General features: G+C 70.2%; 55 protein-coding genes (2 of these 55 running past the window's edge). 30 read left to right on the forward strand and 25 right to left on the reverse strand.

What is annotated here, in order from left to right; all coding sequences use genetic code 11:
- The 6 genes from fliK to fliP all read left to right on the forward strand — a co-directional run.
- Positions 1–197 carry the 3' portion of a flagellar hook-length control protein FliK gene (gene fliK / locus F0L46_RS10280; RefSeq protein WP_149817128.1) on the forward strand. It extends 961 nt beyond the left edge of the window, so the window shows 197 of its 1,158 coding nt (coding positions 962–1,158); its start codon lies beyond the left edge, outside the window; its stop codon occupies positions 195–197.
- Positions 145–726 (forward strand): transglycosylase SLT domain-containing protein, encoded by a 582-nt coding sequence (locus F0L46_RS10285; RefSeq protein ID WP_149817130.1) that lies wholly within the window; start codon positions 145–147, stop codon positions 724–726. Before fliK ends, F0L46_RS10285 begins: the two co-directional genes overlap by 53 nt.
- A 273-nt stretch (positions 727–999) precedes the next feature.
- Positions 1,000–1,509, forward strand: coding sequence for a MotE family protein (locus F0L46_RS10290; RefSeq protein ID WP_149817132.1), 510 nt, complete (start codon positions 1,000–1,002; stop codon positions 1,507–1,509).
- An 8-nt stretch (positions 1,510–1,517) separates the two neighbouring features.
- The gene (flgH, locus tag F0L46_RS10295) at positions 1,518–2,225 is read left to right on the forward strand and encodes a flagellar basal body L-ring protein FlgH (RefSeq protein ID WP_149817134.1); all 708 of its coding nucleotides are present in this window, start codon (positions 1,518–1,520) and stop codon (positions 2,223–2,225) included.
- Positions 2,226–2,232: 7 nt separating this feature from the next.
- On the forward strand, positions 2,233–2,712 hold the full coding sequence (locus F0L46_RS10300) for a flagellar basal body-associated FliL family protein (RefSeq protein WP_149817136.1): 480 nt from the start codon (positions 2,233–2,235) through the stop codon (positions 2,710–2,712).
- Between the two features lie 40 nt (positions 2,713–2,752).
- Positions 2,753–3,502 carry a flagellar type III secretion system pore protein FliP gene (gene fliP / locus F0L46_RS10305; RefSeq protein WP_149817137.1) on the forward strand — a complete coding sequence of 250 codons (750 nt, stop codon included), beginning with the start codon at positions 2,753–2,755 and terminating at the stop codon, positions 3,500–3,502.
- A gap of 10 nt (positions 3,503–3,512) precedes the next feature.
- Here the strand turns inward: fliP and aac(3) are convergent, their stop codons facing one another.
- Positions 3,513–4,340, reverse strand: coding sequence for an aminoglycoside 3-N-acetyltransferase (aac(3), locus tag F0L46_RS10310; protein ID WP_149817139.1), 828 nt, complete (start codon positions 4,338–4,340; stop codon positions 3,513–3,515).
- Positions 4,341–4,612: 272 nt separating this feature from the next.
- Between aac(3) and F0L46_RS10315 the strand changes: the two genes are divergently transcribed.
- Entirely contained in the window at positions 4,613–5,044 is a 432-nt protein-coding gene (locus F0L46_RS10315) for a hypothetical protein (protein ID WP_149817141.1), read from the forward strand.
- A gap of 142 nt (positions 5,045–5,186) precedes the next feature.
- Here F0L46_RS10315 and F0L46_RS10320 read toward each other — a convergent pair whose 3' ends face one another.
- A complete protein-coding gene (locus F0L46_RS10320; protein ID WP_149817143.1) occupies positions 5,187–5,702 on the reverse strand; it encodes a tyrosine phosphatase family protein in 516 nt (171 codons plus the stop codon).
- Between the two features lie 60 nt (positions 5,703–5,762).
- On the opposite strand from F0L46_RS10320, the gene F0L46_RS10325 reads away from it, so the two are divergent.
- Positions 5,763–6,518, forward strand: coding sequence for a sulfite exporter TauE/SafE family protein (locus F0L46_RS10325; RefSeq protein ID WP_149817145.1), 756 nt, complete (start codon positions 5,763–5,765; stop codon positions 6,516–6,518).
- Between the two features lie 36 nt (positions 6,519–6,554).
- Here F0L46_RS10325 and F0L46_RS10330 read toward each other — a convergent pair whose 3' ends face one another.
- From F0L46_RS10330 to F0L46_RS10340, 3 genes are all read right to left on the reverse strand, one after another.
- Entirely contained in the window at positions 6,555–7,784 is a 1,230-nt protein-coding gene (locus F0L46_RS10330) for a phenylacetate--CoA ligase family protein (protein ID WP_149817147.1), read from the reverse strand.
- Positions 7,785–7,871: 87 nt separating this feature from the next.
- Positions 7,872–8,558, reverse strand: a complete 687-nt coding sequence (locus F0L46_RS10335; protein ID WP_149817148.1) for a zinc metallopeptidase — start codon at positions 8,556–8,558, stop codon at positions 7,872–7,874.
- Between the two features lie 296 nt (positions 8,559–8,854).
- Positions 8,855–12,349: an indolepyruvate ferredoxin oxidoreductase family protein gene (locus tag F0L46_RS10340; protein WP_149817150.1), complete on the reverse strand. Its 3,495-nt coding sequence runs from the start codon at positions 12,347–12,349 to the stop codon at positions 8,855–8,857.
- Positions 12,350–12,624: 275 nt separating this feature from the next.
- On the opposite strand from F0L46_RS10340, the gene F0L46_RS10345 reads away from it, so the two are divergent.
- From F0L46_RS10345 to F0L46_RS10360, 4 genes are all read left to right on the forward strand, one after another.
- Entirely contained in the window at positions 12,625–13,869 is a 1,245-nt protein-coding gene (locus tag F0L46_RS10345; RefSeq protein WP_149817152.1) for a YeeE/YedE family protein, read from the forward strand.
- Positions 13,870–13,949: 80 nt separating this feature from the next.
- Positions 13,950–14,981 (forward strand): cysteine synthase A, encoded by a 1,032-nt coding sequence (locus F0L46_RS10350; RefSeq protein ID WP_149817154.1) that lies wholly within the window; start codon positions 13,950–13,952, stop codon positions 14,979–14,981.
- Between the two features lie 86 nt (positions 14,982–15,067).
- The gene (locus F0L46_RS10355; protein ID WP_149817156.1) at positions 15,068–15,706 is read left to right on the forward strand and encodes a DUF1007 family protein; all 639 of its coding nucleotides are present in this window, start codon (positions 15,068–15,070) and stop codon (positions 15,704–15,706) included.
- Entirely contained in the window at positions 15,703–16,725 is a 1,023-nt protein-coding gene (locus tag F0L46_RS10360) for a nickel/cobalt transporter (RefSeq protein WP_149817158.1), read from the forward strand. Before F0L46_RS10355 ends, F0L46_RS10360 begins: the two co-directional genes overlap by 4 nt.
- Here the strand turns inward: F0L46_RS10360 and F0L46_RS10365 are convergent.
- Both F0L46_RS10365 and F0L46_RS10370 read right to left on the reverse strand, forming a co-directional pair.
- On the reverse strand, positions 16,681–16,968 hold the full coding sequence (locus F0L46_RS10365; protein WP_149817160.1) for a hypothetical protein: 288 nt from the start codon (positions 16,966–16,968) through the stop codon (positions 16,681–16,683). The genes F0L46_RS10360 and F0L46_RS10365 overlap by 45 nt on opposite strands.
- Positions 16,969–16,999: 31 nt before the next feature.
- On the reverse strand, positions 17,000–17,941 hold the full coding sequence (locus tag F0L46_RS10370; protein WP_149817162.1) for a bifunctional helix-turn-helix transcriptional regulator/GNAT family N-acetyltransferase: 942 nt from the start codon (positions 17,939–17,941) through the stop codon (positions 17,000–17,002).
- A 339-nt stretch (positions 17,942–18,280) separates the two neighbouring features.
- Here F0L46_RS10370 and F0L46_RS10375 point away from each other — a divergent pair, with 339 nt between their 5' ends.
- From F0L46_RS10375 to denD, 12 genes are all read left to right on the forward strand, one after another.
- Entirely contained in the window at positions 18,281–20,263 is a 1,983-nt protein-coding gene (locus tag F0L46_RS10375) for an AMP-binding protein (protein WP_149817163.1), read from the forward strand.
- Positions 20,264–20,284: 21 nt separating this feature from the next.
- Entirely contained in the window at positions 20,285–21,085 is an 801-nt protein-coding gene (locus F0L46_RS10380; RefSeq protein WP_149817165.1) for an ABC transporter ATP-binding protein, read from the forward strand.
- 219 nt (positions 21,086–21,304) lie between these two features.
- Positions 21,305–22,261, forward strand: coding sequence for a branched-chain amino acid ABC transporter permease (locus tag F0L46_RS10385; protein WP_149817167.1), 957 nt, complete (start codon positions 21,305–21,307; stop codon positions 22,259–22,261).
- 12 nt (positions 22,262–22,273) lie between these two features.
- Complete coding sequence (locus F0L46_RS10390) at positions 22,274–23,353, forward strand: branched-chain amino acid ABC transporter permease (protein WP_149817169.1); 1,080 nt, start codon at positions 22,274–22,276, stop codon at positions 23,351–23,353.
- A gap of 86 nt (positions 23,354–23,439) precedes the next feature.
- Positions 23,440–24,762: an ABC transporter substrate-binding protein gene (locus F0L46_RS10395; protein ID WP_149817171.1), complete on the forward strand. Its 1,323-nt coding sequence runs from the start codon at positions 23,440–23,442 to the stop codon at positions 24,760–24,762.
- A gap of 97 nt (positions 24,763–24,859) precedes the next feature.
- Positions 24,860–25,714, forward strand: a complete 855-nt coding sequence (locus F0L46_RS10400) for an ABC transporter ATP-binding protein (RefSeq protein WP_149817173.1) — start codon at positions 24,860–24,862, stop codon at positions 25,712–25,714.
- 171 nt (positions 25,715–25,885) lie between these two features.
- The gene (locus F0L46_RS10405; RefSeq protein ID WP_149817175.1) at positions 25,886–27,694 is read left to right on the forward strand and encodes an IlvD/Edd family dehydratase; all 1,809 of its coding nucleotides are present in this window, start codon (positions 25,886–25,888) and stop codon (positions 27,692–27,694) included.
- Between the two features lie 111 nt (positions 27,695–27,805).
- Positions 27,806–28,219, forward strand: a complete 414-nt coding sequence (locus F0L46_RS10410) for an endonuclease domain-containing protein (RefSeq protein WP_240539938.1) — start codon at positions 27,806–27,808, stop codon at positions 28,217–28,219.
- The gene (locus tag F0L46_RS10415) at positions 28,216–29,058 is read left to right on the forward strand and encodes an isocitrate lyase/PEP mutase family protein (protein WP_149817179.1); all 843 of its coding nucleotides are present in this window, start codon (positions 28,216–28,218) and stop codon (positions 29,056–29,058) included. Before F0L46_RS10410 ends, F0L46_RS10415 begins: the two co-directional genes overlap by 4 nt.
- Positions 29,055–29,732 (forward strand): GNAT family N-acetyltransferase, encoded by a 678-nt coding sequence (locus F0L46_RS10420; RefSeq protein WP_149817181.1) that lies wholly within the window; start codon positions 29,055–29,057, stop codon positions 29,730–29,732. The genes F0L46_RS10415 and F0L46_RS10420 overlap by 4 nt, the downstream gene beginning before the upstream one ends.
- 17 nt (positions 29,733–29,749) lie before the next feature.
- A complete protein-coding gene (locus tag F0L46_RS10425) occupies positions 29,750–30,496 on the forward strand; it encodes an SDR family oxidoreductase (RefSeq protein WP_149817183.1) in 747 nt (248 codons plus the stop codon).
- 303 nt (positions 30,497–30,799) lie between these two features.
- Positions 30,800–31,780, forward strand: a complete 981-nt coding sequence (gene denD / locus F0L46_RS10430; RefSeq protein WP_149817185.1) for a D-erythronate dehydrogenase — start codon at positions 30,800–30,802, stop codon at positions 31,778–31,780.
- A 216-nt stretch (positions 31,781–31,996) separates the two neighbouring features.
- Here denD and F0L46_RS10435 read toward each other — a convergent pair whose 3' ends face one another.
- The 5 genes from F0L46_RS10435 to F0L46_RS10455 form a co-directional block, all read right to left on the reverse strand.
- The gene (locus tag F0L46_RS10435) at positions 31,997–32,272 is read right to left on the reverse strand and encodes a hypothetical protein (protein ID WP_149817187.1); all 276 of its coding nucleotides are present in this window, start codon (positions 32,270–32,272) and stop codon (positions 31,997–31,999) included.
- Positions 32,273–32,311: 39 nt separating this feature from the next.
- Positions 32,312–32,548, reverse strand: a complete 237-nt coding sequence (locus tag F0L46_RS10440) for a hypothetical protein (RefSeq protein ID WP_149817188.1) — start codon at positions 32,546–32,548, stop codon at positions 32,312–32,314.
- On the reverse strand, positions 32,532–33,194 hold the full coding sequence (locus F0L46_RS10445; protein ID WP_188311913.1) for an acyl-homoserine-lactone synthase: 663 nt from the start codon (positions 33,192–33,194) through the stop codon (positions 32,532–32,534). Before F0L46_RS10445 ends, F0L46_RS10440 begins: the two co-directional genes overlap by 17 nt.
- A gap of 75 nt (positions 33,195–33,269) precedes the next feature.
- Positions 33,270–34,010, reverse strand: coding sequence for a helix-turn-helix transcriptional regulator (locus F0L46_RS10450; RefSeq protein ID WP_188311914.1), 741 nt, complete (start codon positions 34,008–34,010; stop codon positions 33,270–33,272).
- Positions 34,011–34,684: 674 nt separating this feature from the next.
- A complete protein-coding gene (locus tag F0L46_RS10455; RefSeq protein WP_240539939.1) occupies positions 34,685–35,098 on the reverse strand; it encodes a hypothetical protein in 414 nt (137 codons plus the stop codon).
- A gap of 469 nt (positions 35,099–35,567) precedes the next feature.
- Here F0L46_RS10455 and F0L46_RS10460 point away from each other — a divergent pair, with 469 nt between their 5' ends.
- On the forward strand, positions 35,568–36,026 hold the full coding sequence (locus tag F0L46_RS10460) for a hypothetical protein (protein ID WP_149817194.1): 459 nt from the start codon (positions 35,568–35,570) through the stop codon (positions 36,024–36,026).
- Between the two features lie 232 nt (positions 36,027–36,258).
- On the opposite strand, the gene F0L46_RS10465 is transcribed toward F0L46_RS10460, so the two are convergent.
- The 5 genes from F0L46_RS10465 to F0L46_RS10485 all read right to left on the reverse strand — a co-directional run bounded on the left by F0L46_RS10465 (position 36,259) and on the right by F0L46_RS10485 (position 42,154).
- Positions 36,259–37,680: an FAD-binding oxidoreductase gene (locus F0L46_RS10465; protein ID WP_149817196.1), complete on the reverse strand. Its 1,422-nt coding sequence runs from the start codon at positions 37,678–37,680 to the stop codon at positions 36,259–36,261.
- Positions 37,681–37,730: 50 nt separating this feature from the next.
- Positions 37,731–39,068 carry a cytosine deaminase gene (locus F0L46_RS10470; RefSeq protein ID WP_149817198.1) on the reverse strand — a complete coding sequence of 446 codons (1,338 nt, stop codon included), beginning with the start codon at positions 39,066–39,068 and terminating at the stop codon, positions 37,731–37,733.
- 184 nt (positions 39,069–39,252) lie between these two features.
- A complete protein-coding gene (locus tag F0L46_RS10475) occupies positions 39,253–40,134 on the reverse strand; it encodes an ABC transporter permease (protein ID WP_149817200.1) in 882 nt (293 codons plus the stop codon).
- 8 nt (positions 40,135–40,142) lie between these two features.
- Positions 40,143–40,889 carry an ABC transporter ATP-binding protein gene (locus F0L46_RS10480; protein ID WP_240539940.1) on the reverse strand — a complete coding sequence of 249 codons (747 nt, stop codon included), beginning with the start codon at positions 40,887–40,889 and terminating at the stop codon, positions 40,143–40,145.
- Positions 40,890–41,134: 245 nt separating this feature from the next.
- Positions 41,135–42,154, reverse strand: coding sequence for an ABC transporter substrate-binding protein (locus tag F0L46_RS10485; protein WP_149817202.1), 1,020 nt, complete (start codon positions 42,152–42,154; stop codon positions 41,135–41,137).
- A gap of 170 nt (positions 42,155–42,324) precedes the next feature.
- Here F0L46_RS10485 and F0L46_RS10490 point away from each other — a divergent pair, with 170 nt between their 5' ends.
- Positions 42,325–42,714 carry a RidA family protein gene (locus F0L46_RS10490; RefSeq protein WP_149817538.1) on the forward strand — a complete coding sequence of 130 codons (390 nt, stop codon included), beginning with the start codon at positions 42,325–42,327 and terminating at the stop codon, positions 42,712–42,714.
- A 39-nt stretch (positions 42,715–42,753) separates the two neighbouring features.
- Positions 42,754–43,530: a creatininase family protein gene (locus F0L46_RS10495; protein ID WP_149817204.1), complete on the forward strand. Its 777-nt coding sequence runs from the start codon at positions 42,754–42,756 to the stop codon at positions 43,528–43,530.
- A gap of 70 nt (positions 43,531–43,600) precedes the next feature.
- Here the strand turns inward: F0L46_RS10495 and F0L46_RS10500 are convergent, their stop codons facing one another.
- The gene (locus tag F0L46_RS10500; RefSeq protein WP_149817206.1) at positions 43,601–44,068 is read right to left on the reverse strand and encodes a GNAT family N-acetyltransferase; all 468 of its coding nucleotides are present in this window, start codon (positions 44,066–44,068) and stop codon (positions 43,601–43,603) included.
- A gap of 49 nt (positions 44,069–44,117) precedes the next feature.
- On the reverse strand, positions 44,118–45,686 hold the full coding sequence (locus F0L46_RS10505) for an OpgD/OpgG family glucan biosynthesis protein (protein WP_149817207.1): 1,569 nt from the start codon (positions 45,684–45,686) through the stop codon (positions 44,118–44,120).
- A gap of 751 nt (positions 45,687–46,437) precedes the next feature.
- Here F0L46_RS10505 and F0L46_RS10510 point away from each other — a divergent pair.
- A complete protein-coding gene (locus F0L46_RS10510; protein WP_149817209.1) occupies positions 46,438–47,586 on the forward strand; it encodes a type III PLP-dependent enzyme in 1,149 nt (382 codons plus the stop codon).
- 126 nt (positions 47,587–47,712) lie between these two features.
- Entirely contained in the window at positions 47,713–48,273 is a 561-nt protein-coding gene (locus F0L46_RS10515; protein WP_149817211.1) for a GNAT family N-acetyltransferase, read from the forward strand.
- A gap of 33 nt (positions 48,274–48,306) precedes the next feature.
- Here the strand turns inward: F0L46_RS10515 and F0L46_RS10520 are convergent, their stop codons facing one another.
- From F0L46_RS10520 to F0L46_RS10545, 6 genes are all read right to left on the reverse strand, one after another.
- Positions 48,307–49,539 (reverse strand): ABC transporter permease, encoded by a 1,233-nt coding sequence (locus F0L46_RS10520; RefSeq protein WP_149817212.1) that lies wholly within the window; start codon positions 49,537–49,539, stop codon positions 48,307–48,309.
- A gap of 223 nt (positions 49,540–49,762) precedes the next feature.
- Entirely contained in the window at positions 49,763–50,497 is a 735-nt protein-coding gene (locus F0L46_RS10525; protein ID WP_240539942.1) for an ABC transporter ATP-binding protein, read from the reverse strand.
- A 12-nt stretch (positions 50,498–50,509) separates the two neighbouring features.
- Positions 50,510–52,189 carry an efflux RND transporter periplasmic adaptor subunit gene (locus tag F0L46_RS10530; protein WP_149817214.1) on the reverse strand — a complete coding sequence of 560 codons (1,680 nt, stop codon included), beginning with the start codon at positions 52,187–52,189 and terminating at the stop codon, positions 50,510–50,512.
- Between the two features lie 123 nt (positions 52,190–52,312).
- Positions 52,313–53,086 carry an N-acetylmuramoyl-L-alanine amidase gene (locus F0L46_RS10535; RefSeq protein ID WP_149817216.1) on the reverse strand — a complete coding sequence of 258 codons (774 nt, stop codon included), beginning with the start codon at positions 53,084–53,086 and terminating at the stop codon, positions 52,313–52,315.
- Between the two features lie 103 nt (positions 53,087–53,189).
- Positions 53,190–53,915 carry a J domain-containing protein gene (locus F0L46_RS10540; protein WP_149817218.1) on the reverse strand — a complete coding sequence of 242 codons (726 nt, stop codon included), beginning with the start codon at positions 53,913–53,915 and terminating at the stop codon, positions 53,190–53,192.
- Between the two features lie 70 nt (positions 53,916–53,985).
- Positions 53,986–54,261 carry a YMGG-like glycine zipper-containing protein gene (locus tag F0L46_RS10545; RefSeq protein WP_149817219.1) on the reverse strand — a complete coding sequence of 92 codons (276 nt, stop codon included), beginning with the start codon at positions 54,259–54,261 and terminating at the stop codon, positions 53,986–53,988.
- 378 nt (positions 54,262–54,639) lie between these two features.
- Between F0L46_RS10545 and F0L46_RS10550 the strand changes: the two genes are divergently transcribed.
- On the forward strand, positions 54,640–54,941 hold the 5' portion of the coding sequence (locus tag F0L46_RS10550; protein WP_188311915.1) for a lytic transglycosylase domain-containing protein. It continues 286 nt past the right edge of the window; only the first 302 of its 588 coding nucleotides appear in the window; its start codon is at positions 54,640–54,642; its stop codon lies beyond the right edge, outside the window.

Below are 54,941 nucleotides of genomic sequence, written 5' to 3' on the forward strand. Positions count from 1 at the left end.
TCCATGCCCCCGGCGTCCAGGCCCCCTCGGGCGGCGACGGCGCGGCGGCGGGCGGCGCGAGCGGAGGGCGCGAGGGGATGCCCGGCGGCGGATCGGACCGTCGCGATCACCCGGGGAACGGAGCTCAAGCCAGGAGAGCGCAGGATGAGGACGATCTCGGTCGTCGTCGCGACACTCGCGGCGATCTCTATCTCTAGCCAGGCCTCGGCGAAGCCGAAGCCGGAGCACAACCACTTCAACGCCGTGTGCGAGGCGGAGATGACCCGCGCCGCCGGCGAGCACGGGGTGCCGCTCGGCGTCCTGTTCGCCGTCGCGCTCAACGAATCCGGCCGCCGGGGCTGGCTGCACCCTTACGCCCTCAACGTGGCGGGCAAGTCCTACTTCCCGGGCAGCCCCGCCGAGGCGATGGCGAAGTTCGCCGAGGAGCGGGCGCGGGGCGTGAAGCTCATCGATCTCGGCTGCATGCAGATCAATCACCACTATCACGGCCGCGAGTTCGGCTCGCCCCAGGCGATGCTCGACCCGGGGCGCAACGTCGACTACGCGGCGCTCTTCCTCAAGCGCCTGCGGGCCCAGCACGGCAGCTGGACCATGGCGGCGGCGCGCTACCACGCGGGCCCCAACAACGCGCCCGCCCAGAAGCGCTATGTCTGCGGCGTGATCCGCAACCTCGTCGCGAGCGGCTTCGGCGAATGGACCGAGGGCGCCCGCTCGTTCTGCGCCTGAGAGCCTGACCCGAAACGGCTTGCTGCTACCCCCCTCATGCTGAGGTGCGCAGCGTAGCCTCGAAGCACGCAGGACGCTTGCCACAGCCGTCCTGTGATCCCTGGAGCGCCCTTCGAGGCCCTGCTGCGCAGGGCACCTCAGGACGAGGGTGGAGAGTGGGCCCGTATCTACGGGCCAGCCTATGAGCATCGCCCGCCCGGCGGCCCCGTCCAGCCTGGAGCAAGCCTGATCGCCTACATCTCGGGGGCAACGAGAGGAGAGGCTGCGTCGGGCATGCGATTCCACCACCGCACAACGCGCCTTCGCGCCATCCGGGCCCTGCTCGCCACGGGGCTCCTCCTCGCGGCGGCGCCCACGGCGCTTGCCGTCGACGCGGCCCGGCCGGAGACGCCCGCCCCCGCCGACGAGGTGAAGCTCTATTGCGAGACGATCCGCCAGGGGGCCGTCGACGCGCGCGCGGCCTGGCAGGCCCGGGCCCTCCAGGAGATGGAGGCGCGCCTCGAGCGCCGCTTCGCCGAGCTCACCGCGCAAAAGCGCGAGTTCGAGGCCTGGCTCGCCCGGCGCGAGGAGTTCCTCAAGAAGGCCGAGGACAGCGTCGTCGGGATCTATTCCCGGATGAACACCGAGTCCGCCGCCGCCCAGCTCGCCGCGATGGACCGCGACACGGCGAGCGCCATCATCGCCAAGCTTCCCCCGCGCCAGGCCGGCGCGATCCTCAACGAGATGGAACCCGGACGCGCCGCCATGCTGGCCCGCACGGTCGCCGGCAGCGCGCGCAAATAGGATCCCCCATGACCCTCAAGCCCATCCTCCCCATCCTCTGCCTGTCGCTTCTCAGCGCCTGCATGTCCGACATCAAGGAGATCGGCCGCGAGCCGAGCCTGAGCCCCGTGGGCGCCGGCATGACGGTGGCCCATACGGGGCTGGCCGCCACGCCCTACGCGCCCATGGAGCGCAAGAGCTACCACTCGCTCTACACCGAGGGCGGGGCCGACCTCTTCCGCGACTCGCGCGCCATGAAGCCCGGCGACGTGCTCACCGTGCGCATCACCATCGACGACCAGGCCAAGATGGAGAATCGCTCCGGCCTCTCGCGTGAATCGGCCATCGGGCTCGGCGGCGACTTCTCCTACGACCTCAACGGGGCGGGCGGGGACGGCAAGGCGGGGGCGAGCCTGAACTCGCGCACCTCCTCGCGCGGCCAGGGCAGCATCGACCGCGCCGAGCGGATCGAGCTCTCCGTGGCGGCCACCATCATGGACACCCTGCCCAACGGCAACCTGCTCATCAGCGGCTCCCAGGAGGTGCGGGTGAACCAGGAGTTGCGCGTCCTCAACGTGGCGGGCATCGTGCGGCCCCGCGACATCTCGGCGGCCAACACGGTGGCCTACGACAAGATCGCCGAGGCCCGCGTCTCCTATGGCGGCCGCGGCCGCGCCAGCACCGTGCAGAACCCGGGCTGGGGCCAGCAGCTCTACAACATCGTCGCCCCGTTCTGAGCGGATCATGGCCAAGGCTCTCCCCGCTCCCGTTTCCGCCGGTCCCTCGGGCGCCCAGAGGGCCGCGACGGTCCTGATCCTCACGGGTCTCGCCGCCGCGACCGGGGCAGGGGTCGCCTACACGCTGGGCGACGCCAAGCCGCCGCCGCGCGCCGTCGAGGCGGGCGCGCCGGGCGCCGGCAAGGCGGCCGAGACGAATTCGATGGTCCGCCTCGCGCCCATCGTGACGAACCTCGCCCGCCCGACCGAGACCTGGATCCGGCTCGAGGGCTCCATCGTCCTCGACGGGGTCGAGGGCGAGAAGGCGCGGGTGCTCGCGGCCGAGATCGGCGGCGACGTGCTGGCCTATCTGCGCACCCTCGCGCTCTCCCAGATCGAGGGCGCGGGCGGCCTCCAGTCCCTGCGCGAGGACCTCGCCGAGCGGGTGCGCCTGCGCTCGAACGGCCGGGCCCGCGAGCTCGTGATCGAAACCCTCGTCGTCCAGTGACGAGCCCCATCCCCACGACGACCCCAGCGACGGACCCCGCATGACCCGCCGTTCCGCCGCCCTCGCCCTGGCTCTCGGCCTCGCCCTCACGGCGGCGGCAGGGGCCGCCCACGCCCAGACGGTCGACCTGTCGAGCCTGCTGCCTCAGGGGAGCGGCTCCACCTCGGGCCGCATCATCCAGCTCATCCTGCTCCTGTCGGTGCTGTCGATCGCGCCGGGGCTGATGATCATGGTGACGAGCTTCACCCGCTTCGTCGTGGCGCTCTCGTTCCTGCGCTCCGGGATCGGCCTGCAATCCACGCCCGCCAACATCGTCCTCGTGAGCCTCGCCCTGTTCATGACCTTCTACGTCATGGGGCCGACCTTCGACAAAGCCTGGGCCGACGGCATCCAGCCGCTCATGCGCAACGAGATCTCCGAGGAGGACGCGTTCAAGCGCACGACCGGGCCGTTCCGCGACTTCATGCAGTCGCACGTGCGCGAGCGCGACCTCGCCATGTTCGCCGACCTCGCCGCGTCGAAGAACGGCGGCGCGCGGCCCGACGAGGTGGAACTGCGCGTGCTCATCCCCGCCTTCATGATCTCCGAGCTGCGCCGGGGCTTCGAGATCGGCTTCATCATCGCGCTGCCGTTTCTCGTCATCGACATCATGGTGGCGACGATCGTCATGTCCATGGGCATGATGATGATGCCCCCGACCGTGATCTCCCTGCCCTTCAAGGTCCTGTTCTTCGTCCTGATCGACGGCTGGAACCTGCTGATCGGCGGGCTGGTCAGATCGTTCTCGTAGAGCGGGGGCCTCAGGCCCCTGGACCTGCTCCAAGGCCGGTCGCGTGGCGCTCGATCCAGGCGACCGCGAAGGCGCAGATCGCGGCCGCATCCACGAGCACCGAGGGCGCCCGGCCGACCATGCCCTGCCTGCCATGGCCGCAGGCGAGGAACTCCCGCACGATCGCGCCGAAGAAGTCCTCGGCCAGGCCCGGGACGATCGGGTCCGAGGTGTCGAATTCCTCGATCATGCGCCATTCGACGGTGCCGCGGGCCAGGATCGGCGCCTCGTAGCGACGAAGGCGCTTGCCCGGGACCCGCGCCAGATGCTCGGCATGGTGGAGGAGGGTCATGGTGTCGAGCGGGGCGCCCGCCATCAGCACCTTGCCCCCGGCCTCGACCAGCCGCGCGAGGGGTGAGCCCTCGCCATAGCCGAAATCGAGTGGATGATCGGCCGTGAGCCAATCGGCTTGCGCGCCGATCGCCGCGACCGATGCCCCGGGATTGCCACTGCGCCGCGCGCCCGGCGTGGTGCGGACGAACTCGGCCAAGACGCCGTTGTCGCGGACGGCCCGCGACGTGGCGGGATCGAACGGCGGGACATGGTCCCGCCACGCGGGCGCGACCCGTCCCTCGCCGTCGAGCAGATCGTCATAGGCGCCGTCCCAGTCCGTGTAGGCGAGGATCGTGCCGGTGGGGCCGACCGCGTCGAGAAGGGCGGCGATGAAGGCGTCCGGCCCGTTGAGAAGGCGTCCGAGCCGGCTCATGGCGGCATGCACCATCACGATGTCGCCCCTCTCGACGCCGAGGCCTGCCAGGTCGCGGCGGAGCGCGGCGCGCGTCAGAGGGGTGGTCGTCATCGGCTCGGTCCCCGGATGGCGCTAGAGGCGAGCCATCCATAGCCGCCCGTCCGCCAGTCGCGGCGACGGCACGCGACCGGGTCTCGGCGCGGGTCCGGACGTTCTTCAGCAATTCTCAAGGTCAACAGAAGCTGAAAACGATCCATCAGACTCACTTAACCTGAACGCGGATTCAGATTTCCCCATTAACCAGAGGGGAATAGGGGTTGCGCGATTGTTGACGCATGGAAGGAACGCGGCCCGATGGCTGCAACCTGATCGAGGAGGCCAAGATGAGCAACAATAACCTTGCGGAGATCGTGACGAAGACCATCGCCAAGGGTCGGATCAGCTTCGGTGACGTCCGCCGTCTCCAGCGTGACGTCCTGCCGGACGGCGTCTCGTCCCGCGAGGAGGTCGAGCTCCTCCTCTCGCTCGACGCCGCGGCGGCGCAGGCGGACCGCAGCTGGACCGAGTGGCTGGTGCCCGCGATCGTCGACTTCGTGGTGTGGGGCGAGCGCCCGACGGGTCTCGTCGAGGCCGGCGCTGCGTCATGGCTCACGGCGGCGCTCGGCGCCGGCGGCACGCCGACCAAGGCGGCCCGCCTGATCGCCCGTGAGATCGCCCGCGAGGCCGAACGCGTCGACGAGGCCGTGATCACCTTCGCCTTCGACACGACCCCCGCCCAGCCCGCCGCCGAAGCGCTCATCCCCGCCGTCGCCTGAGGCGACGCGGGCCTCCGGCGAACGCCGGCGGCCATGCCGGTTCATCCGCGGTCGAGCTGCCTCCGGACGGATGGCGCTCCCGCGACGAGCTCAGGCCGGACGTGCAGACCGACGCATCCGTCGCTGACGCGCCAGAGCGCCGTCACCCCAGCCGCAGCTCGAACGGCTCGTTCTCGAACGCGACGTCCGCGCCCCGCCCGATCCGGGCGATCGCCGCGACCATGCGGCCCTCCCGCCCCAGCATCTCGTCCGCCACCGCCACGAGGCGCGCGTTCGGGGTCGCCATGGGGGACGCGGCGCGAAGCGCGTCGGCGATCTCCTCCTCGGAGCGCTCAGGGTCGAGCGCGCAGGCCGTGATGAACGCCGCCGCCGTCGAGCGGCTGACCCCCGCCCAGCAATGGATCACGAGCGGCTTCTCGCGCGGCCAGTCCCGTACGAAGGCGAGCAGGCGCTCCACGTGCTCGCGCGCCGGCACGACGTGACCGTCGCGGGCCTCGACGATGTCGCTCACACCGATGAAGAGGTGGCGCTCCGGGTCGATGGCGGCCGGACGCTCGACGGGGGTGGCGACGTTGATGAGCGTCACTACATGGCTCGCGCCGACGGCTTCGACGGTCTCGTGCAGGCGCGAGAGCGGGCAGACATGCAGGGTGGGCATGGGACGGGACCCCCGGTGATCGCTTAAGGTCGGGGCGCTCCCCGATTCTGGAACCCTCCTTTGGCCGAACTTCTCGCCGCCGTCGACTGGTCCGACCCGCGCATCCCCTTCGTCGTCGCCGTGGCGGCGCTCGCTGGCTTCGTGCGCGGCTTCACGGGTTTCGGGGCGGGCATGATCATGATCCCGGCGGTTGGGGCGGCCTATGATCCCGTGACGGCGATCATCCTGCTCTTCATCATCGATGCCGGATCCACCACGCCGATGCTCCTGCCGCACTTTCGCGCCTGCCGCTGGGCCGAGGTGGGACCGGTGGCGCTCGCGGCCTCGATCGCCTTTCCCATGGGGCTCGCCTTCCTGCTCAGCACCGACCCCATCGTCGTGCGCTGGATCCTGAGCCTGTTCATCCTCGGCGTCACGGCGCTGCTCGCCGCCGGCTGGCGCTATCGCGGCGAGCCGGGCGTGGGCCGCTCGCTCATGGTGGGCGGCGGCATGGGGGCGCTCAGCGGCGCCATCGGGCTTGGCGGGCCGCTCATCGTGCTGTTCTGGCTCGGCGGTCCGGAGCGGGCCGCGCGGGTGCGCTCCAACATATTCGCGTTCTTCGGCCTGTTCTCGATCGTGAGCTTCACCGGCTTCTGGTGGACGGGCCTGTTCACCCCGGGCCGCACGCTCGCGGGCCTCGCCCTCCTGCCGCTCTACGCGGGCACCCTGCTGCTGGGCTCGCGCGTCTTCGACCGCTCGACGGACGAGACCTATCGCCGGGCGGCGTTGGGCCTGTGCGCCGGCATCGCCCTCGCCTCAATGCCGATTTGGCGGTGACAGCTCCCCTCTCCCCCTGGGAGAAGGGGGCGCCCCTCAATCATATTTCCGCTCGTCCGCGATCACCTTGCCGTCGTTGGGCAGGCTCCCGGGCGGCACGATCTCGATCGCTCCCCGCAGCTTCGTGACCGACTGGAGCGTCGCGGCCAGGGGCTCGGCGAGGGCGGGGGAGGGGGCCTCGGCCCGTAGGGTCATGGCGTCGTTCTCGCCCTCGCGGGTCACGACGAGGCGCAGGCGGCCGAGCTCGGGATGGCGGCGGCCGATCTCGGCCACCTGCTCGGGGCGCACGAACATGCCCTTGACCTTGGTGGTCTGGTCGGCGCGGCCCATCCAGCCGCGGATGCGGGTGTTGGTGCGCCCGCAGGCGCTTGTGCCCCCCATCGCGGCCGTGAGGTCGCCGACGGCGAGCCGCAGGAGCGGGCGCTCGGGATCGAGGGAGGTGACGACGATCTCGCCGACGTCGCCCTCAGGGACGGGATCCCCCGTCCCCGGGCGCACGATCTCGAGGATGATGTCCTCGTTCACCACCATGCCCTCGCGCGCCTCCGTCTCGTAGGCGATGAAGCCGATATCGGCCGTGGCATAGGCTTGATAGGCCTCGATGCCGCGCCCCGAGAACAGCTCCTGGAGCGATTTCGGGAAGGCCGCGCCCGACACGATGGCCTTCCTGATCGAGGACACGTCGCGGCCCGCCCCATTGGCGGCGTCGAGGACGATCTTGAGGAAGTCCGGGGTGCCGGCGAAGGCTACGGGCCGGAAGGCCTCGATCACGTCGAGCTGCGCCTCCGTGTTGCCGGGGCCGGCCGGGATCACCGGGCAGCCCAGCGCCCGTGCGCCCCCGTCCATGATGAAGCCGCCGGGGGTCAGGTGGTAGGAGAACGTGTTAATCACCACGTCGCCCGGCCGGAACCCCGCCGCGTAGAGGCCCCGCGCCGCGCCCCACGGATCGGTGCCGCGGCCCTCGCCCTCGTGGATCGGGCCCGGCGAGGTGAAAAGGCGGCCGAACACAGCGAGCGAGCCCGCGTGGAAGCCGCCGAAAGGCGGGTTCGCCTTCTGGAGGCCCGGGAGGTCGGACTTGCGCAGGACGGGCAGCCGCGCCAGCGCCGCGCGGCTCGTGATCTCGCCCGGATCGACGCCGGCGAGCCGCTCCGCTCCGGCGGGGGAACGCTGGGCCGCCGCCACGACGTCGGGCAGGCGTGCCATCAGGTCCGCCTCGCGCTCCGCCGGATCGCGGGTGTCGCGGTTGTCGTAGAACGGCGTCGTCATGGGACCTCCTGGTCCGCCCTCTGCCGGGGCGGTGCGCGTGATCGGGCCGGGCTAGATGGCCCGGCCCGCTGCCGTAACGCAAGGCCCCTAGAAGGGGAGGAGGCGGCGGATGCGGGCGATGTTCACGAGCGAGACGAGAGCCGAGGCCACGTAGGTAAGGGCCGCGGCGCGCAGCACGGCGCGGGCGCCGGGCAGGTCGCGCGCATCGAGGAAGCGGCCCGTCTCCAGGATCGGCAGGGCCCGGCGGAAGCTCGCGTCGAGCTCCACGGGCAGCGTCAGGAGGTGGAACAGGAGGCGGACGCCGAGCAGCGCGATGCCGACACCCACCTGGAAGGCGAGCAGGACGGGCGACTTGACGACGAGGAGCACCAGCGGCGCCGTCGTCATCACCACGGCGGCCGCGATCTCGAAACCCTGCACGACCGGCGCGAACCGCACCCGCGCTGCGAGGAGCCGGTCTCCGGCCGCGTGCTGGAGCGCATGAGAGACCTCGTGCGCCGCCACCGCCACCGCCGTGATCGAGCGGCCGTCATGGTTCTCCGGCGACAGGCGGACGACATTCGCGACCGGGTCGTAATGGTCGGCGGGCGCGATCTCGACGGGAACGTGCTCCAGGCGCGCGAGGTCGAGCAGATGGCGGGCAAGCTCGCCCCCGGTCCCGGGCAGGTCCGGCCGCTCGGCCGCGTGCCGCTGCATGGCCCGGCGCACCCACCATTGCGGGCCAAGGACGAGGGCGAACAGGAGCGCGGCGGCGAGCGCAAGGAGGATGGGCATAGGGAGGATGTAGGGGCGCGCTGAGGCCTGGGGAAGCGCGGCATCTCCCCTCTCCAGGATGGGAGAGGGGCCGGGGGTGAGGGTGGCTAAGTCAGACCAGCCGCCTCGACGCCCCCGCTTGTCATGGCCGGGCTTGACCCGGCCATCCAATCGCTGCCCATGGCCTGGGTCCCCGGGTCAAGCCCGGGGATGACGGTGGGAGCACGGATCCGCGGTGCGAACCTCCCAGCGTTCACCCTCACCCCCTGGCACNNCTTCGTGCATCCCTCTCCCATTCGGGAGAGGGGAGGGCGCTCCTATTCCGCCGCCATCGGAAGCGGGGTCTCGGGCTGGCGGAAGCGCTCCAGGAGCTCGGCGTCCTCGCGGCGTGCCGTCTCGAGGTTTCGCTCCTTGATGTGGCCGAAGCCGCGGATCTTCTGCGGGACGTTGGCGAGCCCCACGGCGAGGGTGTGGTTCGCCGGGGTCAGCCGCTCCAGGATCTCCTCGATCCGCCCCTCGAACGCACCGATGAGCCCGCGCTCCGTGCGGCGCTCGTGGGTGTAGCCGAACACGTCGAGGGCCGTGCCGCGAAGCCGGCGCATCCGGGCGAGCACGCCGAAGGCCTTCATGACCCAGGGGCCGAAGGTCATCTTACGCGGCACGCCCGTGTGCGGATCGCGGCGGGCGAGAAGGGGCGGCGCGAGGTGGAACTCGTAGCGCAGGTTCTCGCCCTCGAAGGTCTGGGCGACCTGGTGGGCGAATTTGCCGTCGGTGTAGAGGCGGGCCACCTCGTACTCGTCCTTGTAGGCCATGAGCTTGTGCAGGGACTTCGCCACGGCCTCGGTGAGCGCGCCCGGCGCCCCCATGACGCGGGTCTCCGCCTCGCGCACCCGCTCCACCCGGGCGCGGTACCGCTCGGCGTAAGCCGCGTCCTGGTAGTCGGCGAGGTAGGCGATCCGCCGGGCGATCACCTCGTCGAGCGAGGTGGAGAGCTCGCGCACCTTGGTCGGCGCCTTGAGGGAGCCGACGATCTCCGCAAGCCAAGCCGGATCGGCCGCCGCGCGGCGCCCTAAGCGGAAGGCGGCGAGGTTCATCTTCACCGCCTCGCCGTTGAGCTCGACCGCGCGCTCGATGGCGCTGCCGGAGAGGGGCACGGCGCCCTGCTGGTAGGCGTAGCCCAGCATGAACATGTTGGCCGCGATGGCATTGCCCAGAAGCGCCGTCGCGATGGCGGTGGCGTCGACGAAGGCGACGCCGTCTGCGCCGGCCGCGCCCGTGATCGCCTTCTTCAGGCGCTCCGCGGGAAGCGAGAAGTCGGCGTTGCGGGTGAAGTCGCCGGGCATCACCTCCGCCGTGTTGACGACGAGGCGGCTCTGCCCCGGCTTCACGGCGGCGAGCACCTTCTTGGTGCCCGTGACCACGAGATCGCAGCCGAGCACGAGATGGGCCGAGCCCGCCGGCACGCGGATCGCGTGGATGTCGTCCTGGCTGTTGGCGAGGCGCACGTGGCTGTAGACCGCGCCGCCCTTCTGGGCGAGGCCGGCCATGTCGATCATGCCGAGGCCCTTGCCCTCAAGATGCGCCGCCATGCCGAGGATCGCCCCGATGGTCACGACGCCCGTGCCGCCCACGCCCGTGACGATGACGTTGAAGGTGCGGTCGATGGCGGGGATCACAGGCTCAGGCAGCGCCACCTCGCCGGACGCGTCCGTCCTGGCGGGTTTCGCCTTCTTGGGCTTGGCGCCGTGCACCGTCACGAAGGACGGGCAGAAGCCCTTCACGCAGGAGAAGTCCTTGTTGCAGTTCGATTGGTCGATCTGGCGTTTGCGGCCGTACTCGGTCTCGACGGGCTGCACGGCGACGCAGTTCGACTGCACGGAGCAGTCGCCGCAGGCCTCGCAGACGAGCTCGTTGATGATGACGCGCTTGTCGGGATCCGGGAACTCGCCCCGCTTGCGCCGGCGCCGCTTCTCGGAGGCGCAGGTCTGGTCGTAGATGATGACCGAGACGCCCGAGACCTCCGAAATCTCGCGCTGGACCTGGTCGAGGTCGTCGCGGTGGTGGAAGGAGATGCCGGCGGGCCACTGGATCGTGGCGGGGTACTTGTCGGGCTCGTCGGAGACCAGCGCGATGCGCTCGACGCCCTCCGCCCGCACCTGGCGGGCGATCATGTCGACCGTGAGCCCGCCCTCGTGCCGCTGGCCGCCCGTCATGGCGACGGCGTCGTTGAAGAGGATCTTGTAGGTGACGTTCGTCTTGGTGTGGATCGCCCAGCGCAGCGCCAGCACGCCCGAGTGGTTGTAGGTGCCGTCGCCGAGGTTCTGGAAGACGTGTCCGCGCTTGGAGAAGGCGTTCTCGCCGATCCAGTTCGCGCCCTCGCCGCCCATCTGCGTGAAGCCGTCGGTGGCCCGGTCCATCCACTGGACCATGTAATGGCAGCCGATGCCCGCATAGGCGCGCATGCCCTCGGGCACCTTGGTCGAGCTGTTGTGCGGGCAGCCGGAGCAGAAATGCGGCGTGCGCGTCGCGACGTCCGAGGTGAGGGCGAGAACCTGCTGGGCTTGACGCAGGCGCTCGACCCGGCCGCGCAGGTCGTCGTTGTTGTGGTAGCGCAGAAGCCGCTCGCCGATGGCGATGGCGATGTCGTTGGGATCGAGCGAGCCCTTCACGGGGAAGAGCCAGTTGCCGCCCTCGTCCTTCTTGCCGATGCAGAGCGGCTGGTTGGCGGTGCCGTAGAGCTCCTCGCGCACCTGCACCTCGATGAGGGAGCGCTTCTCCTCCACCACCATGATGAGGTCGAGACCCTGCGAGAACTCGAGGAGCTCGCGCTGGGAGAGCGGCCAGGGGCAGGCGACCTTGTAGATCCGAAGCCCCATGTCGTTCGCCTTGACCTCGTCGAGGCCGAGCTCGTCCATGGCCTGGCGCACGTCGAGATAGGACTTGCCCACCGTGATGATGCCGACCTTCGGCTGGCGGCCGCCCTGGAGCACGATGCGGTTGAGGTTGTTGGCGCGCACGAACGCCAGCATGGCGTCGCGCTTGAAGTCCTGGAGCCGGGCCTCCTGGTCGAGGATGCCGTCGGGGGTGCGGATGTTGAGGCCGCCCGGCGGCATCATGAAGTCGTCGGGCATGACGATCTTCACGCGATCGAGCGACCCGTCCACGGAGGAGGTCGACTCGATGTTGTCCTTCACGCACTTGAAGGCGACCCAGGTGCCGCAGAAGCGGCTCATGGCGTAGCCGTAAAGGCCGTAATCGAGGATCTCCTGAACGCCGGCGGGGTTCAGGATCGGGATCATCACGTCAACGAAGTGGAACTCGGACTGGTGCGCGACGGTGGAGGATTCCGCCGTGTGGTCGTCGCCCATGAGCGCCAGCACGCCGCCGTGGCGCGAGGAGCCTGCCATGTTGGCGTGGCGGAAGACGTCGCCGGATCGGTCGACGCCCGGGCCCTTGCCGTACCACATGCCGAAGACGCCGTCGTAGCGGCCCTCGCCCCGCATCTCGGCCTGCTGCGAGCCCCACACGGCGGTTGCCGCGAGCTCCTCGTTCAGGCCTGGCTGGAAGACGATGTTGCTGGGCTGGAGCCACTTCTTGGCGCGGATCAGGTTCTGGTCGAGGCCGCCGATCGGGGAGCCGCGATAGCCCGAGACGAAGCCCGCGGTGTTGAGGCCCGCCAGCCGGTCGCGCTCGCGCTGCATCAGGAGGAGGCGGATCACGGCCTGCGTGCCCGTGATGAACACGCGGTCCTTGGTCAGGTCGTACTTGTCGTCCAGGGTGACGCTACGAAGGCTCGTGCCCGCATCGGCCATCAGCCGTTCCTCCACATGCCGCCAACGTGATCCCGAGCGGGTTGGATCCCGCGTCCTGGGTGTCGGAGATTTATGTCAGTGATGCTGACATAAACTGCGTGGGCCGTCAATGGATCGGCGCGCGTCCGTTCCACGCGGTGGCGGACATAAACACGATGAAATATGTAAATACCTAGCAATTGACACACTAGGATGTGAAACATACGTAGATCCATGTCTCGCGCGTGAAATGCCTCGTCCCAGCAGCGCGCCGGACGATAAGGAGGGCTCCTCCCATGACCGCCTCAGCGTCCCTCGCCGACCCTACCATCCCCCTGAACCGAACGCCGACCACGCCCCGCAATCCCGGCGTGGCGCTTGTGGCAGGGGCCGCCCTTGTGGCCGGCGCGATCGCGTTGGCGGCGGCCTTCGGCACACGCCAAGCGGCGCTCTATGGCCTGGGCGGCCTCATGGGCCTCGTGCTCTACCATGCCGCCTTCGGCTTCACCTCGTCCTGGCGCGTCTTCATCGCTGACAGGCGCGGGGCGGGCCTGCGGGCCCAGATGGTGATGCTGGCGCTCGCCGTCACCCTGTTCTTCCCCGTGCTCGCGGCCGGATCGCTCTTCGGCGAGCCGGTCCAGGGCCTGGTCTCCCCCATCGGCGTCTCGGTGGCCTTCGGCGCCTTCATCTTCGGGATCGGCATGCAGCTCGGCGGCGGCTGCGCCTCGGGCACGCTCTACACCGTCGGCGGCGGCTCGACCCGGATGCTGATCACGCTCGCCTTCTTCATCGTCGGCTCGACGATCGGCGCCGCCCATTTCCATTGGTGGGCCGCCTTGCCGTCCCTGCCGAAGACCTCGCTCGTTGCGCTTTGGGGTCCGTGGACGGCGCTCGCCGTCAACCTCGCCGTGTTTGCAGCGATCGCCGCCGTCACCGTGGTTCTCGAGAAGCGCCGTCACGGAGCCCTGGAGACCCCCGCGCCGGCGCCCCGCGAGGGGCTGGAGCGGGTCCTGCGCGGGCCCTGGCCCCTGGTCTGGGGCGCGGTGGCGCTCGCGCTCCTCAACTTCGCGACGCTGGCGCTCGCCGGGCGTCCCTGGGGCGTCACCTCCGCCTTCGCCCTGTGGGGATCGAAGATCGCCGGGGGCCTCGGCCTCGAGGTGACGGCCTGGCCCTATTGGTCGACGCCGGCGCGCCTCGCCGAGCTCAACGGCAGCGTGTTCCGGGACGTCACCTCGGTGATGGATTTCGGCATCATCGCCGGCGCGCTCCTCGCCACGGGCCTTGCGGGCCGCTTCGCCCCCGTCTGGCGCATCCCCCTGCGCTCCGTCATGGCGGCGGCGGTGGGCGGGCTGCTTCTGGGCTACGGCGCGCGCCTCGCCTATGGCTGCAACATCGGGGCCTATTTCTCAGGCATCGCGTCGGGCAGCCTGCACGGCTGGGCGTGGCTCGTCTTCGCCTTCCTCGGCAACGTGGCCGGCACCCGGCTGCGTCCCCTCTTCGGCCTCGAGGTCGAGCGCACGCCGAAGCTCACCGCGTGCTGAAGCGGCATCGCCGTGCCGGACCCGTCCGGCACGGCGCCTTTGCCATTGCTCCGCGCCCCGCCCCGCGTCACCATCCCGCCATGACCATCCGATCAGACACCCCCTCCGCCATCGGGGGCACGCCCCTCATCCGCCTGCGCCGTGCCTCCGAGGCGACGGGCTGCACGATTCTCGGCAAGGCGGAGTTCATGAACCCCGGCGGCTCGGTGAAGGACCGGGCGGCGCTCTTCATGATCCGCGACGCGGAGCGCCGGGGCGTGCTGCGGCCGGGCGGGGTCATCGTGGAGGGGACCGCCGGCAATACGGGCATCGGCCTCGCGCTGGTGGGCAACGCGCTGGGCTACCGGACCGTGATCGTGATCCCGGACACCCAGAGCCAGGAGAAGAAGGACATGCTCCGGCTCATGGGAGCCGAGCTCGTCGAGGTGCCCGCCGTCCCCTTCGCCAACCCCAACAACTACGTGAAGGTCTCGGGCCGCCTCGCCGAGCGGCTGGCGCGCGAGGAGCCGAACGGAGCGCTGTGGGCCAACCAGTTCGACAACGTCGCGAACCGCGAGGCCCATGTCGAGACCACGGGCCCGGAGATCCTGGAGCAGACCGGCGGGGCGGTGGACGGCTTCATCTGCGCCGTCGGCACGGGGGGCACGCTCGCGGGCACCGCTGCGGCCCTGCGGGCGGCGAAGCCCGGGGTCGCCATCGGCCTCGCCGATCCCCTAGGGTCCGCGCTCTACGAGCACTTCGCCCACGGCGAGCTGAAAGCGCAGGGATCCTCGATCACGGAGGGGATCGGCCAGGGGCGCATCACGGCGAACCTGGAGGGCTTCAGGCCCGACGTCGCGTTCCAGATCCCCGACGAGGAGGCGATTCCCGTCGTGTTCGACCTCCTGGAGCACGAGGGCCTGTGCCTCGGCGGCTCGTCTGGCGTCAACGTCGCGGGGGCGATGCGCCTCGCCCGGCATCTGGGACCCGGCCGCACGATCGTGACGATCCTGTGCGACTCCGGCACCCGCTACCAGTCCAAGCTCTTCAACCCGGCCTTCCTGCGCGCCAAGAACCTGCCCGTTCCGGCCTGGCTGGAGCGGGGAGGTGGAATCGACCCCGGGCTGGTGTGATCGCCACCGTTTCGCCGCGTTCGAGGACGATGCCGGGCCCGCGGGCCGGCCGTCGCGGCGGCCGCGTTTTTCTCGACGGGGCATTCATGAGATACGCATTGGCCGGCGCCCTCGTGGGCGTGGCGCTCGGGGCCGGACCGGCCCTCGCGCATCCGCACGTCTGGATCACGGCGCGGGCCGAGGTGGCCTATGCGGCGAACGGGCAGGTGACCGGCGTGCGCCATGCCTGGACCTTCGACGAGGCCTATTCGGCCTACGTGACGCAGGGCCTCGACAAGAACAATGACGGGAAGCTCACCCCCGACGAGCTGGCGGACCTCGCCAAGGTGAACACCGAGTCCCTCGCCGAGTTCGACTACTTCACCATCGTCAAGGCAGGCGGCGTCAAGCAGGCCTTCGCGGGGACGGCGGAGCCCTCGATGACCTTCGAGGAGGGCAAGGCGACCCTGCGCTTCCTCCTGCCGCTCAAGGCGCCCGTGAGCCCGAAGCTGGTGTCCCTGGAGGTCTACGACCCGACCTTCTTCGTCTCGTTCAACCTCGCCGACGGCGACGATGCCGTGAAGCTCGCCGGCGCGCCGCGGGGCTGCGCCGCCACGATCACCCGCCCGAAGCCCATCGACGCCGCGCAGGGTCAGCGCCTGTCGGAGGGCTTCTTCGAGGCGCTCACGGCGGCGTCGAGCTTCGGGGCCCAGTTCTCCAACCGCGCCCTCATCGTCTGCCCATGACCGCCCAGACCTGGAGCCCCGCCCGGGCCTCGGCGAAGCCGCTCCTCTCACGGCTCGCCCTGGCGCTTGCCGCCGTCGCGGTCGTGGCGGGGGCGCTGGCGCTCGTCGCCTGGATCGGCGCCGCCGACGCACCCCCGCCCACCCCCGTGCGAGGCCCCTTCGGCCTGGCCCGCGAGGCGGCGCCCGCGCCCACGGGGATCGGCGGCGTGATCCTCGCCTGGCAGGGCTCGTTCTACCGGAGCCTCCAAGGCGCGGTGCTGGCCCTGAAGGCGAACGGGGCGGCGCTCTGGACGCTGCTCGGCATCGGCTTCGCCTATGGCGTGTTCCACGCCGCCGGGCCGGGACACGGCAAGGCCGTGATCGCGGGCTATCTCGTGGCGAGCGAGCGGGCGCTCCTCAAGGGTTTCGCCCTGAGCCTCGCGGCGGCCCTGCTGCAGGCGCTCGTCGCGATAGGCCTCGTGCTCGGCATCACCATCGCCTTCAAGGCGACGGCCGCCACCATGAGCCAGGTGACGAACGCCGTGGAGCTCGGGAGCTTCGTCGCCGTGACGGCGCTGGGCGTGGTCCTCACCTGGCGCAAGGCCGGCAAGCTCCTTCGGACCGCCGCGGCCGCCCGGGGCGAGGCGGCGCCCGAGGCCGCGTGCGACCACGTCCACCTGCCCCCGCCCGACACCATCGACCGCCTCACCCGGTTTCGCGACCTCGCGGGCGTCGTGCTCGCGGCGGGCATCCGCCCCTGCGCGGGGGCCCTCGTGGTGCTCGTCTTCACGCTCTCCCAGGGGCTGCTGCCCGCAGGCATCGCCGCCGTCGTCGCGATGGCGCTCGGGACAGCGCTCACCACCGGCGCCATCGCGGCGCTCGCGGTCTTCGCCAAGGGGCTCGCCCTGCGGCTCGCGGGCGGGCGGGGAGCGCGGGGCGAGATCGCGGCCGCGGGGCTGGAGCTCCTGGCCGCCGCCTTCGTCCTGGTGATCGGCCTATCGCTCCTGACGGGGCTCCTTCGGGGCACCGCCCTCAGCTGAGCCCTCGCGGGGCCAAAGGGAGCGCACGAGCTCGCGCCAGCGGCGCAGGGCGCCCCCGTCGCGCCGGCGCTCGGCCTCGTCCTTCGCCTTGAGCAGCTCCCGCGCCAGGGCGTCCTGCCACTCCTGCCGCATGGCGGCGTCCACGGCCGGGGAAGCGTCCGCCGCCTCCACATGCCGCAGGCTGCCTGCGACCCGCGTGGTGCGGGCGATGGGGTCGACGGGCGGGATGGGACGGTCGCTCATACGATCCGAGATAGCGCGAGGCCCGGCGGGCTCAAGGGGAGGGGGGATCGAGGAGGAGCTCCCAGACCTCGCCCACGAGATCCTGCCCGAAGCTGTGGTGCGGCTCCTCCTGGACGAGCCGGAAGCCCGCCTCGGCGTAGAGGCGGCGGGCGGCGTGCAGGATGTCGTTCGTCCACAGGGTGATGCGGCGGTAGCCGGCGCCCCGTGCGAAGGCCACGGCCTCGGCGACGAAGCGCCGGCCGATGCCCAGGCCCCGGGCCTTGGGCTCCACGTAGAGCAGGCGCAGCTTCGCCGTCGTCGCATCCTGGCGCACGAGGAGGACCGAGCCCACGATCTCGCCGTCCTTCTCGGCGATCCAGCAGCGGTCGCCCTTGGGGTCGAAGCTCTTCACGAAGCCGGCCGCGATCTCGGCGACCAGCGCCTCGAAGGTGTCGTCCCAGCCATATTCCTGCGCGTAGAGCGCCCCGTGCCGGTGCACGATCCAGCCCATGTCGCCCGGGCGATGCGGGCGAAGCCCGTAGGCCGCCCCCGCCGCCTCGCCGTCGCCCAGCAGCGTCTCGATCGTCGCCATGGCGGAGACCAGCCGGTGCTGGTCCACGTCGGAGAGGCGGGACATCAGGGCGCCGACCTGCTCGCGGGAGCGCCTGTCGAGGGGCGCGAAGGTCTCCCGCCCGAGCGGGGTCAGGGCGAGCACCCGCCGCCGGCCATCCGACTCCGAGCGCGTCCGGGCCAGAAGCCCGCGCTCGACGAAACGGCGCAGGATGCGGCTCAGATAGCCGGCATCGAGCCCGAGATCGGCCGCGATGGCACCCGCCATCGGCGCCTCGCGGGTCGCGAGCTCATAGAGGACCCGCGCCTCGACGAGCGTGAGATCGCTGCCCAGCAGCCCCTCCTCGAGCACGCCGAGACGGCGGGTGTAGAAGCGCGTGAAGCGGCGAACCGCCTGCGTGCGGTCGAGGGTGGTTTCCGTCATGATGCGCCTCTCGGGGACCAGGCCCTCTGTCACCGAGGCTGCCGGTGATCCTTGACCGAGTCAACGATCATCCACGTGAGCCCCGCTTGTTTAGGAAGGCGGATCCCCCGTGGGATCGTGCGCACTTTCGCACCGAGCGCCGAGATCTCTCGGGTGTGTTTGGGGACTTGCGCACAAAGTAGGGGCTTGCCGCCGCAGAGCTACGGGCTACAACTAATGCCCATGGGGCAGCCGACATCGACGGGCTGCCCGATGCAACAAGCAGGATAAGACGCGGGATCACCCGTGCGGTCCGGAGAGGAACGGCAGCCCGGCGACGGGTGGCCAGGAGGAGGGTCGGTGACGCCGCAGGCTGCACGCGACGACACGTTTCCGAAGCTGATCGCCACCGCCGCGCGGATCCGCCCGGGGCGGACCGCGATCCGCCACAAGGATCTCGGCATCTGGCAGTCGTGGACCTGGGAGCAGGTGCACGACAACGTCCGCGCCTATGCGGTGGGCCTGAGCGCGCTCGGCCTCCAGCGCGGCGACAAGATCGCGATCGTGGGCTACAACCGCCCGCGCCTCTACTGGACCATGGCGGCCGCCCAATGGCTCGGCGCGATTCCCGTGCCGGTCTACGCCGATTCCGTGGCCGACGAGATGGCCTATGTCCTCGACCACGCGGAGGTCGTGCAGGCCGCGGTGCAGGACCAGGAGCAGGTCGACAAGCTCCTCTCCATCGCCGACCGGGTGCCGACCCTGCGCCACATCCTCTACGACGAGGAGCGGGGGCTTCGCGACTACGACCACACCCACCTCCATCCCATCGCCGAGGTGATCGAGGAGGGACGCAAGACCCTTCAGGCGGACCCCTCCGCGCGGGCGATGCTCGGCCGCGAGCTCGCCGCGAGCCAGGGCGCCGACCTCGCCATCATCCTCTACACGTCTGGGACGACGGGGCGGCCCAAGGGCGTGATGCTGTCCTACGACAACGTCATCGCGGCGGCCCGCATCGGCTGCGACTTCGACAACCTGCAGGAGGGCGACGAGATCATCGCCTACCTGCCGATCGCGTGGGTGGGCGACCACATCTTCTCCTACGCCCAGGCGATCCTCGCGGGGCTGTGCGTCAACTGCCCCGAGAGCCCCGATACGGTGATCGAGGACCGGCGCGAGATCGGCACCACCTACGCCTTCGCGCCGCCGCGCGTCTTCGAGAACATGCTCACCCTCACCATGGTGCGCATGGAGGACGCGAGCGCCTTCAAGCGGCGCATGTTCCACTACTTCATCGGCCACGCGAACCGGGTGGGCGAGCGCATCCTCAACCGCGAGCCCGTGGGGCTCAAGGATCGCCTGATCTACCGCCTCGGCGACGTCCTGATCTTCGGCCCCTTGCGCAACCGCTTCGGGCTCACGGGGATCAAGGTCGGCTACACGGCGGGCGAGGCGATCGGTCCGGAGATCTTCCGCTTCTACCGCGCCATCGGCGTCAACCTGAAGCAGCTCTACGGGCAGACGGAGGCGAGCGTCTACGTCACCATGCAGCCCGACGGCGAGATCCGCGCCGACACGGTGGGGCGCCCCGCCCCCGAGGTCGAGATCCGCATCGACGACAACGGCGAGGTGCTCTACCGCTCGCCGGGCGTGTTCCTGGGCTACTACAAGGACCCCGACAAGACCGCCGAGACCAAGACGCCCGACGGCTTCGTGCGCTCGGGCGACGCCGGCTTCTTCGACGCCACGGGGCACCTCCACATCATCGATCGCGCCAAGGACGTGGGCAAGCTGCGCGACGGGGCGCTGTTCCCGCCGAAATACGTCGAGAACAAGCTGAAGTTCTATTCCAACATCAAGGAGGCGGTCGCCTTCGGCGACGGGCGCGACTTCGTCACCTGCTTCATCAACATCGACCTCACGGCGGTGGGCAACTGGGCGGAGCGCAACAACGTCACCTACGCCTCCTACCAGGAGCTCGCGGGCCATCCGCTGGTCTACGACATGATCGAGCGGCACGTGGACGAGGTGAACCGGTCGCTTGCGGCGGAGCCCCGCATGGGCGGCGCCCAGATCCGCCGCTTCCTCATCCTCCACAAGGAGCTCGACGCCGACGACGGCGAGCTCACCCGCACCCAGAAGGTCCGCCGCGGCTTCATCGCCGACCGCTACGAGCCGCTCATCGCCGCCCTCTACGACGGCTCGACGGAGGCCGACATCCGCACGGAGGTCACCTTCGAGGACGGGCGCAAGGGCGTGATCGCCGCCCGGGTGAAGATCCGCGACCTGAAGCCCCATCCGATCACCGCGCCCGCCGAGGGCATCCTGGAGGCGGCGGAATGACGATGTTGAGAGCGTGCTGAGATGAGAGCCCCCGACACCCCCGTCATCGTCAAGGGCGAGGCCCTTCTCGCCGTCGAGAACGTGTCGCTGCGCTTCGGCGGGGTGAAGGCGCTCACCGACGTGTCCTTCGACATCCGCAAGGGCGAGGTGCGCGCGATCATCGGCCCCAACGGCGCCGGCAAGACGTCGATGCTCAACTGCATCAACGGCTTCTATCACCCGAGCGAGGGCCGCATCACCTTCAAGGGCGAGACCCGCCGGCGCATGCGCCCCTTCGAGGCGGCGCGGGGCGGCATCGGCCGTACCTTCCAGAACGTGGCCCTCTTCAAGGGCATGACCACCCTCGACAACATCATGGCGGGCCGCTTCCTCAAGATGCGCTCCGGCTTCTTCTGGCAACTCCTGCGCTACGGCCCGGCCATGCGGGAGGAGGTGGAGCACCGCCGCTTCGTCGAGGACATCATCGACTTCCTCCAGATCCAGCACATCCGCAAGACGCCCGTGGGCAAGCTGCCCTACGGCCTCCAGAAGCGCGTGGAGCTCGGCCGGGCGCTCGCCATGGAGCCCGAGCTCCTGCTACTCGACGAGCCCATGGCGGGCATGAACCTCGAGGAGAAGGAGGACATGTCCCGCTTCATCCTCGACGTGAACCAGCAATACGGCACCACGATCGCGCTGATCGAGCACGACATGGGCGTGGTCATGGACCTCTCCGACCGTGTCGTCGTGCTCGAATACGGCCGCAAGATCGCCGACGGCACGCCCGAGGAGGTCAAGCGCGACCAGCGGGTGATCGACGCCTATCTCGGCGTGGCGCATTAGGGCCGTGGCGATGGATCGACCGATGGACCATGGCGCCCTTTCCCCCTCGCCCTTGCGGGGAGGGGTCAGGGGTGGGGGTCGGGACGCGAGAGGTCCCGGTTCAGAAAACGGCTGCAACGGCCTGCGCGCTCCCTCCGTCGCCGCGAGCTCCGACGTTTCGACCCCCACCCCCAACCCCTCCCCGCAAGGGCGAGGGGGACTGACCCGCAGGGCCGCGTGATGGACGTCCTCTACAAGATCTTCATCGAGCCCTTCGCGCTCATGGGCTCGGCGCCCGATCTCCTCGTCCAGACCGTGTGGGAGGGCCTCGTCGCGGGTGTGCTCTACGCGCTGATCGCGCTCGGCTTCGTCCTCATCTTCAAGGCCTCGGGCGTGTTCAACTTCGCGCAGGGGATCATGGTGGTGTTCGCGGCCCTCACGCTGGTCGGCCTGCACGAGAAGGGCGTGCCGGCCTGGCTCGCGGTGATCCTGGCGCTCGTCGTGATGTTCGGGCTCGCGCTCACCATCGAGCGGGTGGTGCTGCGGCCGCTCGTGAACCAGCCCGACATCATCCTCTTCATGGCGACCTTCGGGATCACCTATTTCCTCATCGGCTTCGGCGAATCGGTGTTCGGCGGCAATCCGAAGGTAATGATCGCCGACGAGCTCTACCTGCCCCGGGGCGTCACCGACGTGGAGATGCTCGGCGGGCGGGTGAGCTTCCAGCACCTCGACGTCGCGGCGGCGATCATCGCGTCCGTGATGATCGCGGCGCTCGCGGTCTTCTTTCAGTACACCCGCATCGGCCGGGCCCTGCGCGCGGTGGCCGACAGCCACAAGGCCGCGCTCTCGGTGGGCATCTCGCTGAACCAGATCTGGGTCATCGTCTGGTTCACGGCGGGCGTCGTGGCGCTCGTCACGGGCATCATGTGGGGGGCACGCTCCGACGTGTCCTTCGCCCTCGAGGTGATCGCCCTCAAGGCGCTCCCCGTGCTGATCCTCGGCGGCTTCACCTCGATCCCCGGCGCCATCGTGGGCGGCCTCATCATCGGGGTGGGAGAGAAGATCGGCGAGTTCTACTGGGGCGGCCTCCTCGGCGGCGGCATCGAGACGTGGCTTGCCTATTTCATCGCGCTGGCCTTCCTGCTGTTCAGGCCCCAAGGCCTGTTCGGCGAGAAGATCATCGAGCGCATCTGACGGGACGGATCGATGTTCTACCGCGACGCCGGCCAATACAAATCGAGCTACGCCGCCGACAGGGCCGTCTTCCCCCTGCGCGAGGACCGGATCGGCCTCGCGGTCATCCTGCTCGTCGCCTTCGTCGCGATCCCGCTTTTCGCGGGCGACTTCGTGATCAAGACGGTGATGATGCCGTTCCTGGTCTTCTCGCTTGCGGCCATCGGGCTCAACATCCTCACGGGCTACACCGGCCTGATCTCGCTTGGCACGGCGGGCTTCATGGGCGTGGGCGCCTATGCCTGCTACAAGCTCACCACCTACTTCCCCGGGGTGAACATCATCGTCTGGATCCTCGCCTCGGGGTTCTTCTCGGCGGCGGTGGGCGTGCTGTTCGGGCTGCCGAGCCTTCGCATCAAGGGCTTCTACCTCGCCGTGGCGACGCTCGCGGCGCAGTTCTTCCTGCAATGGTGCTTCATCCGCATCCCGTGGCTCTACAACTACAACACGTCGGGCGCGATCGAGGTGCCGACCCGCACCCTGTTCGGGGTGCCGATCACGGGCGCGACGGCGGCGATCGAGGTGCGCTACCTCATCCTGCTCTCCGCCGTCGTGCTCATGACCTGGCTCGCCTCGAACCTGGTGCATGGCCGCTTCGGGCGGATGTGGATGGCGGTGCGCGACATGGACATCGCGGCCGAGCTCATGGGCATCCGCCTGCTGCATACGAAGCTTCTCGCCTTCGCGGTCTCCTCGTTCTATGCGGGCGTGGCCGGTGCGCTGCTCGTCTTCATCTGGCTCGGCGGCGCGGAGGCCGGCGACGTCTTCGCCATCCGCCAGAGCTTCCTGATCCTCTTCATGATCATCATCGGCGGACTGGGGTCGCTGGTGGGGTCCTTCATGGGCGCGGCCTTCATCTCGGCCCTGCCCACGATCCTGAAGTTCGGCTTGCCCGCCATGGGCATCCCGATCGCCGGCGCCACCGCCGAGCACCTCAACTTCATGGTGATCGGCGCGCTGATCATCTTCTTCCTGATCGTCGAGCCGCACGGGCTGGCACGCCTGTGGCAGATCGCGAAGCAGAAGCTCCGGATCTGGCCGTTCCCCTATTGACGGCCCGCCCGCAACGAGACGGCGTCGAACGCCGCGCGAAGAACCCCCGTCGGGGGACCAACAAGTCAGTGAGTGGAGGAAACACCATGACGCTCAAGAAGACGGCCCTCGGCCTGGCGCTCGCCGGCGCGATCGGAGGCTTCGCGGCCCCGGCCGCCGCGCAGGACCAGATCTACATCAACCACAACAGCTACCGCACGGGACCGTTCTCGGGCTCAGGGATCCCGATCGGCGACGGCGTGAAGGACTATTTCGCGCTCCTGAACGCCCGCGACGGCGGCATCGGCGGCGTGAAGATCGCCTACGAGGAGTGCGAGACGGGCTACGACACCCGCAAGTCCGTGGAATGCTACGAGCAGGCCAAGTCCAAGGGCACCGTGATCTACGCCCCCTGGTCGACGGGCGCGGCGCTCGCCGCCATCCCGCGGGCCCACATCGACAAGATCCCGATCCTGTCCATGGCCTACGGCCTCTCGGCGTCGGCGAGCGGCCAGACCTTCCCGTGGGTGTTCAACCCGCCCGTCACCTACTGGGACGGCGCCTCGGTGTTCCTGCGCTACATCGCAGGCCGCGAGGGCGGCTTCGACAAGCTCAAGGGCAAGACCATCGGCCTCGTCCACCTCGACGCGCCCTTCGGCAAGGAGCCGATCCCGGTGCTGGAGGCCTTCGCCAAGGAGCATGGCTTCAACCTGAAGCTCTATCCGATCGCCGCCTCCGAGATGCAGAACCAGTCCTCGACCTGGCTCGGCATCCGCCGCGACCGGCCCGACTGGATCTACATGATGGGCTGGGGCGCCATGAACCCCACCGGCATCCGCGAGGCGGCCCGGTCGGGCTTCCCGATGGACAAGTTCGTGAGCGTGTGGTGGCCGGGCGAGGACGACGTGCGTCCGGTCGGCGCGCAGGCCAAGGGCTTCAAGGTTCTCACCTGGCACCAGGTCGGCCAGACCTTCCCGGCCATGCAGGAGATCCAGAAGCTCGTCATCGACAAGGGCCTGAGCCAGACGCCCCGCGACAAGGTGGGCGAGCACATCTACGGCAAGGGCATCTACGAGGCCGTGATGATCTCCGAGGCGATCCGCAACGCCCAGAAGGTCACGGGCAAGAAGGTGGTCAACGGCGAGGACGTGCGGCGGGGTCTCGAGACCCTCGACATCACGGCGGAGCGCTGGAAGGAGCTGGGCCTCGAAGGCTTCACCTCGCCGCTCAAGCTCTCCTGCGCGGACCACAACGGCGCCAACCCGCTCTTCATCCTCGAATGGGACGGCACCAAGTTCGTGAAGACGTCCGATCCCATGCCGCCGGTGCGCGACAAGGTGCAGCCGCTCATCGACGAGGCCGCCAAGAGCTACGCCACGTCGAACGCCGGCTGGCCGTCCCGGACCGAGACCTGCGACAAGGCCTCCTGACCTGACGCGTCCCGCCGCGCATCGCGCGGCGGGCACCAAGCCGCCCCGGGGATCCCTCCGGGGCGGTTCTCATCGAAGGCCCCTGCGAGACGGACCCATGAGCACCATCGCCGAGCCCACCGCCGCGCCCGCCGCCGCGGTCGAGGCCGCCAAGCCGATCCTCTCGGTGAACAACATCGAGGTGATCTACGATCACGTGATCCTGGTCCTCAAGGGCGTGTCCCTCGCGGTCCCTAAGGGCGGCATCGTGGCGATTCTGGGCGCCAACGGCGCGGGCAAGACCACCACGCTGAAGGCGATCTCGAACCTGCTGCGCGCCGAGCGCGGCGAGGTCACCAAGGGATCTATCGAGTTCGACGGCGAGCGCGTCGACCGCAAGACGCCCAACGAGCTCGTGCGCCGGGGCTGCATCCAGGTGATGGAGGGCCGCCACTGCTTCGGCCATCTCACCATCCACGAGAACCTGCTCACGGGCGCCTTCACCCGCCGCGACGGCAAGGCCGCGATCAAACGCGACATGGAGATGGTGTACGATTATTTCCCGCGCTTGCGGCAGCGCCAGGGCTCCATGTCGGGCTACACGTCGGGCGGCGAGCAGCAGATGTGCGCCATCGGCCGGGCCCTGATGTCACGGCCGAAGATGATCCTGCTCGACGAGCCCTCGATGGGGCTCGCGCCGCAGATCGTCGAGGAGATCTTCGAGATCGTGAAGGATCTCAACGCGAAGGAGGGCGTGTCCTTCCTGGTCGCCGAGCAGAACACCAACATGGCGCTGAAATACGCGACTTACGCCTACATCCTCGAGACCGGCCGCGTCGTGATGGACGGCACCGCGCAGATGATGCGCGACAACGAGGACGTGAAGGAGTTCTATCTCGGCGTCGCCGAGGGCGAGAAGAAGAGCTTCCGCGAGGTGAAGTCCTACAAGCGCCGCAAGCGCTGGCTCGCCTGACCTGCGCCCGCCCGACCTCCGGACCAGGCGAGGCGCCCGCCGCCATGCGCCGCACGGGGAGAACCCCTGCCGCGCAGGCCGGTTGATTTCCCGTGCCCGATGGGGCCAGTCTCTGCCCACGAACGCCAATCAGGACGACCGGGCGCGACGACGCCCGCCAGGGAGGACGACATGACGGAAGGCCGCCGGCGGATCACGCCGCAGCAGCTGCGCTCGCGGCTGTGGTTCGACAACCCCGCCAATCCCGGGATGACCGCGCTCTACCTGGAGCGCTACCTGAATTACGGCCTCACCCGCGAGGAGCTGCAATCGGGCAAGCCGATCATCGGCATCGCCCAGACCGGCTCCGACCTCTCGCCGTGCAACCGCCACCACGTGGAGCTCGCCAAGCGGGTGCGCGAGGGCATCACGGCCATGGGCGGCGTGGCGCTGGAATTTCCCTGCCACCCGATCCAGGAGACGGGCAAGCGGCCCACCGCGGCGCTCGACCGCAACCTCGCCTATCTCTCCCTCGTCGAGGTGCTCTACGGCTATCCCCTCGACGGCGTCGTGCTGCTGACGGGCTGCGACAAGACCATGCCGGCCTGCATCATGGCCGCCGCCACGGTGAACCTGCCGGCGATCTCGCTCAATGTCGGCCCCATGCTCAACGGCTGGCACCAAGGCGAGCGCACGGGCTCGGGCACGGTGGTGTGGAAGGCGCGCGAGCGCCATGCGGCGGGCGACATCGACTACGCCCAGTTCATGGACATCGTCGGCTCCTCGGCCCCGTCCGTCGGGCACTGCAACACCATGGGGACGGCCTCGACCATGAACGCGCTGGCGGAAGCGCTCGGCATGGCGATGCCGGGCTCCGCCGCGATCCCCGCCCCCTACCGCGAGCGCGGCCAGGCGGCCTACGAGACGGGCAAGCGCATCGTCGAGATGGTGTGGGAGGACCAGAAGCCCTCCGACATCATGACCCGGGAGGCCTTCGAGAACGCGATCGTCGCCAACGCCGCCATCGGCGGCTCGACCAACGCCACGATCCACATCAACGCCATCGCCAAGCATGTGGGCATCGAGATCACGTGCGACGACTGGGAGCGGATCGGCTTCGAGATCCCGCTGCTCGCCAACGTGCAGCCCGCAGGCGTCTATCTCGGCGAGGAATATTTCCGGGCGGGCGGGCTGCCGGCCATCATGGCGGAGCTGATCGCGGCCGGTAAGGTCCACGAGGACGCCATGACCTGCAACGGGCGCACGATCGGCGAGAACTGCCGCGGCAAGTTCTCCTGGGACCGCGCCGTCATCCGCCCCTACGAGGATCCGCTCATCGAGAAGGCGGGCTTCCTCAACCTGAAGGGCACGCTCTTCGATTCCGCGATCATGAAGACGAGCGTGATCTCCAAGGAGTTCCGCGACCGGTATCTCTCGAACCCCAGTGATCCCAACGCCTTCGAGGGGCGCGTCGTGGTGTTCGAGGGCCCCGAGGACTACCACCACAACATCGACAACCCCGAGCTCGAGATCGACGAGACCACGATCCTCGTCATGCGCGGCACGGGGCCGATCGGCTATCCGGGCTCGGCCGAGGTGGTGAACATGCAGCCGCCCGCGGCGCTCATCAAGCGCGGCGTGCTCTCGCTTCCCTGCATCGGCGACGGTCGCCAGTCCGGCACCTCGGGCACGCCCTCGATCCTCAACGCCTCGCCCGAGGCGGCGGCGAACGGGGGGCTGGCGCTGCTCCAGACGGGCGACCGGGTGAGGATCGACCTCAACAAGCGCTCCGCCGACATCCTCATCCCCGCCGACGAGCTCCAGCGCCGCCGTGCCGAGCTGGAGGCCCGCGGCGGCTTCGGCTACCCGGACTCCCAGACCCCCTGGCAGGAGATCCAACGCGCCATCGTGGACCAGCTCTCGGAGGGCATGACGCTCAAGCCCGCGGTGAAGTACCAGCGTGTGGCGCAGTTCTTCGGGGTGCCGCGGGACAATCACTGAGGGCTAATCCTCTCCCCGCGTGCGGGGAGAGGGCTTCGGGCCCCCCTGCCGGGGCCCGAAGCGAGGGCGGAAGCCCGACGGTGAGGGGGCATCGATGAGAGGGGCATCCCGTTGTTCACGGAGCGATCCCGTCGCCTCCGCCGGGACCAGACCGACGCCGAGCGCCGGCTCTGGTATCGACTGGCCGATCGCCAGCTCGGCGTGCACAAGTTCGTCCGCCAGATGCCCATCGCCCGCTTCATCGCGGATTTTTGCTGCCGTGAAGCACGGCTGATCGTCGAGCTCGACGGCAGCCAGCATGCCGACAGCCCACGTGACGTGGAGCGCGACACGGCGCTGGCGGACCTCGGCTATCGTGTCCTGAGGTTCTGGAATGGAGAGGTGTTCGGCAACATGGACGGGGTCCTCGAAACCATCCTGGCGGCGCTCGCGGAGGCGCCCCCTCACCCTCGCGCTGCCGCGCTTGCTCCGCCTGCCGGTCCGCAGGCGAAGCCTTCTCCCCGCATGGCGGGGAGAGGAGAATGAACCCGGCCCCCCGCCGCGCCGCCTTCCGGGCCCTGCACGAGAGCGGCTGCTTCGTCATCCCGAACCCGTGGGACGCGGGCACCGCGCGCTACCTGCGTCACCTCGGGTTCAAGGCGCTCGCCACCACCTCGTCGGGCTTCTCCTTCTCCAGGGCGCTGCCCGACACCGACTGGGCGGTACCCCTCGACATGGCGCTGGGCCACATCGCCGAGATGGTGGCCGCGACCGAGCTGCCCGTGAGCGCGGACTTCGAGTCGGGCTACGCCCATGACCCGGAGGGCGTCGCCGCCAACGTCACGCGCTGCGTGGCGACCGGCGTCGCGGGCCTCTCCATCGAGGACGCGACGGGGGATCCGTCAAAGCCGCTCTACGATCTCGACCACGCGGTGGAGCGCATCCGTGCCGCGCGGGCGGCGATCGACGCCACCGGCGCCGATGTCATGCTGACGGCACGGGCGGAGTGCTACCTCGTGGGCCATCCCGAGCCGCTGCCCGAATCCATCCGCCGGCTGCAGGCCTATGCGGAGGCTGGCGCCGACGTGCTCTACACGCCGGGTCCCAGGAAGCGGGACGACATCCGGGCGGTGGTCGAGGCGGTGGCGCCCAAGCCCGTCAACATTATCATGTCCTCCAACACGGGGCTCACGGTGGACGATCTGGCGGGCCTCGGCGTGCGGCGGATCAGCGTCGGCTCGGGGCTCGCCCGCGCGGCGTGGACTGGGTTCATCCGCGCCGCCACGGGAATCGCCACGGAGGGCCGCTTCGGCGGGTTCGACGGCACGGTCTCCTTCGGCGACCTCAACGCCTTCTTCCGTCGCGACCTGGAGGAGCGCTCGTGAGCGGGGATCTCGCCCGCTGGACGCCGCGCCCGCGCCCCGAGCGCCGGCCGATCGAGGGCCGGTTCGTCCGGCTCGAGCCCCTCGATCCCGCCCGGCACGGCGACGACCTCTTCGACGCCTCCGCCGCGCCCGGCGCCGAGGACCGCTTCCGCTGGCTGTTCGAGAGCCCCCCCGAGAGCCGCGCCGCGTTCCAGGCCTGGCTGGAGCGGGCCGCCGCGAGCGAGGACCCGCTTGCCTTCGCCGTGGTGGATCGCGCGACGGGGCAGGCCCTGGGGCGCCTCACCTTCATGCGCATCGATCCCGCCCACGGGGTCATCGAGACCGGGTCGATCATGTTCGGCCCGGCGCTCGCGCGCACGCCGGGCGCCACGGAGGCGATTTATCTCCAGGCGCGCCACGCCTTCGAGGATCTCGGCTACCGCCGCTTCGAGTGGAAGTGCAACGCCCTGAACGAGCCCTCGCGCCGGGCCGCCGAGCGCTTCGGCTTCACCTTCGAGGGCGTGTTTCGCCAGCACATGGTGGTGAAGGGCCAGAACCGCGACACCGCGTGGTACGCCATGCTGGACGCGGAATGGCCCGCGCGAAAAGCCGCTTTCGAACGCTGGCTCGATCCGGCTAACTTCGACGCCGACGGCCGGCAGCGCGCGAGCCTGTCGTCCATGCACCAACGATAAGGAAAGGGAGAGACACCATGGCAGGCCGTCTCCACGGCAAGACCGCCCTCGTCACGGCAGCGGGACAGGGGATCGGGCGGGCGATCGCCGAAGGCTTCCTGCGCGAGGGCGCGCGGGTGATCGCCACCGACCTCGACGAGGGCAAGCTCGCGGGGCTCGACGGCGCGACCGCGCGCCGCCTCGACGTGCTCTCCAACGACGCCGTCGACGCGCTCGCCCGGGAGGTGGGACCCGTCCAGGTCATCGCGAACTGCGCCGGCTACGTGGCGCACGGCACCGTGCTCGACTGCGACGAGCGGACCTGGGACTTCTCCTTCGACCTCAACGTCAAATCGATGCACCGGGTGATCAAGGCCTTCCTGCCCGGCATGCTGGAGAGCGGCGGCGGCTCCATCGTCAATATCGCGTCCGGCGCCTCATCCCTGAAGGGCGCGCCCAACCGCTACGTCTACGGCACCACGAAGGCGGCCGTGATCGGGCTCACCAAGGCGGTGGCGATCGACTTCATCGCGAAGGGCATCCGGTGCAACGCCATCTGCCCCGGCACGATCCAGTCGCCCTCCCTCAATGACCGCATCGGCGCGCTTGCCACGACGATGAGCAAGTCCGAGGAGGAAGCCCGCGCCATGTTCATCTCCCGCCAGCCCATGGGGCGGCTCGGCACCGCCGAGGAGGTGGCGCATCTCGCCGTCTACCTCGCCTCCGACGAGAGCGCCTTCACGACGGGCACCACCGCCGTCATTGATGGTGGCTGGACGCTGTAGGGCTCTCCCCTCTCCCGGATGGGAGAGGGGTTGGGGGTGAGGGGTCACGCCAGAAGGTTCGCACCACCCTGCCGCCCCACCCCCGTCATCCCCGGGCTTGACCCGGGGACCCACACCCAATCCCCGGGCTTGACCCGGGGACCCACACCCACGCGCCACCTGGATGGCCGGCCTCATCCTGAGCCCGTCGAAGGACAAGCCCGGCCATGACAAGCGGAGGGGGCCGGCGAACCTCCCGACCCCGCCACCCTCACCCCCGACCCCTCTCCCATCCGGGAGAGGGGAGCAACGCGAGACCTACCGATGCACATCCTCATCCTCGGCGCCGCCGGCATGGTCGGCGCCAAGCTCCTCCAGCGCCTCGCCCGTGACGGGCAGCTCGGCGGCAAGACCATCACCAAGGCGACCCTCCACGACGTGGTCGAGCCGACCGCGCCGGAGGGCTGCCCGTTCCCGGTCGAGGCGCATGCCTCCGACTTCGCCCGACCCGGCGAGGCCGAGCGGCTGATCGCCGGGCGTCCCGACGTCATCTTCCATCTGGCGGCGATCGTGTCGGGCGAGGCGGAGGCCGACTTCGAGAAGGGGGACCGGATCAACCTCGACGGCACCCGCATGCTGTTCGACGCCATCCGGCGCATCGAGGGCTACACGCCCCGCGTGGTGTTCACCTCGTCCATCGCCGTGTTCGGCGCGCCGTTCCCCGAGGCGATCGGCGACGAGTTCTTCACCACGCCGCTGACCTCCTACGGCACCCAGAAGGCAATCGGCGAATTGCTCCTCGCCGACTACACCCGCCGGGGCTTCATGGACGGGGTCGGCATCCGCCTGCCCACCATCTGCGTGCGGCCGGGCCGGCCCAACAAGGCGGCGTCGGGCTTCTTCTCCAACATCATCCGCGAGCCGCTGAACGGCCAGGAGGCGGTGCTCCCCGTCTCCGAGGACGTGATGCACTGGCACGCCTCGCCCCGCTCGGCGGTGGGCTTCCTCATCCACGCCGCCACGATCGACGGCGAGCGGATCGGGCCGCGCCGCAACCTCACCATGCCCGGCGTCGCGGTGACCGTGGCCGAGCAGATCGAGGCCCTGCGGCGTGTGGCGGGAGAGGGAGTCGTGGCGCGCATCCGCCGCGAGCCCGACCCCACGATCCAGCGCATCGTCGCCGGCTGGCCCCGCCGCTTCGACGCCAAGCGCGCCGAGGGCTTGGGCTTCAAGGCGGAGGCAGGCTTCGAGGAGATCATCCGCATCCACATCGACGACGAGCTCGGCGGCCGGTTCGTGGCCTGAGCGCCGGCCGGGGCGGCGTCCGGCCCGGATCGACGGTCTCTCCCTTGTGCCGAGCGGAGCGGACCTCGAAGCACGCAGGACGCTGCCAGAGCCCACCGGAGGTCCGTCGAGCGCCCTTCGAGGCACGCCTGCGGTGGGCACCTCAGAGCCTGACCGGAAAGGGTTGGGCAGGCTGGTGGAGCTGTGAGTCCCTTGTCTGGCGAGGCGCGACGAGGCTCACATGCCCTGGACCCAGACCACCCGCGAGCCCCATCGGCGCGACCACCTTCCGCAGGCAGCCGATGAAGAGGCCGCCTGGGCCGACCTCGCCGCCATCCGCACGATAGCGCCGACGGGCTCGTCGCGGATGCGCCCGTCATGGGGACCCGTGACGGCGCGCGGCTCGGTGCGGCCCTCCTCGGCGACATCGGTCTTGATCATCTCGGCTCGGCGGCGCGACAGGCCGTACTGGAGAGTGATCGCGGCGGTCGTCGCCGGAGGGGGCAACGACACCGTTAGGTCATCCCGAGACGCTCATCGAACGTGGACATCCTATGAGAGCAGCGGCCCCATCGGATCGCCGGCCTCGCCCTGGCCCACGATCACGAGCGTGACTGCCCCGTCCTTGCCGATGGCAAAGTGAGTATCGACCGCGTGGGGGCCGCGCAGGAGGTGGAGGAACGCCAGCACCTTGGACCGGGCCACCGGGTCCAGGTCGCGCCCGAAGGCCTGCAGCATGCGGGCGAGCTCCTCGTCCGAGTCGAACGCCGCTTCAACCGTGGAGGCCATGCGCCACCTCCGGGCACCGGCCGGCCCGAACGCCACGCCGCACCAGGCATGGACGGCTGATGCCGTAGACCGCGCGCGTGGCGGCGAGCGTCTCCTCCGTCGGGTCCCAGGCGAACCCCGCCAGCGTGTAGCCGTCGTGCTCCACCGGAAGGCCGAGCGGGCGCGGGCGCCAGCCTAGTCCCATCACCCGCGGCATCCACCACGCCTCGCCCACGGCCCGCATGGTGCGCACGCCCTCCTCGAGGCAGTATTCCAGCATGGCGCACAAGACCGCGCCGCCGGCCTGCGCCAGCCGGCCCTCCTCTCGCCGTGAGGCCACCACGAAGAAGCGCGTCCACTCCAGGACGTCGGGCCCGTCCGGCATGCCCCGCAACGCCGCGGTCTCGGGGAACACGGCGCTCATCAGGGTGGGGCGCGACGAGGGCAGGAGCCGGGTGCCGCTCACCACGGTGCCGTCGGGCTCAAGGCCTAGAAGGTAGATCGCCTGCTTGTAGTCGAACTGGTCGACCTCGCGGCCATCCCGGTCGACGAGCGCCCGCCAGCGCTGCTCGCCGATATAGATGTCGCGCCGGATACGGTGGTGCTGGTCGATCGCGTCCTCGTAGAGGTGGCGGTTCTCGGCGCAGACCAGATGCACGTCGACCATCGGGGGCCTCCTTGCTCGACAGGAGAGCATGAGACCAGGAGGGCCCCGGGCGCGGTATCCCCGAAAAGGGGGACATCAGAGCCGGATCTCGTGCTGGCGCAAGGCTTCCACGACGGTGTGGGTGGCGTTCGAGGTGCCGAGCTTCTCGCGGGCGCGCCGCAGATGCGTCGTGGCGGTCGCGTCCGAGATGCCGAGCGTCGCGCCGACCTGCCCCAGCGTTTGCCCCGCCGCGAGCCAGGTCAGGACGTCGCGCTCGCGCGGGCTCAGCGCGGCCCGCGGGCCGGAGCGCCGGCGGCGCGCCAGGCGCAGGGCCGCGCCGTGGGCGTAGTAGGCCAGGAGGTGGACCGCGCGCCTGGCATTGGGCGAGAGCTCCAGGCGCTCGCCGGCCGCCGAGAACACGGCCTGGAACCCCGCCACGTCGTGGATCGGGATGCAGATGCCCTCGGCCAGGCCGTGCTCGGCCGCCTCGCCCATCACGCGGGCGGCGAGGGGCTGCGCGCCCACGTCGATCGGGGCATGGGCCCACAGGAAGGGGTCGAGGGTCGCGAAGCAGTGGCGGCCGACCGGGTCGTGGCGGTAGTAGCGGTTGCGGTCGTAGTGGGCGAGCCAGGCCTGCGGCCAGTGCGACAGGATCATGTGGGGCCCGAGCCGCTCGCGGGGCTGGGGCAGCTGAGTGATGGTGAAGTGGGTCACGCCGAAGCCGCGCAGGAAGCCGAGCAGGGCGTCGCGCAGCTCGTCCCCGGTCTGGAAGCGGTCGAGGGTGTCCATCAGGTCGAACGCGGTGCGGACCTGGGCGAAATCGGCGTCGATCGTCATGGGCGCTGTCCCTCCTCCTTGCCTGTGGTTGTGCCGGTCCGGCCACGGCTGGCGGCGCGCACGACATGGGACCATGGTAACGTCTCGGAACGCAATCAGGCGCGTCACGAGCCGCCGTCGCGGACACGACGGGACCGGCGGGCAACGCCATCGAGCGGCATGCCGGGTGCAGCGGCTCGCGCGGGGGCTGAGCCGGGAGAAGCTCGGGGCAGCAGCCGGTCCGACCCCCCGGCAGGTGCGGAGGTCCGAGCAGGGTGTCCACAAGATCCGGGCGAGCCGTCTCCAGGGCATCGGAGAGGCGCGCAGCTCAAGGGCGGGCCGGACGACGAGGCGGAGGAGGCCTCGCCCGATATCCTCGCCGCCGCGATGGCCGATCTGCTTCCTGCAGGCTTTCACCGCGATGGCCGACCGGCACCGGAAGCTGAAGCTCGCAGAGGCTCACGACCACCGCCGGACGCAGGGGCCTTTTGCGAAGGCAGGTTGGCCCTTCGGACCTGTCGGCCGGCGCGCCGCTTTGGCCCCATTGCACCAGAGCGTCGAACAAAATCATCGCACGCAGCGCCGGGTGATGACGGCTGATGCGAGAGTCGCCGAGGCGAGGTGGACATTCGCGTTGACTGGCCTCTCAACCCGACCGGGAGCCCCTTGGCGCCAAGGAGTCAGCTGAACCCGTCCTAATCGTTGGGGTGGGTCCCCGTGAACAGGAAACCCGCTTGCGTTCTGCTGAAGATGAATATGACCTCGCCGCAGAAGATGGAGACGTAGTCGTTGCCGTCGTCGCCGCGATCGTAAAAGACCTTGTTGCGCTGGATGCAGGCACGGACACTCGGCGTGAAGATCCGCGGATAGCCCTTCGTGCGGAAGTGCGCCGCGTCGGTGTCGTCGTCTTCGAACGGCAGTTTCGTCATTCCGGTGACGGCGGCCGCGTCATTTGACTTCAGGGCAACACGAAACCGCGCGATGAACGCGGAGAAATCCTTCTGTACCGCAGCCGATGCAGCTGCCTCCCTCGGCGCCTTCGCGAGCGCGCCGCCGGCCTGGGCCAGCGATAGAGCAAGGGCGAGGGCACCTATCGTCATCTTGGACATCGTCACCTCCGGGCGCCTGGGCTTTGGGACCTTCGAGACCAGCGCTGTGCACCGAGATGACGCCGAACCATTTCAGGCTGACCACGCCGAAGACCTGTCATGTTTCGTCGGATTGGGGCGTGGACGCCTTTCGCTCCCGCGTGCTCGGCGGCTATGGCTGGTGGCGCCATGCCCGGTTTTGCCGGACGCTCTTCGCCCATTCAGGGGGTCGGCGCGCCGACCGGCGTCCAGGCTCCGCGCCGATAGGACTGCGCCGCTTGGCAAGACGGCGGCAAGGCTGGTGCACGACGAAGGCTCAGGTTTGCGCCCGTCCATCGGCAGAGCTAGATGTGGCGAACAGGCCTACGATCATCGCGATGAACACGGGAACGGCGAGCGCCTTTCGCTCCTCAAGCCACGCGACCCTGATGATGAGGGGCGAGGCCATCGTCCGTCATGCCCGCATGGGCCAAGACCGCAGGCGGCCCCTATGACCGGCGGCTTGAGGCACAAGGTGCTCGCCGTTCTGCTGGGCGTCCATGCCTGGTCCGCCGTTCCCGCTCGGGCAGAGGAAGCTCTCGGCCCCTTTGCGCTCACGGATTTCGCGGCACGCCTGGTCGAGGTGTACAACGCGGGCAACGTATCCGGGCTTCACGCGGTCCTCGCCCCGGCCTTGCAGGCAAGCTACCCGCCCGAGAAGCTGCGGGAAGCCCTGACCCGCTGCAGGGTCCTCACCCGCGATATCCTTCGATTGAGTACGCCATCCTGGGGGGCACGCACCTACGGCTTCTTCGCTGCCTACGCGGAGCCAGGCGTCTTCGAGATGATCCTGGAGATCGACCCGCAAGCCCGGATCGTGTACCTCCTGATCACGGACGATATCGACGCAAAAGCGCAGCAGTGCCGCCTCTCCGATCGCGCGCAGGACGGGATGACGCGCAGCCCGTGAGGATCGGGCCCACATCTCCGACCTAATCCCTCTCGCGTCGATCGCTCCGGCAATCGTCTGGCCCGGCTGAAAGCGTCGTCTGCTCGTCGGCCGTGCCCCCGGCCGGAGACGCCTCACAGACCCGCGTATCACCGACGCTGCGTTGGATCGCCTCCGCCGCCGACTGCGTGTCGGCGAGGATGACATCTCCGGCATGCTGGAGCGCCTGGACGGCGCGAACGCCCGCCTCGCTTCAGGCGGCGTGCTCGGAAAGGCCCCGGAACAGAAAGGTCTTGCCCGAGCGGTAGTCGTAGGTGGGGTCCTCCCAGGCGATCATCTTGCCCGGGTTGAGGAGACCGTCGGGATCGGCTTCGCGCTTGAAGGCGAGCTGGATCTCGTCGGTCTGCTTCATGCCGCCCTCTTCCAGTGTGTAGCGGTGCGGGTTGAAGATCGGCGCCCCCATCTCCTCGTGGATCGCCATGATTTCCTCCAGGCGCTCCTCCGTGGTGAAGCGCACCAGGGGCAGGCCGAAGCAGGTGACCTTGCCGTCGAAGCGGACGAACTCGAGATGCGCCGGCACCTCGTCGCCGAAGCGCGCATGGATGCGCTCGACGAGCTCCACCTGGTTCGGGAAGGGATAGAGCACCTGGAGATAGGTGATGCTCGGATCGACCCGCAGGGCCCGCAGCGTGGTGTGGTTCCAGCCGAGCTCGAAGACCGGAGGCAGGCCCTTGAGGTCGGCCTCCGACATCCGGTCCGACCGGAACAGGACCTCCGCCGAGCGGAAGCGCTTCGTCATCCCCATGAGCGAGGAGACCGCGTGCGCCGCCACCATCGCCATGGCGACGGGCTTGTCCCGGGGCAGGTATTTCTGGTGGCGCAGGAAATAGTCGTGCGGCACGGGGGCGTCGACCACCGCGAGCTGCTTCAGGAGAAGCCCGTCCGCCTCGCCCACCGCGTTGGCGTACTCGGTCGCCTCGCGCAGCGTGTCGAAGCTCACGATCACGTCGACCCAGTCATAGGCGGGCGCGAGCGGCATCTCGACCTCGGTGATGATGCCGTTGGTGCCGTAGGCGTGGCTCACCTTGTGCAGGTCGTCGCCGGACAGCTCCAGCACCCGGGGGCTCGCCTCCATGGTCACCACCTTTAGGCGGATGACGTTGCCGGCATCGCGAAGGCCGCCCCAGCGGATGGAGCCCACGCCGCCCGAGCCGCCAGCGATGAAGCCGCCGATCGAGGCGGTCGAATAGGTGGACGGGTGGAGCCGCATCTCCTGCCGGCTCTGCGGCCGGGTCTGCCGGTCGATCTGCGCGATCACGGCGCCGGGCTCCGTCACGACGCGGCCGAGGGCCACATCCTTCACGGCGTTGAAGCCCGAGAGGTCGAGGAGCACGCCGCCCGACAGCGGCATCGCCTGCCCGTAATTGCCCGTGCCCGTGCCCCTGGGCGTCACTGGGATCCCTAAGGCATGGCAAGCCGCAAGCGTCTCGACCACCTGGGCCTCCGACATCGGGCTCACGATGATGTCGGCCGTGACGTGATCGAGCTGGCGCTTGAGGGTCGGCGAGTACCAGTAGAAGTCGCGGGACTTCTGGCGCACGAGAGCCGGATTGTCCTCGGTCTTGATGCCGCCCAACCGGGATTTGAGGGCGGCGATGTCGTAGCGGGCGCTCATGTGGGGGCTCTCTCCAGGCTCAGCCGTTTGCGCATCGTCTTCGGGCCGCGTCAATGGCGCATCAGGTTGTCGAGTTCGCGGTAGTCGGGGAGGGTGGTGTCGATGGGCCGGCCGGCCACGAGCACCGTGCGGTCGCCCTGGGGGCGGGCCAGGAGCTCGCTCATGGACCGCGCGCGGGTGAGCACGAGGTCGGCCGCGTCGCCGGCTTCCAGGCGCCCGTGGCGGTCGAGGTGCATGATGTCGGCGGGGGTACAGGCCACCGCCCGGATCCAGTCCCGGCCCGCATGGTCGAGCTGGAGGATGCGGGTCGCCTCGCGCAAGACCTCCAGCATGTCGAGGTCGCCATAGGCGTAGAAGGGGTCGCGGGTGTTGTCGGAGGCGACCATCACGGGCACCCCGGCCTTGGCGAGCTCGTGCAGCGGCGCGACGCCCCGCCAGCGAGGCGTGCGCCCCTGCCGCCGATCCTGGAGGTACATGTTGCACATGGGCAGGCTCACCACGGCGATGCGCGCCTCCGCCACCTTGGCGATCACACGCCGCGCGTCCTCGTCGTCCATCAGGGCGAGCGAGCAGCAATGGCCCGCGACGATCTTAGCCCCGAAGCGATGGCGGATGGCGGCGTCGGCGATGCGCTCCAGGGTGCGGGCGTCCCCGGAATCGCTCTCGTCGACGTGGAAGTCGAGGTCGAGGCCGTGGGCGGCCGCCGCCTCGAAGACCCGGTCGAGGGCCGCGTCCGTGCGCCCGTCCGGCCGCTCGCCCACATAGGTGACGCCGCCGAGGACGCCGCCGTGCCGGGCCGTGGTCTCGACCACCTCCCGGAAGCGCTCCGGGTCGTCGAGCGCGACGGGCAGGGGGAAGAGGGAGACGGCCTGGAGGGCGATGCGGCCGGCCCAGTCAGCCCGCACGGCGGCGAACACCTCCCAGGAGATCGCGGTCTGCGGTCCGATGGAATCGAGGTGGGTGCGCACAGCGCCCGTGCCGTGGGCGAAGGCGCAGCGCAGGGAGAAGTCCATCCGCCGGCGTACGTCGTCCGCCGACCAATGCGCCTCCCGGTCGGCGCCCGCCGCACTGAGCGCGCCCATGAAGGTGCCGTCCGGGTTGGGCTTGCGCGGCCAGATATGGCCCTTGTCGAGGTGGGTGTGGATGTCGATGAGCCGGGGCAGCACGATCCCGCCCCCCAGCGCCACGGCCGGCAGGTCCCCGTCGAGGGTGAAGCCGCCATGGGGCACGATGGAGAGGATCCGTCCCTCCGACACCGTGAGGTCCACATGGGCGAACCCCTCGCGATCGGCCGCGATGCCGCCCTGGTGGATGAGCGCGAAGGGCGCGCGGGCATCGCACAGGCGATAGGCGGGCGCGTCGGGGATGGTGGCGAAGCCGTGGGTCATGTCGCAACCTCACCCCTCCCCCTTGCGGGGAGGGGCCGGGGGTGGGGGTCGTAAAGTCGGAGCTGGCGGGGAGGTGGGGAGCACGCAGGTGCGTACAGTCCTATCCTGGACTGGCCGCGGTTGGCGTCCCGACCCCCACCCCTAACCCCTCCCCGCAAGGGGGAGGGGGACGCGCCTCCACCCCTCACCGCTCCCTCCCGAGCGCGCTCTCGTGCCAGCGGCGCAGCAGGAGGTGGGAGAGGGCGGAGAGGGCGAGGAAGATCACCACGCCCGTGAGCGAGAGGAGCGCCAGCGCCGCGAAGAGCCGGGGGATGTTGAGGCGGTATTGGCTCTCGATGATGCGGTAGGCGAGGCCCGAGCCGGCGCCGGCCGACCCCGCCGCGATCTCCGCCACCACCGCGCCGATGAGGGAGAGGCCGCCCGCGATCTTGAGGCCCGCCAGGAAGTAGGGCAGGGCGGCGGGGCGGCGCAGGTACCACAGGGCCTTGAGCCGGGTCACGAAGCGGCCCACGAAGGCGGGCCAGCCCTTCGGCCGCGTGGCGCCGTAGAGGTCGAACAGCTCCAGCAGGTTGCGGTCGACGGATTGCAGGCCGAGCGTGGTGTTGGACAGGACGGGGAAGAACGCCACGAGCCACGCGCAGGTGAGCACCGCCGCTTCCTGAGGCAGGTAGATGAGGAGAAGCGGCGAGATCGCCACCACGGGCGTCACCTGCAGCACCACGGCATAGGGGTAGAGCGAGTACTCGACGAGCCGCGAGAGGCTCAGCAGCACGGCCAGGGCCACGCCGCCCGTGACGGCGAGGATGAGGCCGAGAAACGTGGTCTTCAGCGTGGTGAGGAGCGAGACGGAGAGGACCGGCCAGTCCTTCAGGAGCGTCGCCCAGATCACGCTCGGCGCGGGCAGGATGTAGGGGGGCACCTCGTTCGCGACCACATAGGTCTCCCAGCCCCACAGGACGAGGACGAAGAGGGCGAGCGGCAGCACCACCTTCCAGGCGGCGCTCCAGTCGCGGGGCCGGGCCGGCGGGCTCGGCGCGTCGATGCGGGCGGGGGCGGTGGCGTCCATGCGGGGCCTCACAGGTGCTCGTCGGGCGCCATGGCGCCATGGAGCGCGCGGCTCGCCTGCCGGCAGAGATCCCCGTAGAGGGGCGTGGTGCGGAACTCCTCGTCGCGCTCGCGCGGCGCGTCGACGTCGATCTCCGCCACCACCCGGCCCGGGCGCGCCGCCATCACCACGATCCGGCTCGACAGGTAGACGCTCTCGTAGACCGAATGGGTCACGAACACGACCGTGCAGCCGAAATCGCGCTGGAGGTGGAGGAGGTCGTCGTTGAGGCGAAAGCGGGTGATCTCGTCGAGGGCCGCGAAGGGCTCGTCCATCAGGAGGAGCTTGGGCCGCAGCGACAGGGCGCGGGCGATGGAGACGCGCATCTTCATGCCGCCCGACAGCTCGCGGGGATAGGACTTGTGAAACCCCGACAGGCCGACGAGGTCGAGGCATTCGTCGATCGAGCCTTGCGCCGCCTTGCGCGACACGCCCCGCAGGCGCAGGGGCAGCCAGACGTTGTCGGCGACGTTGGCCCAGGGCATCAGCGTCGGCTCCTGGAAGACGAAGCCGATCTCGCCGCGATGGTCCGCGTCGGCGCCCGAGCCCGGCCACTCCACGGTGCCCGCCGAGGCGTCCATCAGCCCCGCCAGGATGCGCAGCGCCGTCGACTTGCCGCAGCCCGAGGGCCCGAGGAGCGAGACGAACTCGCCCGCCCGGATGCCGAGGTCGAGCCCCGCGAGCGCCGTGGTGCCGTTGGCAAAGGTCTTCTTCACGCCGCGGAGCGAGACGAGCGGCGACCCCCCCTCTCCCGGATGGGAGAGGGATGCACTGAGTGCCAGGGGGTGCGGGTGGGCGGTCGAACGGGTTTGCACGAGGGTTCCGCCTGCGACGCGAGGTGCGGGAGCTTGTGCCCGGGGTGGTGGGTGGCGAGGGCTGGAGCGCTCTGGTGTTTGCGCGCCACCCTCACCCCCTGGCACCGGGTGCGTCCCTCTCCCCTCCGGGAGAGGGGAGGCGGGGCTTAATTCTTCGGGCGAAGGTCGAGGCCGACGCCCTTGTTCACGAATTGCAGCGTGTAGCTCTTCTTGTAGTCGAGGTCGGCCTTGAACAGGCCCGCCTTCACCATCTTGTCGAAGAAGCTCTTCATGCGCTCGTCCGTCATGGCGCCGATGCCGTGCTTCAGCGTGTCGCCCGAATCGACGATGCCGTACTCCTTCATCTTCTCGATGGAATAGGCGATCTGCTCGTCCGTGATCTCGGGGTTGTCCTTCTTGATCACCGCGTTGGCGGCCTTGTTGTCCCCGTAGAGGTAGGCGTACCAGCCGGCCGCCGAGCCGTCGACGAAGCACTGGACCACCTGCGGCTGCTTCTCGACGAGGTCGCGGCGGGTCTCGATCGTGGTGGCGTAGGTGTCGAAGCCGTTATCGGCGAGGAGATGCACGACGGGCTTGAAGTTCCCCGCCTTCTCGACCTTCAGGGGCTCGGACGAGAGATATCCCTGCATCACGGAGCGCTTGTTGGCGATGAAGGGCGCCGCGTTAAAGGTGTATGGCTTGGTCTGCTCCTCCTTGAAGCCGAACTCGGTCTTCATCCACTGGTAATAGGTGGCGAGACCCTCCTTCGAGACGAGGATGTCGTTCGACTTCTTGAGGTCCTCGAACTTGTCGAGGCCCTGGCCCGGATGGGACAGCAGGACCTGAGGATCCTTCTGGAAGCTCGCCGCGACCACGAGGGTCGGGATCTTCTCCTCCACGGCCGAGAAGGCCTGGACCATGTTGCCGCCCATGTAGAAATCGATGCGGCCCACGGGCAGGAGCATGCGGTTGTTGGCCTGGGGGCCGCCGGGCACGATTTCGACGTCGAGGCCGCAGCGGCGATAGGTGCCGTCGACCACCGCCTGGTAATAGCCGCCGTGCTCGGCCTGGGCGACCCAGTTGGTGCCGAACCGGACCTTGGTCGGCGCCGCGGTCTGCGCGCCGGCCGCGCCGGACAGCGCGCCGAGCGCCACCGTCGCCGCGAGTGCCTGCTTCCACTTCGTCATGGTCTGCCTCCACTGCCTATTGCTTAGGCACGTCGCCTGGCCCGCATGCGGATCGGCGCTGCCGTTACGGAGGGTTGCAAATCCCATGCCTGGGCTCGCCGCCGCCCCGGCTTGCCCGCCGTCGCGTGATCCCTATGCTGCAACGCTTGGAGCCCCGGTTCAATCGGACAATCATGCGCGCCCTCACGCCAGCCACCATCGGCCCGCCTTTCGCCAATTATTCCCACGCCGTGGAGGTCCCCGCGGGTGCCCGGCTCGTCTTCGCCTCGGGCCAGCTCGGCCTTGCCGAGGACGCCACCATCCCCGAGGACGTCGGAGCGCAGGCCGAACTGTGCTTCTCCGCCATCCGGGCGATCCTCGCGAGCGCCGGCATGGAGCCGGGCGACGTCGTGCGCATCAACGCCTTCGTGACCGACCGCGCCCACATGAAGGGCTACATGGAGGCGCGCGACCGCTTCGTCGCGACCCCGCCCCCCGCCTCCACCCTCGTGATCGTGTCGGGCTTCACCCGCCCCGAGTTCAAGGTCGAGATCGAGGTCGTCGCGGCACGCCACGACTGATCGCCCCTCCCCACAGTTGCGTCACCTAAGAGAGGCCCCATGCCCGCCCGTTCCTGGCTCGATCTCACCTGGGAGGACTTCGCCTCCCGCGACATGAGCCGCACCATCGCCGTCCTTCCCGTCGCCGCCGTGGAGCAGCACGGGCCGCACCTGCCGGTCGGCGTCGACACGATGATCGCCGGGGGCTATCTCGAGCGCATGACGGGCCTCGTACCGGACGACCTCGACGTGCTCGTGCTCCCCACCCAGGCGGTGGGCAAGTCCAACGAGCACCTGCGCTTCCCCGGCACCCTGACGCTCTCGGCCGAGACGGTGATCCGCGCCTGGACGGAGATCGGCGAGAGCGTGCATCGGGCGGGCTGCCGCAAGCTCGTCTTCGTGAACTCGCACGGGGGCAACGTGGCGGTGATCGACATCGTGGCCCGCGACCTGCGCGTCCGGCTCGACATGCTCGTGGTCACCGCCGCCTGGCACCGGCTGGGCTACCCCGAGGGCCTCTACGGGGCCGAGGAGGCGCGCCACGGCATCCACGCGGGCGACGTCGAGACCTCTCTCATGCTCGCCTTCCGCCCCGAGACGGTGCGCATGGACAAGGCGGAGAACTTCGTGCCCCGCACGATGGCCATGGAGCGCGACCTGACCCACCTTCGCGCGGGCCAGCCCGCGGGCTTCGGCTGGATGGCGCAGGACCTCAACCCGAAGGGCGCCATGGGCGACGCCACGGCGGCGACGGCCGAGAAGGGCCGCGCCTCGGCCGATTTCGGCGCGGCGGCCTTCGTGGAGCTGCTGCGGGACGTGGACCGGTTCGGGCTGTAGGCGGGGCGGCCGCAGTCGGGACGGCGGAGGGCGAGGTTAGGGGGCGGAGGCAGCCCAGCCCTGCCCCCGCTCAGGCGAGCCGCTTCTCGTAGCGCCAGGCGCTCGACCCGTCCTCGTAATAGTCGTCCTCCTCGCCGATCCGCGCGTAGCCGGACCGATCGTAGAGGTGCTGGGCCGCGACGTTGTCGGCGCGGACCTCCAGGCGGAGCCGGTCGCAGCCGCGGGCGCGGCTGCCGGCCTCGACCGCCATGAGAAGCTCGCGCCCGAGCCCCCGGCCCGCCGCGCTCGGCGCGATCGCGATGGAGGCGAGGTGGGCCACCCGCGCGCCGCGGCGGAACTCCACGGTCGCGTAGCCCGCCACCGCCCCGTCCCGCTCCGCGACGAGGCACAGGATCGTGCCGGAGCGCACGGCGTGCAGCATCTGGCGCCGGCTCGCCCGGTCGGACGCGAAGGCGCCGGTCTCGATGCGCTCGATGGCGTCGAGATCGGCCTCCGCGGCCGGACGGATCCGCAGGCTCTGGCCCGTCACGACCGACATCCCTCGCCTCGCGACCCGTCCATCGCCGCCCCGGCGCGGGGCGCGCGGCTCAGACCGGTGCCCATGGATAGGTCCAGGTCTCGGTGAGCGCCCGCCCGCCGGCCCGCAGGAAGCAGCGCAGGTCCGTGCGCTGCCCCGGCTCGAGCTTCACGTCGAAGGCGCAGCGGAAGCCCTGCGTGTGGTCGTTGGGCACGACGAAGGTGTGGGTGATGCGGCCGGTCGACGTGCTCGGCACCACCTGGACGGCCTCGGGCGTGGCGAGGAAGTAGGGGAGGTCGCCGCCCGCGAAGTCGATGATGAAGCGCCGGGCCGTAGGGTCGCCGGTCTCCGAGGACCCGCTCGCCTGCGGGCGCGCCATGTAGGTGTTCACCGCCTTGCCGCCCGGATGCAGGCGGTCCGCCTGCGTGAGGGAGCGGATGCGGTAGGCATGCACCACCTCCTGGCCGGGCTCCCACGGGGTCTTGGGCTCCCAATAGGCGACGATGTTGTCCTCCGTCTCGTCCTTGGTGGGGATCTCGACGAGCTCGACCTTGCCCTCGCCCCAGGACCCGATGGGCTCCACCCAGTAGCCCGGGCGCATGTGGTAGAGCGCTTCCAGGTCCTGGTAGTTCTCGAAGGTCCGGTCGCGCTGCAGCAGCCCGAAGCCGCGCGGGTTGTTGTCGAGGAAGCTCGACACGGTCTTGCGGGCCGGGTTGCGCAACGGGCGCCAGATCCATTCGCCCGCCCCCGAATGGAGCAGGAGCCCGTCCGAATCGTGCAATTCCGGGCGGAAATCGTCGGAGAAGCGCCGGTCGTTCTCGCCCACGAAGAACATGGAGGTGAGCGGCGCCATCCCGACCGCCGTCACCGTGCGGCGGGGAAATAGGTTTGCCGTGACCTCGACCACGGTCTCCGCCCCCGGATAGACGTCGAACCGGTAGGCGCCCGTGACCGCGGACGAGTCGAGAAGCCCGTAGATGGTGGCCCGGTCCGGCGCCTGGCCCGGCGCGGAATCGACCCAGAACTCGCGGAAGAAGGGGAACTCCTCGGGCTGCTGCGAGCCCTCGACCCGCAGGGCCAGCGCCCGTGCCGAGAGGCCGTAGCGCTGGTCGCGGCCCAGGAACCGGAAATAGCTCGCCCCCAGGAACGCGATCACCTCGTCGAGGACGTTGGGGCGGTTCAAGGGATAGTGCAGGCGAAAGCCCGCGAAGCCCAAATTGATCGGGAAGGGCCGCTCGAAGCGGTTCTTGCCGAGATCGAACAGGGCGGGCTGGTAGAGGACGGGGGTCGGCATGCCCTCGCGGATGACGTTCACCGTCACCGGGCGGCGGAACAGGAAGCCCAGATGGAACATCTGCATCCGGAACGGGCCGCCGGACTGGGCGAGCAGCGCCCGGTCGGGCCGGAAGCGGATGTCTCGGTAGGCGTCGAAGCTCAAGCCCGCCAGCGCCTCGGGCAGGGGCGGGACGGAGCCGTCGAAGGGCACGCTCGCCAGCTCGCGCGCCCGGCGCACCACCTCCTCGAACGGGAAGGTCTGCGGCTGGCCCGGCGGCGGGGCGCCTTGGGCGAGAACCGGATGGGCGGCCTGGAGCGCGGCGAGGGACGCGGCCCCGGCCAGGAGATGACGACGCGACAGCATTCGGGACCCCCGGCCCTCGATGCGGGGCCGTTTCGGTTCCTCACGTAGGCGGTGGAGGGGCGTTCGTCGAGGGGAGGGGAGGGCACGGGGGCCTGTTACCCGTTTACCATGCCCGCCCGGGCCGTGCCGCGCCCCCTTGCCGAGCGGATTCCTCGCCCCCGGCTAAGTCTCGGCTTCTACAAGGGAATTCCGGGTTCTCAGGGGGTGTTAAAAATTTGGGATTTGCCCGAGAAACCCCTTGTGATCGGGGGCAATCGATCGTATCTACGCCTTGCCCAATTTCGCACGTGCCTGTGGCCGCGTGCCGGTTGGTGGGCATCCGGACAAGAGGCCGGACAGCCGCCAGGGATCGAAAGGGCTGATGCGTTCAGGGTGGGAACCCTGGCCGCGGCAGTCCCGGTGGCAACACCGGATCCCAACACGACAACCGGCAGCCGGAGGCGAAACCGGCGAACCCCGAACTCCACGGGGGACGCAGCTTAAAGCAACGACGAACGGGCTTTTTTGGTCTCGTCGGCCCTCCAAAGGCCGGCACCGAAGAGGCTTGTTTATCCTTGCCCCACGTGCGGAGGATCATCCCTCCAAGCCAAGGCAGCATCGCCGGGTCCAAGAGCCCTGGCGCACGTCGTGTTTCCAACGCACGGCTGCGCGAGGACCGCTTGACCCGCTGACGCCGGACGGCCGCGCGCCGTTCAGTCCTGACAACCTGCGGTCTCGAAAGGCCGCCGTTGAGCCTTGGTGGGGAATGACCATGACGGAGCGCATCCGCGAATTCCTGCGTAACCGACGTGAGGACGGCCCCTGCGTGGTGGTCGACCTCGAGGTCGTGCGCGACAACTACGCCAAGTTCGCCCGCGCCCTCCCGGACACCCGCGTGTTCTATGCCGTCAAGGCGAACCCGGACCCGGCGGTGCTGAAGCTCCTGGCGGATCTCGGCTCCTGCTTCGATACGGCCTCGGTCGTGGAGATCGAGCTGGCGCTCGCCGCCGGCGCGACCCCTGAGCGCATCTCCTTCGGCAACACGATCAAGAAGGAGCGCGACATCGCGCGGGCTCTCGAGCTTGGCGTGCGCCTCTTCGCGGTCGATTGCGAGGTGGAGGTGGAGAAGATCGCCCGGGCCAAGGCGCTGACCGGCGCCGAGGACGTGCGCGTCTTCTGCCGCATCCTGTGCGACGGCGCGGGTGCCGAATGGCCTCTGTCGCGCAAGTTCGGCTGCGTGCCGGAGATGGCGACGGACGTGCTGGAGCACGCCTGCCGCCTGGGTCTGGAGGCCTACGGCGTGTCGTTCCACGTCGGCTCGCAGCAGCGCAACACGGAGGCCTGGGACGGCGCGCTCGCGTCGGCGGCGGAGATCTTCCGCGAGTGCCGCGAGCGCGGCATCCACCTCTCGATGGTCAATCTCGGCGGCGGCTTCCCGACGAAGTACCTGAAGACGGTTCCGATGGTCGAGGCCTATGGCCAGTCGATCTTCCAGGCGCTGTCCCGGCACTTCGGCAACCGCCTGCCCGAGACGATCATCGAGCCGGGCCGCGGCATGGTCGGCAATGCGGGTCTCATCGAGGCCGAGGTCGTGCTCATCTCCAAGAAGAGCCGCGACGAGGACGAGGTGCGGTGGGTCTATCTCGACATCGGCAAGTTCGGCGGCCTCGCCGAGACGATGGACGAGTCGATCCGCTACCCGATCCGCACGGAGCACGACGGCGATCGCAAGATCCCCTGCGTGCTCGCCGGCCCGACCTGCGACTCGGCCGACGTGCTCTACGAGCGCGAGCCGTACTTCCTGCCGGTCTCCCTCGAGATCGGCGACAAGGTCCTCATCGAGGGCACGGGCGCCTACACGACGACCTACTCGGCGAACCACTTCAACGGGTTCCCGCCGCTCAAGTCCTACGTGATCTGACCCGACTACCCCCGCTCGCACATCGCGGGCGGGGGGACTCCCAATCCATCGATCCCGTCCCGGACGGCCTGCGAGCCCCGCAGGTGCGAGGGCTGTCGCAACCCTATGCCCAGGGAGGCCACGGCCATGATCGTCGTTCGCCAAGAGACCCTCCTCGACGTCCCGGCCCGCGAGCGCCTGCTCGACGCGTGCTTCGGCGACGACCGCTTCACCAAGACCTGCGAGCGCCTGCGCGAGGGCCGCCTGCCGGCCGAGGGCCTCGCCCTCGTCGCCGAGATGGACGGCCGCGTCGTCGCCACCGTGCGCCTGTGGCACGTGACCCTCGGCCCCGGCCGTCCGGGCCTCATGCTCGGCCCCATCGCCGTCGACCCCGCCCTCCAGGGCGCCGGCCTCGGCGGGCGCCTCATGCGCGAGGCGATCGCGCGGGCACGGGCGCTCGGCCACCGCGCCGTCATTCTGGTGGGCGACGCCCTCTATTACGCCCGCTTCGGCTTCTCGGCCGAGGCGACCGAGGGCCTGTGGCTCCCCGGCCCCTACGAGCGCGGGCGCTTCCAGGGGCTGGAGCTGGCACCCGGCGCGCTCTCCGGCGCCCGAGGGCTCGTCCAGGCGACGGGCGAGCGGGAGCCGGTGCCGGATTGGGCGGCGCTGGTAGCGGCGGTTGCCGGCGAGGCGCGCCGGGCGGCGTAGCGCGCCTCCCCTCTCCCCCTGGGAGAGGGGAGATCATTCCCGCCGCAGCGCCTCGATCGGGTCCAAAGCCGCCGCGCGTCGTGCCGGATAGAACCCGAAGAACACGCCCACCAGACCCGAGAACAGCACCGCCACCGCGATCGCTTCCGGCGAGACGAGCGACGGCCAGCCGGCCATGTTGGCGACCGCGTAGGCCGCGCCGACGCCGATCGCCACGCCCACCGCGCCGCCGAGCGTCGCAAGCGTCGTGGCCTCGATGAGGAACTGGCCGAGGATGTCGCGCGGCCGGGCGCCCACCGCAAGCCGCAGGCCGATCTCGCGGGTGCGCTCCGTCACCGAGACGAGCATGATGTTCATGATGCCGATGCCCCCCACCATGAGCGACACCGCGGCGACAGCGGCGAGCAGCCAGGACAGGGTGTTGGCGGAGGCCGCCGCCGTGTTGGCGATCTCGGTGAGGTTGCGGGTCGCGAAGTCGTTCTCCTGGTCGGCGCCCAGGCGGTGGCGTTGGCGCAGCAGGGCCTCGATGCGCTGGATGCCCGGGGCGATGTCCTCCTCGCGCTCGAACTTCACGAAGACCGAGCCCACCGAGCGGTCCTTGGCGTAGTTGCGGCCGATGACCCGGCGGCGGCCCGCGTCGAGGGGCACGAAGATGGCGTCGTCCTGGTCTTGGCCGAAGGCCGACTGGCCTTTCGGCGCCATGACGCCGATCACCCGGAAGGGCACGTTGCGCACCCGCACCGTCTTGTCGACGGGGTCCTCGTCGCCGAACAGGTTGCGCGCCACGGTCTGGCCGAGCAGCACCACGATCTCGCCCCGGCGGATCTCGTCCGGGTCGAACTCGCGCCCCTGCGCCACGCTCCATTCGCGGGCGACGAACCAGTCCTCGTCGATGGCGAAGACGCCCGTGCTCCAGTTCTGGGCGCCTTGGACCACCTGGGCCTGCCCGCGCACGAAGGGCGCCGCCGCCGTGACGCCCTCGATCTCGCGCTTGATGGCAAGCGCGTCCTCGTCGGTGAGGGTCGAGGCGGCGCCCGCGCCCAACCGCGCGCCGCCCTGGGTGACGTTGCCGGGCGTGATCACGGCGAGGTTGGCGCCGAGCGAGCGGATCTGCTGGTCGACGAGGTTTCGCGCGCCCGACCCGATCGCCACCATGGCGATGACCGCCGCGACGCCGATCACGATGCCGAGCATGGTCAGGCCTGAGCGCAGCGCGTTGGCCGTGATCGCCGAGAGGGCGGAGCGGAAGGCTTCGATCAGGGGCATGTCATCCCTCCTGTCGCGCGGAGCGCGACAACCTCTCCCCTGGCGGGAGAGAGCCTGCCCCGGACTTGATCCGGGGTCGGCCCGAAGGGCCGGGTGAGGGGGGAGCCACGACGCTTGATCGTTGGCGCTGCCACCCTCACCCGATGCTTCGCATCGACCTCCCCCATCAAGGGGGAGGTTGCTCGGCTCCGCCGAGCGCATGCCAAGAAGCGATCGCCGATCCTCACGCTGCCGTCTCCCGGGTCATCGCCTCGAGCGCCACGCGGGCGTCGAGCGGTTCCTGGCGGCGGTCCTCGACGATGCGGCCGTCGCGGAAGCGCACCACGCGCCGGGCGTGGCGGCCGACATCCGCGTCGTGGGTGACGAGGACGAGGGTGACGCCCTCGCGGTTGAGCTCCTGGAACAGGGCCAGGATCTCCAGGGCCGTGCGGCTGTCGAGCGCCCCCGTCGGCTCGTCGGCAAGCAGGAGGCTCGGGTCGTTGACGAGGGCGCGGGCGATGGCGACGCGCTGCTGCTGGCCGCCCGAGAGCTGCGTCGGCCGGTGGTGGGCGCGCTCCGAGAGGCCGACGCGGGCGAGCGCGCGAAGCGCCTTCTCCCGCCGGGTCCGCCGGTCGACGCCCGCATAGATCATCGGCAGCTCGACATTGCCCAGCGCGTCGGTGCGCGGCAGCAGGTTGAACTGCTGGAAGACGAAGCCGATGCGCCGGTTGCGCAGGGCCGCGAGCCCGTCCTTGTCGAGGGTCTCGACGGGCACGCCCGCGAGCCGGTAGAGCCCGCCCGTCGGCCGGTCGAGGCAGCCGAGCAGGTTCATGAGGGTCGACTTGCCGGAGCCCGACGGGCCCATGACGGCGACCATGTCCCCCTCGTCGATATCGAGGGACACCCCGTCGAGGGCGACGACGCGCCCCGAATCGAGCTCGTAGGCGCGGGCGAGATCTCTGATCTCGATCAGGGCCATGGCGCCGGATCCTCAGAAGAGCCGCGGGCCGCGGGAGCCCGGCGCGCGCCCTGCGCCGGCCGGCGCGTCCGCCGCAGGCCGGGGACCGCCGCCGACGATCACCGGGGCGCCCTCCTTGAGGTCGCCCGCGATCACCTCCGTGAAGCTGCCGTCCGTGGCGCCGACCCGCAGCGTCAGCCCTTGCGGCCGCCCCTGCGCGTCCAGGACGAAGACGCGCCCGGGGCTCCCGGGATCGGCCGGGCCGCGCCGGCCCTCGCCCATCATCGCGGCAAGCTTGGCGCGCCGCTCGGGGTCGAGCACCGCCGACACCTTCGCCATCAGCTCCGCCCGGTACTGGCGCCCCGCCGCCCGGCGCTCCTCGTCGGAGAGGCCCGGCTCGCGCCCGGGCGCGTTGCCCCGCGCCTCGGCGAGGATCGCCTGGATCGCCGAGGCCTGCTCGGGCGTGGGCTGGACCTCGCTCATGAGGCGCTCGCGGAACGCCTCCCCGGCCCGTCCGCCGCGGCCGCCGCCGCGCTCGGCGGCCTGCGCCTGGGCGGGCGCGGGCCCGAGCGGCGTGGGCGAAGCGGTGGCGCCCGGCGCCCGGAAGCGCAGGGCGGCGTTGGGGACGCGCAGCACGTCGCGGCGCTCCTCGGTGACGATCTGGAGGTTTGCCGTCATGCCGGGCAGGAGCGCCTCGTCCCGGTTCTGCACCTCGATCACCGCCGTGTAGGTCACCACGTTCTGCACGGTCTGGGCGGAGAGCCGCACGAGCTTCACCGCGCCCTCGAAGGTGCGGTTCGGGTAGGCGTTGACGCCGAAGGTCACGGGCTGGCCCGGCTTGAGACGCCCGACATCGGCCTCGTCGATATTGGCGTAGATGTCGATGCGGCGCAGGTCCTGCGCCACCTGGAAGAGGGTAGGCGCGTTCAGCGACGCCGCCACGGTCTGGCCGAGGTCGATGTCGCGCTTGATGACCACGCCGTCCACGGGGGAGCGGATCTCGGTGCGCTCCAGGTCGATCTCCACGTCCCGCAGCTTCGCCTCGCGCTGGAGCACCACGGCCTCGCCCGCCTGGAGCTGCCCCTCGGCGAGGGCCACGTCGGCCTCGAGCCCCCGGGTCTCGGCGGCGAGCGCCGCGATCTGGGCCTCGGAGGAGGCGAGCGTCGCGGTCTGGACCTCCACGGCGGTGCGGGCGGTCTCGACGGAGGTCTGGGCCCCGACCGCGCGGGAATTGAGCTCGCTCTGGCGCTCCAGGGTCCGGCGGGCGTCGGCGAGCTGGGCCGTCACGCGGTCACGCTGGGCCGTCACGTCCCGCAAGGTCGCCTCGGCCTTGAGGCGGGAGGCGCGGGCGCGGTCGATCTGGGCCCGGCGCACCGCGACGTCGGCGCGCGCCTGGGCGAGGTCCGCCCGGGCCGCATCCTGGCGCGACTTGATCTGCTCGGGGTTGAGGCGGGCCAAGACCTGCCCCGCCTTCACGGGGCTGTTGTAGTCGGCGAGGATCTCGATCACCTGGCCCGAGAGCTGCGAGCCCACCAGCACCGTCGTGATCGGCGTGAGCGAGCCCGTGGCCCGCACGCTCGCCGTGATGGTCCCGCGATCGGCCGCGGCGGTGCGATAGGGCGCGTCGTTGGCCCCGCTCCCGCCGGCATTCGTCCACGCATATCCGCCCGCTCCCGCCAGCAGCACGAGCGTCGCCGCACTCCAAACCCACACCCGGCGCACCGCCAGCCTCGCTGAAGATAGGGATCCAACCGTCGAGGCATTCTCACAGGTTTACGGCGGAATGGCGAATGAACCTTCCGTCATGTTCCGGCAATGTTCCGGACGGGTAGGGGGCTAGATCATCGGGCCGGGGCGCGAGGCGATGAGGTTGCGCAGGGTGGTGATCGTGGACGGGTCCGCCACGCCGTCGATCCGCTCGGGCCGGAAATGGCGCTGGAAGGCCGTGACCACGCGCTCCATGGTCTCGTCGAAAGCGCCCGTGATCGGCTGGTCGTAGCCGTAGAGGGCGAGCATGGCCTGGAGCGCCTCCACGGGGGTGCCCCGGTCGCCGCGCTGGAAGAAGCGGCCGTCGCCGTCGAGGGGCGCCGCCCGCACCCAGTGCCCGACGCCGGCGGCATGGAGCCGCTCCCAGGGGAAGTTCTCGCCGGGATCGCGCTTGCGGTCGGGGGCGACGTCGGAATGGCCGAGCACCCGGTCGGGCGCGATGCGCCAGCGCTGGCACAGGTCGCGGCACAGGCGCGTCACGGCCTCGATCTGCGCGTCGGGATAGGGCGGCAGGCCTCCCTCGTGGCCCGGATGGGCGATCTCGATGCCGATGGAGCAGGAGTTCAGGTCCCGGTTCTCGGCCCAGGCCGACACCCCGGCATGCCAAGCCCGCCGACGCTCGGGCACGAGCTGGAGCGCATGGCCGTCGGGAAACACGAAATAGTGGCAGGAGACCTCCGAGACAGGATTGCACAGCCATTGCAGCGCCTCCCCGTCCACGGGCATGCCCGTGTAGTGGAGGAGCAGCATGTCGGGCAGCCGGCCGTCCTTGCGCTCGCCGTGGTTGGGCGAGGGGAAGACCTTGGCGGCGACGGGGCTCTCGGGCTGGGGCAGGGAACTCATCGTGGGGCCTCGCGGGGTCGGAGCCCCAGGCGGAGCGGCTCCGGCTCACCCCGGACGCGGGGGTTCCGGGGGCGGAACCGTTCCTCGTCAAGGGAATTCGGTCTCAACTCAAACCACGCTCCGCGCCGATGCGTTCCCAGGCGGCGTTGACGGCGGCGAGGCGCTCGGTGGCGATCCGCACGGCCTCCGGCGGCAGCCCGCGGGCGATCGCCCGGTCCGGGTGGATCTCCTTCACGAGCGCGCGGTAGTGCCGGCGCAGATCCGCGTCGCTCATCGACGGGTCGACGCCGAGGACGAGATAGGGGTCGTCCCGCCGCCGCACGTGCCGCGCCATGACCCGCTCGAAGCCCGCCTCGTCGAAGCCGAAGAGGCCCGCCACGGCCTCCAGGTAGGCGAGCTCGCGCTCGTGCACGGCCCCGTCGGCCTTGGCGATATGGAACAGGCCGTCCAGCACGTCCTCCAGGAGGCGCGGCTCGTCCTGGAACGTGTCGGCGAGCTGGCGGGCATAGGCCTCGAAGCCGCCGGTGCTGCCCTTGGCGAGGTCGAACAGCTTCTGCACGCGCTCGCGCTCGTCGTCGGGCACCTCGACGATGCGGCGGAACACCTCGACCTCGGAGCGGGTCACCACCCCGTCGGATTTCGCCATCTTGGCCGCGAGCGCCACGAGGCCCGTGGTGAAGACCAGATCGCGGGGCGCGGGCCCGAAAGGCGCGCCCTCCCGGTCGACGAGGACGTGCCCGGCGACGGCGCCCGCCAGCGCGCCGAGCGGCCCGCCCAGCGCGAGCCCCAGGCCCACTCCCCCCAGCTTCCCCCAGACGCTGCTCGCCATGCTCAAAGGTCACACATGAAAACGGCCGGGGTCGGGGACCCCGGCCGGCTGAACCGCAGCGAAGTGTGGCTCAGTAGCAGTAGATTCGTCCATCCCGGCCGCGATAGGCGCCGTAGGGGCAGGCGTCGGCCGGAGGAGCCGTGCCGGCACCGACGATGGCGCCGCCCGCCGCGCCGAGCGCGCCGCCGACAAGAGCCCCACGGCCCCCGCCGACCGCCGCGCCGACCGCCGCGCCGCCGAGGCCGCCGATCACGGCACCGCCCGCCGCCCGCTCGCCCGGGGTGTTGCAGGCCGCGACCGACATCGTGAGCGCACCGGCTGCGGCGAGAGTCATGATCTTCTTCATCGTACACAATCCTCGTTCGACCGTTGAGGTGACCCCTCGCAACGGCGGTCCTACCGTAGCGCCACCCGTCGAAGACGCCAACTCACCAAAAGCTGCGCAGTTCCAGTCCGCGACCCGCTGGAACGGGCGTGCGTGAAACGTGGGGGCACGGCCGCCGATACGTTGCGCCGCAAGGGTTAGAGGCTCTCGGCGCGCAGGCGAGCGATCTGCGCGATTAACGATCCGTTACAATCTTTGAAAAGCGGGGCTGTTTCCCTTGAGGCAATGTGCCATACCTTCGCCTCAATTGGACCCGACCGGGTCCGTCTCGGCCGCAACGACGAGAGGGGAATTAAGATGATCGTGAGCGCTCGCGGGATCAACGTCGCATGGATGGCGATGAGCTTGACGATACTGACGCCAGCGATGGTGCGCGCCGAGGCGGACACCACGGGCCGCGTGATCGTGGAGATCGCCGAGGAGGCCGCTCCCGCGACGACGGCGTCGCTCCCGAGCGCTACCCCCGTGCCGCTCGTCGAGCCCGAGACCCCGTCGTCCAAGCGCGGACGCGAGCGCTACGGCAACTTCCGCATCGGCCACGACCTCGGCCGCGCCGCCGCCATGCGCCCCCTCATCGCCCGCCACGCGGCCGCCCACGGCCTACCGCCGAGCCTCGCCGAGGCGGTGGTGCGCATCGAGAG

The sequence above is a fragment of the Salinarimonas soli genome (assembly GCF_008386575.1).
GTDB classification, from domain to species: Bacteria; Pseudomonadota; Alphaproteobacteria; order Rhizobiales; family Beijerinckiaceae; genus Salinarimonas_A; species Salinarimonas_A soli.

Excerpts from the sequence above, each read along its gene's own strand:
- F0L46_RS10405 (WP_149817175.1), top strand. The coding sequence starts at position 25,886 with ATGACGGAAGGCCGCCGGCGGATCACGCCGCAGCAGCTGCGCTCGCGG.
- F0L46_RS10460 (WP_149817194.1), top strand. The coding sequence starts at position 35,568 with ATGACCGGCGGCTTGAGGCACAAGGTGCTCGCCGTTCTGCTGGGCGTC.
- F0L46_RS10370 (WP_149817162.1), bottom strand. The coding sequence starts at position 17,941 with ATGACGGAAACCACCCTCGACCGCACGCAGGCGGTTCGCCGCTTCACG.
- F0L46_RS10440 (WP_149817188.1), bottom strand. The coding sequence starts at position 32,548 with ATGGCCTCCACGGTTGAAGCGGCGTTCGACTCGGACGAGGAGCTCGCC.
- F0L46_RS10465 (WP_149817196.1), bottom strand. The coding sequence starts at position 37,680 with ATGAGCGCCCGCTACGACATCGCCGCCCTCAAATCCCGGTTGGGCGGC.
- F0L46_RS10335 (WP_149817148.1), bottom strand. The coding sequence starts at position 8,558 with ATGCCCATCCTCCTTGCGCTCGCCGCCGCGCTCCTGTTCGCCCTCGTC.
- F0L46_RS10400 (WP_149817173.1), top strand. The coding sequence starts at position 24,860 with ATGAGCACCATCGCCGAGCCCACCGCCGCGCCCGCCGCCGCGGTCGAG.
- F0L46_RS10360 (WP_149817158.1), top strand. The coding sequence starts at position 15,703 with ATGACCGCCCAGACCTGGAGCCCCGCCCGGGCCTCGGCGAAGCCGCTC.
- F0L46_RS10330 (WP_149817147.1), bottom strand. The coding sequence starts at position 7,784 with ATGACGACGCCGTTCTACGACAACCGCGACACCCGCGATCCGGCGGAG.
- F0L46_RS10450 (WP_188311914.1), bottom strand. The coding sequence starts at position 34,010 with ATGACGATCGACGCCGATTTCGCCCAGGTCCGCACCGCGTTCGACCTG.
- F0L46_RS10390 (WP_149817169.1), top strand. The coding sequence starts at position 22,274 with ATGTTCTACCGCGACGCCGGCCAATACAAATCGAGCTACGCCGCCGAC.
- F0L46_RS10495 (WP_149817204.1), top strand. The coding sequence starts at position 42,754 with ATGCCCGCCCGTTCCTGGCTCGATCTCACCTGGGAGGACTTCGCCTCC.
- F0L46_RS10540 (WP_149817218.1), bottom strand. The coding sequence starts at position 53,915 with ATGGCGAGCAGCGTCTGGGGGAAGCTGGGGGGAGTGGGCCTGGGGCTC.
- F0L46_RS10545 (WP_149817219.1), bottom strand. The coding sequence starts at position 54,261 with ATGAAGAAGATCATGACTCTCGCCGCAGCCGGTGCGCTCACGATGTCG.
- F0L46_RS10345 (WP_149817152.1), top strand. The coding sequence starts at position 12,625 with ATGACCGCCTCAGCGTCCCTCGCCGACCCTACCATCCCCCTGAACCGA.
- F0L46_RS10445 (WP_188311913.1), bottom strand. The coding sequence starts at position 33,194 with ATGGTCGACGTGCATCTGGTCTGCGCCGAGAACCGCCACCTCTACGAG.
- F0L46_RS10525 (WP_240539942.1), bottom strand. The coding sequence starts at position 50,497 with ATGGCCCTGATCGAGATCAGAGATCTCGCCCGCGCCTACGAGCTCGAT.
- F0L46_RS10285 (WP_149817130.1), top strand. The coding sequence starts at position 145 with ATGAGGACGATCTCGGTCGTCGTCGCGACACTCGCGGCGATCTCTATC.
- F0L46_RS10350 (WP_149817154.1), top strand. The coding sequence starts at position 13,950 with ATGACCATCCGATCAGACACCCCCTCCGCCATCGGGGGCACGCCCCTC.
- F0L46_RS10520 (WP_149817212.1), bottom strand. The coding sequence starts at position 49,539 with ATGCCCCTGATCGAAGCCTTCCGCTCCGCCCTCTCGGCGATCACGGCC.
- F0L46_RS10485 (WP_149817202.1), bottom strand. The coding sequence starts at position 42,154 with ATGACGAAGTGGAAGCAGGCACTCGCGGCGACGGTGGCGCTCGGCGCG.
- F0L46_RS10470 (WP_149817198.1), bottom strand. The coding sequence starts at position 39,068 with ATGACCCACGGCTTCGCCACCATCCCCGACGCGCCCGCCTATCGCCTG.
- F0L46_RS10515 (WP_149817211.1), top strand. The coding sequence starts at position 47,713 with ATGATCGTCGTTCGCCAAGAGACCCTCCTCGACGTCCCGGCCCGCGAG.
- F0L46_RS10535 (WP_149817216.1), bottom strand. The coding sequence starts at position 53,086 with ATGAGTTCCCTGCCCCAGCCCGAGAGCCCCGTCGCCGCCAAGGTCTTC.
- F0L46_RS10300 (WP_149817136.1), top strand. The coding sequence starts at position 2,233 with ATGGCCAAGGCTCTCCCCGCTCCCGTTTCCGCCGGTCCCTCGGGCGCC.
- F0L46_RS10500 (WP_149817206.1), bottom strand. The coding sequence starts at position 44,068 with ATGTCGGTCGTGACGGGCCAGAGCCTGCGGATCCGTCCGGCCGCGGAG.
- denD (WP_149817185.1), top strand. The coding sequence starts at position 30,800 with ATGCACATCCTCATCCTCGGCGCCGCCGGCATGGTCGGCGCCAAGCTC.
- F0L46_RS10425 (WP_149817183.1), top strand. The coding sequence starts at position 29,750 with ATGGCAGGCCGTCTCCACGGCAAGACCGCCCTCGTCACGGCAGCGGGA.
- fliP (WP_149817137.1), top strand. The coding sequence starts at position 2,753 with ATGACCCGCCGTTCCGCCGCCCTCGCCCTGGCTCTCGGCCTCGCCCTC.
- F0L46_RS10385 (WP_149817167.1), top strand. The coding sequence starts at position 21,305 with ATGGACGTCCTCTACAAGATCTTCATCGAGCCCTTCGCGCTCATGGGC.
- F0L46_RS10320 (WP_149817143.1), bottom strand. The coding sequence starts at position 5,702 with ATGCCCACCCTGCATGTCTGCCCGCTCTCGCGCCTGCACGAGACCGTC.
- F0L46_RS10380 (WP_149817165.1), top strand. The coding sequence starts at position 20,285 with ATGAGAGCCCCCGACACCCCCGTCATCGTCAAGGGCGAGGCCCTTCTC.
- F0L46_RS10510 (WP_149817209.1), top strand. The coding sequence starts at position 46,438 with ATGACGGAGCGCATCCGCGAATTCCTGCGTAACCGACGTGAGGACGGC.
- F0L46_RS10315 (WP_149817141.1), top strand. The coding sequence starts at position 4,613 with ATGAGCAACAATAACCTTGCGGAGATCGTGACGAAGACCATCGCCAAG.
- F0L46_RS10475 (WP_149817200.1), bottom strand. The coding sequence starts at position 40,134 with ATGGACGCCACCGCCCCCGCCCGCATCGACGCGCCGAGCCCGCCGGCC.
- F0L46_RS10415 (WP_149817179.1), top strand. The coding sequence starts at position 28,216 with ATGAACCCGGCCCCCCGCCGCGCCGCCTTCCGGGCCCTGCACGAGAGC.
- F0L46_RS10365 (WP_149817160.1), bottom strand. The coding sequence starts at position 16,968 with ATGAGCGACCGTCCCATCCCGCCCGTCGACCCCATCGCCCGCACCACG.
- F0L46_RS10395 (WP_149817171.1), top strand. The coding sequence starts at position 23,440 with ATGACGCTCAAGAAGACGGCCCTCGGCCTGGCGCTCGCCGGCGCGATC.
- F0L46_RS10290 (WP_149817132.1), top strand. The coding sequence starts at position 1,000 with ATGCGATTCCACCACCGCACAACGCGCCTTCGCGCCATCCGGGCCCTG.
- F0L46_RS10505 (WP_149817207.1), bottom strand. The coding sequence starts at position 45,686 with ATGCTGTCGCGTCGTCATCTCCTGGCCGGGGCCGCGTCCCTCGCCGCG.
- F0L46_RS10340 (WP_149817150.1), bottom strand. The coding sequence starts at position 12,349 with ATGGCCGATGCGGGCACGAGCCTTCGTAGCGTCACCCTGGACGACAAG.
- flgH (WP_149817134.1), top strand. The coding sequence starts at position 1,518 with ATGACCCTCAAGCCCATCCTCCCCATCCTCTGCCTGTCGCTTCTCAGC.
- F0L46_RS10455 (WP_240539939.1), bottom strand. The coding sequence starts at position 35,098 with ATGTCCAAGATGACGATAGGTGCCCTCGCCCTTGCTCTATCGCTGGCC.
- F0L46_RS10355 (WP_149817156.1), top strand. The coding sequence starts at position 15,068 with ATGAGATACGCATTGGCCGGCGCCCTCGTGGGCGTGGCGCTCGGGGCC.